Source organism: Paraburkholderia fynbosensis (assembly GCF_902859935.1).
Lineage (GTDB): Bacteria > Pseudomonadota > Gammaproteobacteria > Burkholderiales > Burkholderiaceae > Paraburkholderia > Paraburkholderia fynbosensis.
On the sequence record NZ_CADIKI010000008.1, the window covers coordinates 1 to 57,671 of the forward strand.

Genomic DNA, 57,671 nt, shown 5'->3' on the forward strand with positions numbered 1-57,671 from the left:
CATCGAAAACGATGCCCGCTTACGCAATTAAATTGAAAAAGTGCCGTGTGTCACGAGACCTACTTCTCTTCACACACGGCACTTTCATTTTTGGAAGTTCGGTAGGAACCCGAAACGATGGACAGCCTCTTGAGCTTGCGGTGTTCGTAGCGCAAGAGCTACGCGAACAGGCCAAGGTAGCCGGAGATCAAACAAGCCATGTGGTCTTCGGCGATAGTATTGCCACTGAACCTCAACACATGTGCACGGCACAGGTGGCCGCCATGTATGGCAGTGTCTTCGAAGCAGCGCCGGCACGAACCGTGAACCACCTATGGTAGGCGGACTCGAAGGTCTTCTGATTCGACGCCGGGCTTTCGCTCCAGCAAAGGCCTGAGCTCGACGCGGCCGCCCGGTGCGCTCGCGTCGACTACAGCAGCTTACATACCGCCAAACGGCTTCTCCACGGTCAACTTGTTGGTGAGCGAAGTGACCCCGGGAACACCTCTCGCGATCTCCGCGACCCTGCCCACCTGGGACGCGTCCTCGACCGTGCCACTCAGCGTCACTGCGCCGTCTTTGGCGACCACGCTAATGTTGCCGGCGCTGATGTCCTTCTGCTTCGCGATCGCGTTATAAACCTGCCGACGCAGCGCGCGATTCGCCTTCCGTCCCACGGGCGCGGTCGCCGAACCCGATGCCGCCGTCACAGACGCGCTGACCGGTGCGCTGGTCTGGGCCCATGCGCTCATGCACGTCGCAACGACGACGAGTCCAACAGCCAGCTTGAAAGTCTGAATGCTCTTCATTGAATACTCCGGTTGTGGATAACGGAATCAGAAGGTATGGCGGATGCCGATCATGGCCGCCGTGGTCGAGACGCCTGGCGCAACCGGAACGCCATAGATGATCGTCTGGTTCATGGTTCCCTTGTTGTCGACGTAGCCGACCTGTGCGTATGCCCGGGTCCGCTGGGACAGGTTGTATTCCGCACCCACCGCGATTTCGCTCGAATGATTGTCCGAACGGTTGCGGTCCTTCAGGTAGTAGAAGCCGGAAGTGATCTTGAAACGCGTATTGAACTGATAGCCGAGGCCGGCCGAAATCATTTCGAAGTCCGCAGTATCGGTGTGCGCCGGGTTCTTCCCCACGCCGTACGAGCCCGATAGCGAGAATCCGGCGATCGTGTACATCGCGCCGAAATAGTAGAAGCGGTTATTGGCCTGGCCCGTCGCGGGCACGGCAGGCGCTGCCGGGTAGTTCAGCGGATAAGGATTGGTGTCGTGTCCGTTGTAGTACACGGCCGCGAGATTCAAACCATAGTTCGAGTACTTGAGCACCGCCGACTCGCGTGTGCCGCCCTGAAAGTGGCCGGCCACACCGCCCGGCGCGTATTCGAGCGCGAGCGACGCGCCATAGAATTTCGGCGAGTTGTACACCAGCGCATTGCTGTCGTACAGCGCGCCGATCGGGGCATTCGTGCTGGTGCCGGGCCAACCGGCCGCCTGATTGACGCCGAGCCATGCAGTCAGAATGCTGCCGAAGTACTGCGCGCCACGGACATCGGTTTCCGACATCGCGTAGATCATCGGGATGATCTGCCGGCCGGCGTCGAATGTGCCGAACGGACCCGATGCGCCGATCGTCGCAAACTGGTTGAAGATCGCGACCGCGCCCGGGGTGTCGGACAGACCGGACTTGCCGGTCGTCGTATTGAACGAGCTCTGCAATTTGAAATTGATCTTGTAGCCGCCGCCGATATCCTCGCTTCCCTTCATGCCCCAGAAGCTGGAATAGATGCCGCCGTCCTTGAGCTGATAGACGTGCCCCAGGTTGCGGGCGGTGGGCTGGAACGTCGCCGCCGAGGTGCTCTGATACAGAAATCCGGTATCAAGCACACCATAGAGCGTAACCGTCGACTGGGCCTGGGCGGCGCTGACGAACATCAGCAGCGCCGCGGCGCTGCTCAACTTCAACTTCGATTTCATTCTGTCTCCTTTGGTTTTTGGGTTTATGGTTTGAATTCATCCGATGCATTCAGGTCAGCGCGTGTGCCCTACAGGTAGTAGTTCCCGTACTGCTCGCGCAACTGACGCTTGAGCACCTTGCCGGTCGCGCCGAGCGGAACCGATTCGACGAAAATCACGGCGTCCGGCTTCCACCACTTCGCAATCTTGCCGTCGAGGAAGGCAAGCAATTCGCCTCCCGTGAGCATGCTTCCAGGCTGTCTCACGACCAGCAGCAACGGCCGTTCGTCCCACTTCGGATGACGCGCGGCGATGCAGACCGCCATCGTCACTTGCGGATGCAGGCACGCGACGTTTTCGATGTCGGCCGAGCTGATCCATTCGCCGCCGGACTTGATGACGTCCTTGCTGCGATCCGTGATCTGCATAAAGCCGTCGGCATCGATCTTCGCCACGTCGCCGGTCGGAAACCAGCCGTCACGCAGCGGCGACACGTCGTCACCGCGAAAGTACTGCCGCGTCACCCACTGACCACGCACCAGCAGGTCGCCGGCTGCCTTGCCGTCCCACGCCAGTTCGTCGCCCTGCGGGTCGACGATCTTCATGTCGATGCCGAACACGGAGCGGCCCTGCTTAGCCTGAACCGCGTAGCGGTCGTTGCCGGACAGCGCGCACTGATGCGCCTTGAAGCTGCATACCGTGCCGACCGGGCTCAATTCCGTCATGCCCCAGGCGTGCAGCACGTCCACGTCGTAGCGCTCCTGGAACTGCACCGTCATAGCCGTCGGACACGGCGCGCCGCCGATGATCGTACGGCGCATCGACGAGAAAGCGCCGTCCCGTTCGGCGACATGGGAGAGCAGTCCCTGCCAGACCGTCGGCACGCCGGCCGACAGCGTGACCTGCTCCGTCTCGATCAGTTCGTAGAGCGACTGGCCGTCGAGCGCCGGCCCCGGAAACACCAGCTTCGCGCCGACCATGCAGGCGATGTAAGGCAGCCCCCACGCATTGACATGAAACATCGGGACCACGGGAAGGATCACGTCGCGCGCGGAACAGTTCAGCGAGTCGGGCAGCGCCGCGGCATACGTGTGCAGCAATGTCGAGCGATGGCTGTAGAGCACGCCCTTCGGGTTGCCGGTGGTGCCGGAGGTGTAGCAGAGCGAAGACGCACTGTTTTCGTCCAGCAACGGCCAGTCGAACTCGTCGCTCTGAAGATCGATCAGGTCTTCGTAGCACATCAGCATGCTGGACCCGCTACACGTCTGCTCCATGTGCTCACGATCGGTCATCGCCACGAAGACCTTCGGGCTTTTGACGCGAGACGCGATGCTCTCGATCAAGGGCAGAAAAGTCAGATCGAAAAACACCACGCGGTCTTCCGCGTGCTCGATGATGTAGGCCAACTGGTCGACGTGCAGCCGGGGATTGAGCGTATGCAGCACGGCGCCGGACCCCGACACCGCGAAGTACAGCTCCATGTGCCGGTAGCCATTCCACGCCAGCGTCCCGACGCGCTCGCCGGGCTCGATGCCGAGCGCCGCGAGGGCATTGGCCATGCGGCGGGCGCGTTGCGCAAGATCCCGATAGCGGTAACGGTGAATGTCTCCTTCGACACGCCGTGAGACGATTTCCTGATCGCCATGATGGCGATCGGCGTGTACGAGCAGCGAAGCCACCAGTAGCGGTTGCTGCATCATCAAACCTTGCATCCTTGTTCTCCTGAATATTCATGTGGCCTCGCGCGGCGGGTCCGTCGGTACGGACCCGCGCCGCTCATTGCGGCGCGTCCGGTTAGCGACGACCACGCGCGCAATCGGACACCGCATGCGTGCCGCGGTTCTTCCAGATCGGCGTGTAGGGCGGGTCAATTGGCCGCCGACGGCAAACCCCGTCGGCCGGACCCCTATCGTTGAAAAGCGGCGTGCAACCGTTTAGCGGCCGGCCCGGTCGCGCAGTGCGTCCAGCCGGTCCAGATCGACGGCGTAGTTGCGCTTGCCGATAAAAAACGCGACCGCGGCGATCAGCGACGCAAACGGCACCAGTTGCAACGCGCCGAGCAGCCCGATCCGGTCGGCGACGATGCCCGTCAGAATCGCGGCGGGCGCGAGGCCCAGCAGATTGTTCGCCAGCGTCAGCGTGGCAAACGCGGACGAATGAATCGATGGCGGCGTGAGGTTGGCCACCATGGCACCCGAGGGACCGCTCGCGCCTGCGCTGCAGAACATGCCGGCGCCGATCAGCATGAGTTGCAGCGGGCCCGCCGGCAGGTGAATACCGATCGCGAGCAGCGTGAAGCTTGCGAGGCAGATTGCGATCGCGGTGCCCCACTTCCTTTCCCGCGAATGCTTGCCGAGCCGGTCGGCAAGATTGCCGCACACCACCATGCCAAGGCCCGTCACCAGCACGAACACTGCGGCGCCCATGGCAGCCTTGCCGGTCTCCATCCCGTAGTAGCGGTTCAGGAAGCTCGGCATCCACGCCCACAGGGCGGCAGGAACCAGCAGATGCACGCCGCTGCCGACGTAAGCGCATACGACCGACTTCGTCGAAAAGAGCCCCTTCATCAGCGCACGAAAGCTCATCCGCACACCGAGCCCTTGATTACCCATGCTCGCCACCTGAAGTGGCGCAAGACGCTTTTCGGTGACGACGAACCAGTAGATGACGACCAGCACGATACCCACGGCCGCCATCGCGCCGAATGCGGGACGCCAGCCCATCTGAGCGGCGACCGCGCCGCCGAGCGCCATACCCAGCACCGAGCCGAACGCGCCGCCCGCCATGAAGGTGCCGGTGAGCGTGGCGCGCAGCCGCACCGGAAAGATGCTCAGGACAACTGCGATACCGACGCTGCCGTAAGCGGCTTCGCCGATGCCGACGAAGGCACGCGCGAGCAGCATTTCGCCGTATCTCGTCGCGATCGCGCAGCCCAGCGTCGCGAGACTCCACATGGCCGCCATCAGGACGATGCTTTTCACGCGCCCCCAGCGGTCAGCCAGCACCGACAGCGGGAACGTGAGCAAGCCGACCATCAGGGCGACCACACTGCTGAGCGAACCCAACTGCGTGTCGGAAAGGCTCCAGGCCGCCTTGAGCAGCGGGAACACCGCATTCAGCACCTGACGTGACATGTAGTCGGAAAGCAGCAGGCCGACCGTCAAGGCGAATACCACCCAGGCATAGGGGCGTACATCGGCTTGTGCTGCTGAAACTTCTCCCGTGGTGGGCTCAACGTGCTGCATGAGCATCATTTGTCTCCTTCGCATCTGTCTCGTGTTTATCTGGTTGGCTGCCGTCCTGCTGCGCCGCAGACGATGGTCGATTCTGGATATCCCGTCGCCCTTCGCGGCGCGCCGGCAGGCATCCACGTCGTCACTCCGCCTCGTTCAATCTTGCCGGTGGCAGTCCCCCGCCCCGGGTTCACGCGTGAAGCGCCTGAAAACTTTCCGGAGCGAAACTCACATCCTGCTCGCACAATACGACCATCGCGCATTACACTTTTGTGATCAGGCGCCATCCTTTTAGCGGCCGATGCCACTGCGCGTAAACACCGGTATTCGTTGCCGCAGGCATCTCTCGCTGGGAAGGGGAGACGCTCCCCCGTATAGGATCTGCGGAGACAAGGCGATGGAAACGATGTTGCGCTCGATAGCGATGAGCGGCTATTTCGATGTGACGCGGCGGCTCGGACTGAATCCGGTCGAACTCGTCCAGCAGGCGGGGATCGATCCCGCGGCACTCGCGAATCCGGATGATCGCGTCCCGGCCGCCGCGTGCTGCCGGCTACTCGAACTCACGGCCGACAAAGCCTCGTGCCCCACGTTCGCGCTGCAGATGGCTGAGACCCGGCAGAAGTTCGGCACCGGCGTAGTCAATGTGTTGCTCGCGCACAAACGCACGCTGCGCGAGGTGCTGCGGGCCGCCGCCGAATTCCGGCACCTGCTCAACGAAGCGCTGGCGGTCTACATCGAAGACGCGGGGGAAACGGTCACCATCCGGGAGGAACTGGCCGTCACTCCGGGTACGCCGACCAGGCAGGCGATCGAACTGGCGGTCGGGGTCCTCGCGCGCCACTCCAGCGCGCTGCTCGGCAATCACTGGAAGCCGCGCGCCGTGCATTTCACTCACCGGGGGCCCGCTGATCTGACGTTTCATCGACGCTTTTTCGGCTGTCCGCTCGAATTCGGCAGCGACTTCAACGGGCTCGTGTGCGCGGCCGCCGAGCTCGACTACCCGAATCCGGCCGCCGACCTGGAACTGGTTCGCTATGCAGAGAGCCTGGCGACGCCACTGAACGCGGCGGCCGCGGATTCGATCGAGCAGGAAGTGCGCAAGGCGGTCTACCTGCTGCTGCCCGTCGAGCAGGCCACGGTCGAGCTGGTGGCTCGGCATTTGAATTTGAGCGTGCGCACCATGCAGCGGCAACTTGGATCGGCCGATACGTGCTTTTCGACGCTGGTCGAGGAAGTTCGGCGGGAACTGGCGATACGCTATATGAGCAACGCGCGTTATCCGATCGGGCGGGTCGCGGCGCTGCTCGGCTACTCCCAGCAGGGTTCTTTTACGAACTGGTTCACTTCGCAATTCGGTATGACGCCGCGTGATTGGCGTAGTGGCCAGGCGAAATGACCGGACGCTGCGTGGCGTGCCCGAGCGTGCCTGAGCGTGCGTGCGCGATGCCTGTTGCTCTGCGGCGCAGACCCGTGAATGCTCTGACGTTTACCCGTCCGCGTTGCGCGGACGGGGTCTTCCACTCTTCCGATCCGACTTGGGATGGGAAAAGTTTGTGGCTATTGCATCTCGGCCTGATCGGCCATCAGAGGCTAGCTAGCGCGGTTCGCGGAGACCGCTTAACTCGACCCGTGACCTTTCGCGGGCGAGCAACACGCCCGCCCGGCTCAAGTGTTCAAACGACCTTGCGCAGGAAGCCCTGCGTGCCACCGTTACGGTTGGGCGCGAAACCGTTGGCAAGCAGGGTCTCTTCCACCGTGTCGTAGAACACGCCGATCTTGCTGATCTCGCGCGCCTCCTGGGCGGTGGCCACCTTGCGGCCAAACTCGCGCGAGATGCGCACCAGCTGCTCGATCTGCTCGACCGTGCTCATCTTCCTCGTGCGCGACTGGTTCCAGAGGTTGTCCTCGATGCCGCAGCGCACGTGCAGGCCCATGGCAATGCCCATCATGTTGACCGGCAGCACGTTGCGCATCGAGCTCTCCACCGTCAGCACCGCGCCATCCGGCGTGGCGCGCACGAAGTTGGCCAGGTTGTAGATGTTCGGTGCATCCATGCCGCCGCCGATCGCCACCCAGTTCATCACCAGCGGGCCCTTGTAGATGCCGCGCCGGATCAGACGCTCGACCGACTCGAAGCTGTTGATGTTGTAGCACTGGAACGCGCTCTGAATGCCCGCCGCGTTCAGGCGACGGATATGTTCCTCCGCCCAGCCCGGCTGCGCCGGCACGGTCATTTCCTTGTACGCGTTGTAGACCTCGGGGTCCGCCATGGAGGTGCCCTTGACGTCGGCATCTTCCCAGTGCTCGACGACGTTCATCTGCGAGGTATTGATCGTCACCGTCACCTGGTCGGGCTTGGGGTCGAGTTCGGCCAGCATGTGACGCGTGTCGTCGCTCAGCCATTTGGCTGCGGCGCCTTCGCTTTCGGGTGCGAAGCTGATCGAGCCACCCACCTGGATGATCATCTCGGGCACGGCATTGCGCACACCAGCGATCAACTCGTTGAACTTCGACAGACGTTTGCTGCCCTTGCCGTCGAGTTCGCGCACGTGCAGGTGCAGCACCGTGGCGCCGGCGTTGTAGCAATCCACCGCCTTCTGGATCTGCTGGTCCATCGTGACGGGGATGTCCTCGGGAAAGTCGGAGGGCACCCACGACGGCGCGTAAGGCGCGGCGGTGATGATCAGAGGTTGCTGGTTTTCGGTGTAGAGGGAACCGTCGAGAAAGTTCATGGCATGGTCTCCAGGCGTGGATTGAGGGGAAGGAAACACTCAGGGAGTGCTAATAAAGTGCTGTCGTCAACCGGAGCGTCGAGCAACGGAAACCTTCGCACCCTTCCCCGGTAAATGACGGATGTATCAACTCCGCATCGGGCACGTGCCGGCGCGACGGGAGATCGATCAGTTCGGCGAAGATACGGCAATCCGACGAAGCGATTTACGTTTTGGCTGCCATATTTTTATGATTTAACGCCACTACGTGTTAACACCCAGGCCACCGTCGAGAGACCCCGAGGTCATATAAATCTGAAGGCTGAATGCCGGGCTGTGCTGCCCGGTTTTCTGAAGCGCCGCTCGGGCGAGGCGTGCGAATTCCGTACGCAGGAATGCGAACGGCCCGGGTCTATCCGTAGATAGACCCGGGCCGTTCGACGAAGAAAATCCGATACGGCGCTCAGCGATGCCGGCCTTCCCCTTTGGCACTGCCTGGACCACAACGTAGCTGACCGGACAATAATCGATGTGCTTTTAACGGAAGCGCATCGCCAACCAGCTCGTCCGAGACGACATGAGCGCCGTTCGGATCACTCCCACTCGATTGTCGCCGGCGGCTTCCCCGAGATGTCGTACACCACCCGGTTGATCCCGCGCACTTCGTTGATGATCCGGTTCGACACATGCCCCAGCAACTCGTGCGGCAGATGCGCCCAATGCGCCGTCATGAAGTCCAGCGTCTGCACCGCACGCAGCGCGACGACGTACTCATAGGTCCGGCCGTCACCCATCACGCCGACGCTCTTCACCGGCAGGAACACCGCGAACGCCTGGCTCGTCAGGTCGTACCATGACTTGCCGGTTTCCTTGTCGATGAACGTACGCAGCGTCTCGATGAAAATCGCGTCCGCGCGACGCAGCAGGTCCGCGAAATCGCGCCGTACTTCGCCGAGAATCCGCACGCCCAGACCCGGGCCCGGGAACGGATGGCGATAGACCATCGCCGGCGGCAAACCGAGCTTCACGCCAAGTTCGCGCACTTCGTCCTTGAACAGTTCGCGCAACGGTTCGAGCAGCTTCAGATTCAGCGTCTCCGGCAGGCCGCCCACGTTGTGGTGGCTCTTGATGGTCTGCGCACCCTTCTTGCCCTTGCCGGCCGATTCGATTACGTCCGGATAGATCGTGCCTTGCGCCAGCCACTTCGCATCGGTCAGCTTGCCGGCTTCGGTCTGGAACACCTCGACGAACTCCGCGCCGATGATCTTGCGCTTCGCTTCCGGATCGGTCACGCCGGCGAGCTTGCGCAGGAACACGTCGCTTGCGTCGACGTGAATCACCTTCACGCCGAGGTGATCGGCGAAGGTTGCCATCACCTGCTCGGCTTCGTTCAGGCGCAGCAGGCCGTGATCGACGAACACGCAGGTGAGTTGGTCGCCGATCGCGCGATGCAGCAGCGCTGCCGCCACCGACGAGTCCACGCCGCCCGACAGCCCCAGGATCACGTGCTCGTTACCGACCTGCTTGCGAATCTTCGCGACGGCTTCGTCGACATAGTTGCCCATTTCCCAGTCGGCCCGCGCGCCGCAGATCTGCAGCACGAAGCGTTCGAGCATCGCGCGGCCCTGCACGGTGTGCGTGACTTCCGGATGCCATTGCAGGCCGTAGAAGCGGCGCTGTTCGTCGGCCATTGCCGCGATCGGGCAGGATTGCGTCGACGCCATCAGCGCGAAGCCCGGCGGCATTTCGAGCACCTTGTCGCCGTGGCTCATCCAGACCTTCAACATGCCGTGGCCTTCCGGCGTGGTGAAGTCGCTGATGCCTTCGAGCAGGCTCGTATGGTTGCGCGCGCGCACTTCGGCATAACCGAATTCGCGCAGATGGCCGATGTCGACCTTGCCGCCCAGCTGCTCGGCCATGGCCTGCATGCCGTAGCAGATGCCGAGCACCGGCACGCCGAGTTCGAACACCGCTTGCGGCACGCGCGGCGTATCTGTTTCGGTGACCGAACTCGGGCCGCCGGAGAGGATCACGCCCTTCGGCGCGAAGTCGCGAATGAACGACGCATCGACGTCGTACGGGTGAATTTCCGAATACACGTTGGCTTCGCGAACGCGACGTGCAATCAGTTGGGTGACTTGCGAACCGAAGTCGAGGATCAGGATCTTGTCATGCATGGCAGCGGACGGAGTCAAAAGTGAGCAAATACGGAATGCCGCGCACGAGGCGCGGCGTTGAATTCAAAGCGGTCCGCGTGGGAACGATCGAGCATGAAACATAACGATGAAGCGTACTGGCGTATGCACCGTCGCAGCCATCTGCCTGCGGCGCGCGCGAATGAACGCGCGAACGGAATCCGGTAGCTTCGGCGGACGGCGTGACGCGCAGCGCGTCAGCCATGAAGCGGCGGCCGGGGTCCGCCAGAGGCATCGGCGGCGGCGTTGCGGGCGTCTTCGCGCGCGGCCCGGGCAGCGCGTTCGGACTCCGTGAGCCCGGCTTCGCCCGTCACCGGATGCACCGGCGTCGTCGAAGCGGAACTCACGGGATTCACCGGGCTGTCCGGATTGACCGGCCGGGTGACCGGCATGACAGGTTGGACGACCGGCTCGGCGCGATAGACCGGAAAGCCGGCGGTGACGCGAGGCTCGCGCTCCAGTTCACGGCGTTTTGCGGCTTCTTTTGCCGCCTCGGCCTCGGCTTGCCGCGCAGCGCGCTTTTCAGCACGGCTGGAAGAGCCTTTGACCACGATGCCCTTCTCGCGCCGGCGCACCGCACCCGACAAACGCACCCCACCGAGACCGATCACCACCAGCACCACGCCCGCCAGCACCGCGACGATCTGCCCGAAGCCGGTGAGCGCCGGTGTATGCAAACCAAGCAGCCAGACCAGCATCAGTACACCGGTCAGCCAGTTCACATGACCGACGACCTTGGCGACCGCGGAGGTCAGCGCCCCATCGAACGATGCGTGCAAGGCCAGCCACGCGAGCCCGATCAGCGCCACGCCAAACCCCTGGCCGACCAGCGCCGGCTGGGGTTGCACCAACTGCAGCGCGTCGTACAACGAAGTCCAGGGCGTCAGCAGAAACAACAGGCCGAACGCAAGCAACAACAAGGCATCGAGGATGAGTACAACGCGCAGCAATGGCTTCATTGGCGTTTAGTCCACGTGGTAGTTGGGCGCTTCCTTGGTGATCTGCACATCATGCACGTGCGATTCGCGCAGGCCCGCGCCGGTGATTTGCACGAACTCGGCCTTGTCGTTCATCTCCGAGATCGTGCGGCAGCCGCAGTAGCCCATGCTGGCACGCACGCCGCCGATCAGCTGGAACAGGATCGCGTTGACCGAGCCCTTGTAGGCGACGCGGCCTTCGATACCTTCCGGCACCAGCTTGTCGATGTTCGCGGAGTTGTCCTGGAAGTAGCGGTCCGCCGCGCCGTCCTTCATCGCGCCGACCGAACCCATGCCGCGGTACGACTTGTACTGTCGGCCCTGATACAGGAACACGTCGCCCGGCGCTTCTTCGGTGCCGGCGAACATGCTGCCCATCATCACGGCGTTCGCGCCCGCTGCGAGTGCCTTGCTGACGTCGCCCGAGAAGCGCACGCCGCCGTCGGCGATGACCGGCACGCCGGTGCCCTTGAGCGCTTCGGACACGTTGGAGATCGCGGTGACCTGCGGCACGCCCACGCCGGCGACGATCCGCGTCGTGCAGATCGAGCCCGGGCCGATACCGACCTTCACACCGTCCGCGCCGTACTCGACGAGCGCCTTGGCGGCCGCCGCGGTGGCGATGTTGCCGCCGATCACTTCGACGTGCGGGAAGTTCTGCTTGACCCACTTGACGCGCTCGAGCACGCCCTTGCTGTGACCGTGCGCGGTATCGACGACGATCACGTCGACGCCCGCCTGCACCAGCAGCTCGACGCGCTCTTCGTTGTCCGCGCCGACGCCGACCGCCGCGCCCGCGCGCAGCTTGCCGTGCTCGTCCTTACAGGCGTCCGGGTGTTCGGTCTGCTTGGTGATGTCCTTGACAGTCATCAGGCCGCGCAGTTCGAACGCGTCGTTGATCACCAGCACGCGCTCGAGGCGGTGGCTGTGCATCAGCGCCTTCGCTTCGGCGAGCGGCGTGCCTTCCTTGACCGTGACGAGGCGCTCGCGCGGCGTCATGATAGTGCGCACCGGCTCGTCCAGACGCTCTTCGAAGCGCAGGTCGCGGTTCGTGACGATGCCGATCAGCTGCGCGCCTTCGACGACCGGAAAGCCCGAAATGCCATGCTGTTGCGACAGCGCGATCACGTCGCGCACTTTCATCTGCGGCGGCACCGTGATTGGATCGCGCACGACGCCCGACTCGAAACGCTTCACCTTGGCGACTTCACGCGCCTGCTCGGCCGGCGTGAGGTTCTTGTGGATGATGCCCACGCCGCCCATTTGCGCCATTGCGATCGCGAGGCGAGCTTCGGTGACGGTGTCCATGGCGGCGGACACGAGCGGCATATTCAGGGAGATGTTGCGGGTCAGCCGGGTCTTGAGGCTGGTGTCGCGCGGCAAAACATCGGAGAAAGCCGGGACGAGGAGCACGTCATCGAACGTGAGTGCTGTTTGGATCAGACGCATGGCAAATCCTATAGGCGCAAAAGCGAATTATACGCGATACCTCCCCGGTTTTCACTGCGCGAACAGCAGCTTAGCGAATTCGGGGAATTTTTTTCGTGACTTCGGGCCTGTCGATTTCGCTTCACTGTTCGCGCCGGGTTCGATCGGGTTTCGTTTGCGCGTTCGAGGGCAGCGGGACACGGAGGTGGCCTGGCCGGGGAGGTTTTCACGCGGCGCAGTGCGATGGCGGCGTGCGCCGCCCGCCCCGCCGAAGCCCTGCAACCCCGTGGAAAACGGCGGCTCGGCGCACCGAGACCGCCCAAAAGCCGCCCAAAAGCCGCCCGAATGCAGAATCGAACAAGACGCGCGGCCCGGCGAACGGCTATCCTGCGGGCCATTCCAGTTTTCTTGCAGGGGCAGTCGATGCAGCGCGGTGTGGCATATGGGGTGATGGCCGGGGCCTTATGGGGCATGGTTTTTCTGGTGCCGCGCGTGCTGCCCGACTTTTCGCCGCTGCTGCTGAGCGCGGGGCGCTACACGATGTACGGCATCGTCTCGCTGGCCGCCGCGCTGCCGATGGCGCGCCCACTCGTCAAACGGCTGACCCGCGAGGATCTCGGCGCGCTGATGAAACTGGCACTGGCCGGCAATCTCGTCTATTACCTGCTGCTGACGGCGGCCGTGCATCTGATCGGCATCGCACCCGCGTCGCTGATCGTCGGCGTGCTGCCGGTCACGGTCACACTGCTCGGGCGGCGCGATCACGGCGCGGTGCCGCTCGCCCGTCTCGCGTGGCCACTGGCGGTGGTGATGGCGGGCATCGTCTGCATCAACATCGACGTGTTCACGGTGGCCGACAGCACGCCGGTGAGCGTCGCCACGAAGCTGCTCGGGGTCGCCTGCGCGGTGGGCGCACTGGGCTGCTGGACGTGGTTCGCGGTCGAAAACGCCCGCTATCTGCAGCGCCAGACGCATTTCAGCGGCAATGAATGGTCCGTGCTGTGGGGCGTGGTGACGGGCGCGCTCGGCGCGGCGCTATGGCTCGTGATCGCGGCGCTGCCGTCGGGCGGCCCGCAAGGCGAACTGGCCGACGCGCGCTGGCACACGTTCTGGATGCTGAATCTCGGCCTCGCGATCGGCGCGTCGTGGCTCGGCAACGGGCTGTGGAATGCCGCGTCGAAGCGGTTGCCGTTGACATTGTCTGGCCAGATGATCGTGTTCGAGACGCTTTTCGCACTGCTCTACGCGTTCATTTACGACCAGCGCCTGCCGCGTCCGCTGGAACTGGCGGCGATCCTGCTGCTGGTGGCGGGGGTGTGCTGGTCGGTGCGCCAGCATGCGGACGATGATACGTCGGGGCTCGCGCCCATCAAGAAGAAGGCGCAGATTTCGGCGCCCTGAGGGCGGCTCAACGGTTCGCAGCGTTTTGGCGCGAACCCGCCGCCCCGCTTCAACGCACGGCCGCGCGCCGCCTAGCGCGAATCCCGATTCTGCCAACGGCGCCCTTCGATCGACCCTGCCTTGCGGGTCTTCTCGACGCGGCGTTGGCGCGACAGCTTCGGATCGACCAGCAGCGGACGATAGATCTCGACCCGGTCATGATCGGCGAGCACCGTGTCGAGCGGCTTGAGCTTGCCGAACACACCCACCTTCTGCGTATTCAGATCGATGCCCGGAAAGCGCTGCAGGATGCCGCTCGCGTCGAGCGCCTGTTGCAGCGTGGCGCCCTCGGGCAGGTCCACTGCGATCAGCGCCTGCCCGCCGGGCGACGCGTAGCAGACTTCGATCGACAGGCGCGCGCTCATGCCTTGCCGTAGCGCTGGTCGGCGCGCTTCACGAATGACTCGACGAACGTGTTGGCGATGTGATTGAACACCGGCCCGATGATCTTCTCGAGAATAATGTTGGTGAATTCGTAGTGCAGCGCGAATTCGATCTTGCAGGCATCCGCGCGCAGCGGCGTGAAACGCCAGAAACCGGTGAACCTGCGAAACGGGCCGTCCGCGAACTCCATATCGATGCGCGTTGGCCGTTCCATGCTGTTGCGTGTGGCAAAGTGCTGCTTGATGCCCTTGAAGTTGATGTCGATCTTCGCCTCCATGCTGGTTTCGTCGCGGTGGCGGATTTCGACACCCCCGCACCAGGGCAGGAAGTTGGGGTAATCGGCGACGTCGGTAACGAGGTCGAACATCTGTTCCGCCGAGTGGCGGATCAACACGGTTTTCTGGACATCTGCCATAAATTGAACAGCGCGTGGCAAGGGTGGACAAGCGGGTTGAAAAGCGCCGCGGGCTTTCCTTGCCCCGCTTTGCTAAAATCGTGATTTTAAACGAGTTGGGCACTTTCCATTCATGAGCATCATCGACAACAGAAAAGCTTTCTACGACTACTCGGTCGAAGAACGCTATGAAGCAGGGCTCGTGCTCGAAGGATGGGAGGTCAAGGCGCTGCGCGCCGGGCGCGGCCAGATCAAGGAAGGTTACGTCGTTATCAAGAATAACGAACTGTTCCTGATCGGCACGCACATCAGCCCGCTGCCCGAAGCCTCGACCCATATCAACCCCGACCCGGTCCGCACGCGCAAGCTGCTGCTGCATAGCGAGGAAATCAGCAAACTGATCGGCAAGGTCGAGCAGCGCGGCTACACGCTCGTGCCGCTGAACTTCCACTACAAGGGCGGCCGCGTCAAATGCGAGATCGGCCTCGCCAAGGGCAAGAAGCAGCACGACAAGCGCGAAACCGAGAAGAAGCGCGATTGGGAACGCGAGAAAGCGCGGTTGATGCGCTCGCCGAGCTGATCGAAGGCACGTTCCGAGTCCCACCACAGCGCAAGCGCTCGGCACTCAATGGAAAATGGCCCGCACAATCTGCGGGCCATCTATTTTTCGCCGCGGACAAATCCGCGCACCGCCTGGCTCACCGCGCCTCGCTCACGCCCTTGTCCTTGCCTTTGCTCACGATCGTCAAGGCCGACGCGATCATCGAACTCATATCCGCGAGATTGCCCGGCACGATCAACGTGGTGCCCTGCTTCGCCAGATTCCCGAACGCGTTCACGTACTGTTCGGCCACCTTCAGATTCACCGCTTCCATGCCGCCGGTCGACTGGATCGCGGCCGCGATCTTCTGGATCGCCTGCGAGTTGGCCTCGGCCACCGCCAGAATCGCCGACGCCTGGCCCTGAGCCTGGTTGATCGCCGCCTGCCGTTCGCCTTCGGACTTCTGGATCGCCGCTTCACGGCCTCCGGACGCGATATTGATCTGCTCCTGCTTGCGCCCTTCGGACGCCGCGATCAGCGCGCGCTTCTCGCGCTCGGCGGTGATCTGCGCCTGCATCGCGTGCAGGATCTCCTTGGGCGGCGTCAGGTCCTTGATCTCGTAGCGCAGCACCTTCACGCCCCAGTTCGAGGCCGCCTCATCGAGCGACGATACGATGCTGTGATTGATGAAATCGCGCTCCTCGAAAGTCTTGTCGAGCTCCAGCTTGCCGATCACCGAGCGCAGCGTGGTCTGCGACAGCTGCGTGATCGCGAACACGAAGTTGCTCGATCCGTACGACGCCTTCATCGGATCAGTGACCTGGAAGTACAGCACGCCGTCCACCTGCAACTGCGTGTTGTCGCGCGTGATACAGACCTGGCTCGGCACTTCGAGCGGAATTTCCTTGAGGATGTGCTTGTACGCGATCCGGTCGACGAACGGAAAAGCGAAGCTCAAGCCCGGCGTCAGCGTACTGTGATAACGGCCGAGACGCTCAAGCACCCACGCGTGCTGCTGGGGCACGATCTTGATGGTCTGTGCCGCGAGCACGATCACGATAATCAGCAGCACGGCCCCGACGATGGTTGAATCCATATTGGCTCTCTCCCGTCCCTCTGGTTTGAATAGTTGCGCGTGTTTGACGCAAGCGCGGATGCACGCGCGGAGCGCAAGCGTGCTGGACACTCAGGCCGTGTTTGCGTTGGTCTTCGGCTGCCGGCTCGCCACGACGACCAGACAACTGCCGCGCAATTCCGTGATTTCGTAGACCTGCGCATCTTCAGGCTCGCCAGCGGCCAGTTCCACATCCCACGCCGCGCCGCGATAATTCGCGCGCGCCCGGCGCTCGTGCCACGCCGGCACGCTCAGCGTCTGACCGATGTCGAGATTGACGTCCGGATTGCGCGACGCGTGCGCGCGCTTGCGACGGCCAAAGCGCGAGCGCCTGAGCAGCACGACCGCCGCCAGCGCGACCACGGCGGCCACTGCGAATTGCACGTCGGCAGCGGCGCCGGCAATGTGCGCGAGCGCCGCCGCGACGAAGCCCAACGCGATCATCAACAGATAGAAGGTGCCGCTCGTCAACTCCAGCACGACCAGCACGCCCGCCCCGATCCACCAGAACAATCCACCTGGCACCACGTCGACCTCCACAAAGCAAAACACCCCGGATCTACCGGGGTGTTTATAGCACGAAGCGCCTGCGTATTAACGGGCGATGCGGTGCGCTTGAACTCACGCTCGACGTACCGCATCTCACGTTATGCATCCCGCCTGGGTTCTTCACCATCAAGCGGCATGCCGCACGCTTTACTTGCTCGCCGACTTCGCCAGTTGCTGCCACGTCTCAATAATCGTGTCCGGGTTCAGCGAGATCGACGCGATGCCTTCGTCCGTCAGCCATTGCGCGAAATCCGGATGATCCGACGGGCCCTGGCCGCAGATACCGACGTACTTGTTCAGACGCAGGCAGGTTTCGATTGCACGCTTGAGCATGAACTTGACCGCCGGATCGCGTTCGTCGAAGTCGACCGCCAGCAGTTCCATGCCGGAGTCGCGGTCGAGGCCGAGCGTGAGCTGCGTCAAGTCGTTCGACCCGATCGAGAAGCCATCGAAGAATTGCAGGAATTCTTCGGCGAGAATCGCGTTCGACGGCACTTCGCACATCATGATCAGGCGCAGATCCTTCTCGCCGCGCTTCAGGCCGAACTTCTCCAGCAGCCCGACTACGCGCTCCGCCTGCTTCAGCGTACGCACGAACGGCACCATGATCTCGACGTTGTCGAGGCCCATCTCTTCACGCACCCGCTTCAGCGCGATGCATTCCATCTGGAATGCTTCGGCGAAATCTTCGGCGATGTAGCGCGACGCGCCACGGAAACCCAACATCGGGTTTTCTTCGTCCGGCTCGTAACGCGAACCGCCGATCAGCTTCTTGTACTCGTTCGACTTGAAGTCCGACAGACGCACGATCACGGGCTTCGGATAGAACGCCGCGGCGATCGTCGCGATCCCTTCGGTCAGCTTGTCGACGTAGAACGCGCGCGGCGATGCATGACCGCGAGCGACGCTCTCCACCGCCTTCTTCAGGTCCTGATCGATGTTCGGGTACTCGAGAATCGCCTTCGGGTGAACGCCGATGTTGTTGTTGATGATGAACTCGAGCCGCGCGAGACCCACGCCTGCGTTGGGCAGTTGCGAGAAGTCGAACGCGAGTTGCGGGTTGCCGACGTTCATCATGATTTTCACCGGAATCGGCGGCAGTTCGCCGCGCTGGACTTCGGTGATTTCGGTTTCCAGCAGACCGTCGTAGATCTTGCCTTCGTCGCCTTCCGCGCACGACACGGTGACGAGCGCGCCTTCCTTCAGCACGTCGGTTGCGTCGCCGCAGCCGACCACCGCCGGCACGCCCAGCTCACGCGCGATGATTGCCGCGTGGCAGGTCCGGCCGCCACGGTTCGTGACGATCGCCGATGCGCGCTTCATCACCGGCTCCCAGTTCGGGTCGGTCATGTCGGCGACCAGCACGTCGCCCGGCTGCACACGGTCCATTTCCGACGGATCATGAATCACGCGCACCGGACCTGCGCCGATCTTCTGGCCGATCGCGCGGCCGGTGGCCAGCACGTTCGACTGACCCTTCAGCTTGAAGCGCTGCTCGGCCTTGCCCGATGCCTGGCTCTTCACCGTTTCCGGACGCGCCTGCAGGATGAAGATCTTGCCGTCGCGGCCGTCCTTGCCCCACTCGATGTCCATCGGACGCTCGTAGTGCTTCTCGATGATGACCGCGTACTTCGCCAGTTCGATCACGTCTTCGTCGGTAATCGAGAAGCGGTTGCGCTGCTCGTGCGCAACGTCGACGGTCTTCACACGGCCCTGCTCGCCGGCCTTCGTGAATTCCATCTTGATCAGCTTCGAGCCGATCGAGCGGCGGATGATCGGGTACTTACCCTGCGCGAGCGTGGTCTTGAAGACGTAGAACTCGTCCGGATTCACGGCGCCTTGCACGACGGTTTCGCCGAGACCGTAGCTCGACGTGATGAACACGGCGTCCTTGAAGCCCGATTCGGTGTCCAGCGTGAACATCACGCCGGCCGCGCCGACGTCCGAGCGCACCATGCGCTGCACGCCCGCCGACAAGGCGACTTCAGCATGCGTGAAGCCCTTGTGGACGCGATAGGAGATCGCGCGGTCGTTATACAGCGACGCGAACACGTGCTTCATGCGATCGAGCACGTCGTCGATGCCGACCACGTTGAGGTAGCTTTCCTGCTGACCCGCGAACGAAGCGTCCGGCAAGTCTTCCGCCGTGGCCGACGAACGCACGGCAAACGACAGCTCTTCAGGCGAGCTGTTTTGCAGCGTGTCGAAACCCGCGCGGATGTCGGCCTCGAGCTGCGGCTGCAGCGGCGCGTCGACGATCCATTGACGGATTTCCTTGCCGGCTTCGGCGAGCGCCTTCACGTCGTCGACGTCGAGCGTTTCGAGACGTTTGGCGATGCGGTCGGTCAGATTGTTGTGATGCAGGAAGTCGCGGAAAGCCAGTGCCGTGGTGGCGAACCCGGTCGGCACTCGCACGCCGGCTTCGGCGAGCTGACTGATCATCTCGCCCAACGACGCGTTTTTGCCGCCGACGATTTCCACGTCGGTCATCCGCAACTGCTCGAACGGAACTACATACGCCTTATCCTTTGCGACGGTAACTGCGTTAGTCATACAAGCCCCTAAGTGTGAAAGAAATTCACGGCTGTGCAAGTGGGCTTGAACACGGAACGCCCATTGGGAGCGTGAGCCCGTGTCTTGCACAACCTGTTGGAGAAACAATCGCGGCAAAGGCCAACTGCAGCCTTGGCGTCAAACGCGCGACGAAAGGAGCGAATGGCCGAATTTACCGGTCGATCCACCCCATTGAGCACCAGTTACCGACCGAAAGCGCCGCGTTAAGCGGCCGTTCGCGGCGAGTTAGACGCCAATCGCCTGCAATTGCTTATCCAACAGGTTGCCGCTATTCTACCGTGCCGACTCCTAAAATGTGGCAGTCGGACGAGAATTGCGCCTCGAAACGCGCCCCGGACCGGCCGACGGGCTTTTGCGAGGCTCCTCCGCCATCCGGGCGCGGTTGTGGTGCCCACGGCGCGCTGCATCGACGCCGCTGCCTCGGCGGTTAGTCGCCGGGCAGCGTGCTCACCGCAGCGATCTTTGATTCGAGCGCTTTTTGCCGCTCACGTTCCCCAGCTCCACTGATGCCGCCCACCGTATTCATCGTCTCCGACGGTACCGGGATTACTGCCGAAACCTTCGCGCATTCGATCCTGTCCCAGTTCGACCAGAAATTCCGCCTGGTTCGCGTGCCCTTCGTCGACTCGACCGAAAAAGCCTACGCGACGCTCGAAAAGATCAACGAGGCGATCGTGCAGGACGGCCGCCGTCCGATCGTCTTCACCACGCTGGTGGACAGCGCGTCGAATCAGATCGTCAAAGGCTCGAATGCGCTGGTGCTGGACATGTTTCAGACCTTCGTCGAGCCGCTCGAACAGGAACTGGAGCTGAAGTCGAGTCACGCGATGGGCCGCGGCCACCAGAACGCGGACACCGAGGAGTACAAGAACCGGATCGAAGCGATCAACTTCTCGCTCGCCCACGACGACGGCCAGTCGAACCGCAATCTCGCCGACGCCGACGTGATCCTGGTCGGCGTGTCACGCAGCGGAAAAACGCCGACGAGCCTCTATCTGGCGATGCAGTACGGCGTCAAGGCGGCCAACTACCCGCTGATTCCGGAAGACTTCGAGCGCGGCAAGCTGCCGACGCCGCTGCTCGCACATCGGCAGAAGATGTTTGGTTTGTCGATCGATCCGCAACGGCTGTCGGAAATCCGTAACGAGCGTCGACCGGGCAGCAAGTATGCGGCGCCGGAGAATTGCCGCTACGAAATCAATGAAGCTGAAACGATGATGCGGCGTGAGGGGATCAAGTGGCTGTCGTCGACGCACAAGTCGATCGAAGAGATCGCGACGACGATCCTGCAGGAGATCAAGCTGGAGCGGCCGGCTTATTGAGCGCGGGTTGAGATTGCGACGACGCGGGACTGCTGGGTGATACGCAGCCGCATCAGCGAGGGCTGCACGACCTAGCATTGCGTCGTGGCATCTGCGAGCGGCCCTGCGAAACACACAGCGGCGCAGTGCGCGCCGCGATCTTTGCTATCAAACCCGTCCGCGCTGTTGACGACACTGCTCGAACACACAGACGGCTGCCGCAGCCGCCACGTTCAGCGACTCCATCCCGCCCGGCTGCGGAATCGTCACCCGCAGCGAAACCGCCTCGCGCCAGAGTTGCGACACGCCCGCCCCTTCGTTGCCGAACACCCACGCGAGCGGCCCGCTCAGATCGCAATCGTAAATCGCCTCGGCGCCGTGCGAATCGGTGATGACGATTGGCACCGCCAGGCGCTCGATCAACGCCTGCGCGTCGACATCCTCGTGAATCTGCAGCAGGAAGTGCGCACCCATGCCCGAGCGCAGTACCTTTGACGACCACGCGTACGCCGTCCCCGGTGCGCAGAACACCTGCTGAATCCCGGCCGCTGCCGCGCTGCGCAGAATCGAACCGACGTTGCCCGCGTCCTGCACGCCGTCGAGCACGAGGCAGGTTTGCGCGACCGTCTCGGGCAGCGGCGTATCGAGCTTCCCGACCAGCAGCAGAATTCCGACACCGTGCACGACATTCGACAACTGTCCGAACAACGCGTCCGGCAACGTCACAATGCGATGATCCTCGATGCGCGACACGATCGCCTGCGCTTCGTCGTGACCCAGCGCGCCATCGGTGACGATGCACATTTCCGGCTGCCCGGCGACGTCGAGATACGCGCTCGCGAGATGGAATCCTTCGAGCAGCGCGTGGCCGCTGCGGCGCTGTTGATGCGTCGAACCGGCCAATGCCTTCAGGCGTTTGTAGAGCGGATTGTCCCGCGAGGTGATGGCTTTCACAGGCAGCGAAGACGGTGAGATGGGAGAAGAGCGAGCGCTGCGCCTGAAAGCGCGCGTCGCTCAGAGGGAGTTCAGATGCCGCTGGCTTCGCCGAAGGCGTCGTCGTCGAACATTGCGTCGCCCAGCGTGCCCGGCACGATGACGACTTCCGCCGACGGCAACGGCACGCCCGTGCCGAATCGCAGATGCGCTTCGCGCACCGGCGCGAACGAGCGCCGATGGTGCTCGCACGGCCCATGCTCGCGCAGCGCCGCGAGGTGCTGCGGCGTGCCATAGCCAACATGCGCATTGAAACCGTACACAGGATGGCGCTGATGCAGTTCGAGCAGCATCCGGTCGCGCGTGACTTTGGCAAGAATCGACGCCGCTGAAATGCTCTTCACGAGCGCATCGCCGCCGATCACCGCTTCGCTGCGAATGCTCAGCGTCGGACAGCGATTGCCGTCGACCTTGACGAGCGTGGGCACGACCGACAGGCCTTCCACGGCGCGCTTCATCGCCAGCATCGTGGCGTGCAGGATGTTCAGCGAGTCGATTTCTTCGACCGTCGCCGACGCGACGCAGTACGCGAGTGCGCGCTCGACAATCTTGTCGTACAGCTCGTCACGCTTTTTGGCGCTGAGCACTTTCGAATCATCGAGCCCGCGAATCATCGGCCTGGCCGGATCGAAAATCACCGCAGCCGCGACGACGGGCCCGGCCAGCGGACCACGCCCTGCTTCGTCGACGCCGCAGACGATGTCATCCGCCGTCTCGAAGTTCAGGCCGACCTGCGCGGCGGTTCCAGCGACGGCCACAACCTTGCGGCGAGGTGCGCGTGTGATGGTCACAGCCGCCCCGTGCGCTTTTCGATGACGCTCGCCACGACTTCCGCCGCACGCTGCGCGGTATTCTGCTTCAGCAAGTGATGCATCTCCGTGAAGATTTCCGTCAGCGTGCGCCGGTTGGCTTCGTCGCGCAACTGTTTCAGCGTGGCTTCGGCGAGCGCCTGCGGCGTCGCGAAGTGTTGCAGGATTTCCGGCACCACGAAGCGTCCAGCCAGAATGTTCGGCAGGCCGACGTACGGCAGATAGCCCTGACGGCGCATGATCTGGCCGGTCAGCCAGGGCACCTTGTACGAAATGACCATCGGCTTTTTCAGCAGCGCGGCTTCGAGCGTCACGGTGCCGCTCTTCACGAGGATCGCGTCGGCGGCGGTCATCGCGAGTTGCGACTGGCCGTCGGTAATCGTCAGCGCAAGGCCCGGATGCGCGTCGACCAGTGGCCGCAGCATGTCGCGCAAGGTCGGCGTGGCCGCCGGCATCACGAAACGCAGCCCGGGCTCCTGGTGCTGCATCATCTCCATCGCGGCGAAAAACGTCGGGCCGATCAGATCGATTTCCGAGCGCCGGCTGCCCGGCAGCACCGCGATGATCGGCCCGCTTTCCGCGAGACCGAGCGCACGGCGCGCGCCGAGCGTGTCGGGTTCGAGCGGAATCTCGTCGGCGAGCGGATGACCCACGTATGAGGCCGCGACGCCCGCCTTTTCCAGCAGCGCCGTTTCGAACGGGAATACGCACAGCATGTGATCGACCGCTCTGGCGATCTTCTTGATGCGCCCGCCGCGCCACGCCCAGATTGACGGACAGACGAAGTGAACGGTCGGAATGCCCGCGTCGCGCAGCGCGTGCTCGAGCCCGAAATTGAAATCGGGCGCATCCACGCCGACGAACACCGACGGCGGCTCGGCCAGCAACTGACGCTTCAGTTCGTTGCGAATGCCGAGAATCTCGGGGATGTGCCGCAGCGCTTCGACATAGCCGCGCACCGTGAGCTTCTCCATCGGCCAGTGGGCGTCGAAATCCGTGGCGATCATGCGCGGACCGCCGATCCCGTAGTACTGGGTGCCGGCGGGCAGACGGCTCGCGAGACCGCCGAGCAGCGACGCCGCCAGCAGGTCGCCGGACGGCTCGCCGGCCACCATCGCGACGCGTAGCGGACTGGGTTGTAATGCCATCGGTTAGCGGATGATGCCGCGTTGCGACGCTTCGACGAACGCGAGCAGCGTCTGCACCGGCGCATCGCCGTCACCGCCGGCGGACGCGAGTTCGCGCAATTGCACCTTCGCCTCTTCCAGCGACAGACCGTTCTTGTACAGCACGCGATACGCCGTGCGCAGCGCCGAAATCGCATCCGGCGAGAAGCCGCGGCGGCGCAGGCCTTCGACGTTGATGCCATGCGGCTCCGCCTTGTTGCCGGCGGCGATCACGAACGGCGGGATGTCCTGCACCAGCGCCGAGGCGCCGCCCAGCATCGAATGCGCACCGATGCGCACGAACTGATGCACGCCCGACATGCCGCCGATGATCGCGTGGTCGCCGACCGTCACGTGGCCGGCCATCTGTGCGTTGCTCGACAGAATGACGTTGTTGCCGACGTGGCAGTCGTGCCCGATGTGCACGTAGGCCATGATCCAGTTGTCGTCACCCAGCGTGGTGACGCCGGCGTCCTGCGTCGTGCCGGTGTGGATCGTCGTGAATTCGCGGATCGTGTTGCGGTTGCCGATCACGAGCCGGGTCGGCTCGTCCTTGTACTTCATGTCCTGCGGACGGCCGCCGACCGCTGCGTAGTGGCCGATCCGGTTGTCTTCGCCGATCGTGGTGTAGCCTTCGATCACGCTATGCGAACCGACCGTGCTGCGTGCACCGATCGTCACGTGTGCACCGATCACGGCGTACGGACCGACGTCGACCGATTCGTCGAGTTCTGCGCCCGGTTCGACGATCGCAGTGGGATGAATCCTGCTCATGCGTCCTCGCTTCTGATTCTGTTGCGTTGTCTGGATGGGCTTCTGGCGGAACCGGCCGCGCCGGTGTCAAAACGCCCGCCGCCCGCTCCCTGGTTGCCTTGACGCGCGCTTAAGCGTCTTTGTCCGTGTGCCGCACCGCGCACATCAGGTCGGCTTCCGCCGCCACGACGCCATCCACTTCAGCGCGCGCCTTGAACTTCCAGATGCCGCGCATATGACGCTCGAACGTGCAGTTCAGGATCAGCTGATCGCCCGGCTCCACCACGCGCTTGAAGCGCGCATTGTCGATACCCACGAACAGATAGAGCGTGTTCGACGGATCGCTCGGCTCTTCCGAAAACGTCAGCAAAGCCGCGGTTTGCGCGAGCGCTTCGAGAATCAGCACGCCGGGCATGACCGGGCGCGTCGGAAAGTGCCCCTGGAAATACGGTTCGTTGATCGACACGTTCTTCAACGCTTTGATGCACTTGTGCGGCTCGAGTTCGAGCACCCGGTCGACCAGCAGGATCGGGTAACGATGGGGCAGCAGCGTGAGAATCTTATGAATGTCGAGATTGATTTTTTCGGTGCTCATGGTGTTTCTGCTCACGCATTGACTGCGCGATGATGACTGCGGATGCTGGTGCAGGTGGGTTGAAAACGCGTGCTGCAGGCGCCCGCCATGATCCGGCGGCCGTGCCACCCGGTCACGGCAACCGACTTTGCTTCGTGATGCTGCCCGCCATTTTACGCGGTGCCGGCAAGCTTACGCGATGCCGACGAACCGCCCTGATATCTCAAGGCTTATCTCAAGGCTTCTCGCCTGCGGAATTGCTTGCCGCGTTGCCCGCCGCATGGGGCTCCGCGTTGCCCGAACCGTCGGCCGCGGCGCTTTCGAGGGCCCGGATACGATCGCGCAGTTTGTCGATATTGCGCAGCAGGGCCGCGCTCTTGTTCCAGTCCGCATGGTTCACGGCTGGGAACGCGCTGGTGTACATACCGGGCTTGAGGAGTGATTTCGACACCCCCGACTTCGCGGTGACGATCACATAGTCGGCCAGCGTCACGTGCCCAGCAATGCCGACCGCGCCGCCGATCATGCAATGACGGCCGATCGTCGTGCTGCCCGCGATGCCCGCGCAACCAGCGATCACCGTGTACGCGCCGACCTTGCAGTTGTGGCCGATCTGCACGAGGTTGTCGATCTTCACGCACTCTTCGATGATCGTATCGGCCATTGCGCCACGGTCGATCGTGGTGTTCGCGCCGATTTCGACGTCCGCCGCGATCGACACGCCGCCGACCTGCGGAATCTTGACCCAGCTGCCGGTACGCACGTCGCCCTCACCGACGAAATCCGGCGCAAAGCCGAAACCGTCCGAGCCGATCACCGCGCCCGCGTGCACGATCACGCGCTCGCCGAGCTTGCAGCCGTGGTACACGGCGACATTCGGATACAGATGAGAGTCCGCGCCAATGCGCGTGCCCCGGCCGATCACGACATTGGCGTCCAGCCGGACGTTCTCGCCGATTACGGCGCCCGCTTCCACCGTGACGTGCGGGCCGACCACCGCGCTCGCGGCAACCTGCGCGGACGGATCGATGGTTGCGCTCGGATGCACGCCGGGCACAGCCTTCGGCGCGCCGAGGTCGATGAAGGTTTGCGCGACGCGCGCAAAGTAAGCGTACGGGTTCGGCGTGACGATGAAGTTACGGCCCTCACGCGAAGCCAGCTTCGCGAGGTCGTCGGCGTTGATCAACACCGCGCCCGCGCGAGTGGCTTCTACCTGCGACAGGTACTTCGGATTCGCGAGGAACGCCAGTTGGTTCGGGCCTGCCTGGTCGAGCGGCGCCAGACTGCCGACGCGCTGCGAACCGTTTCCGACTACCGTACCGCCGAACCGCTGGACGATGTCCTCGAGCGTAAATGCCATGCCTGTCCTGTCTCCTGCTGTTCAATCCAACCTGTTATTGCGTCCGCGTGCGGCGGCGTGCCGGTGTGGGCGTGCCGCCCCTCCGGCCTCCCTCAGTTGCCCGACGCTGCCAGCGCCTTGAGCACCTGGTCGGTGATGTCGATGCGCGGGCTCACGTACACCGCTTCCTGCACGATCAGATCGTAGTGCTGCGCTTCGGCGATCTGCTTGATGACCTTGTTGGCGCGGTCGAGCACCGCCGCCAGCTCCTCGTTGCGGCGCTGATTCAGATCTTCGCGGAATTCGCGTTGCTTGCGCTGGAAGTCCGTGTCCAGTTGCGACAGATCGCGCTGCTTCTGCGCACGATCGGCGGCCGACATCGACGCGCCGTTCTTGTCGAGCGAATCCGACATCGACTTCAGCTTCTGCGCCATGTCGGCGAGATCCTTGTCACGCTTCGCGAATTCGGCTTCGAGCTTGACCTGGGCAGCTTTCGCCGCCGCCGATTCGCGCAGGATACGGTCGGAATTCACCGCGGCGATCTTCGCCTCCTGCGCGTGCGCTACCCCGACGCCCAAGGTCATTGCCAGCGCCATCGCGCACGCTACACGTTTCGAAAACATACCGGTTAGCAAAGTCATCCTCTCGATACTGTAGTTTGGCTGGCCGCCTGCGGCCGTGATCAGAACGCCGTCCCGATCTGGAACTGGAATTTCTGATACTGGTCGCCGGTGTGCTTCGTAAGCGGGAAGCCCAGGCTGAGCTTGAGCGGGCCGATCGGCGAAATCCACGCCAGACCGACACCGTAGCCGTAACGCAGGCCGTTCGACCCGTTCGACGTCGCCGCGTTGCTCGCATCCGCCCAAACGTTACCAGCGTCAAGGAACGTAAACACTCGCAATGTGCGGTCGTAACCAGTGCCTGGCAATGGGAACGTCAGCTCGATGTTGCCCACCAGCAACTTCGAACCACCAATCGGGTCACCCGTCGTCTTGTCGCGCGGACCCAGCGAACTCGGCTCGTAGCCTCGCACCGAACCGATACCGCCCGCGTAATAATTCTTGAAAATTGGATAAGGCTTGCCGCCCAGGCCGTTACCGTAGCCGCCCTGAAAGTTGAAGCCCAACACGAAGCCGCGCGCAAACGAATAATAGTACTGCGCGTTGATGTCGGCCTTGTAATACTGGGTCCCGCCGATTGGCGTGCCATATTCCGCGTTCGCCTGCGTGAAATAACCGCGGCTTGGCACAAGTGCGCTGTCACGCGCGTCGCGCGACCAGCCCACCGTGATCGGCACGTTGTTCGACACGCGGCCGAAATCCTGCACGTATTGCTTGTACGAGGCCGGGGTGTTCGAGTCGACATCCAGCTGGTTCTGCTCGAGACCCGCGCCGAAATACACCGTGTCGACTTCGGAGAACGGAATGCCGAACTTCAGGTCGCCACCGATCGTGACGATCTTGAAGCTCGAATCCGTCGAGTAGTACAGCGGCTGGTACGTGCGGTAGTAGACGTCGGTAATACGCTTGATGCCGTCAACCGTGAAGTACGGATCGACCTGCGTGACCGTCAACGTGCGGTACGTCTTCGCGGTATTGACGTTCACCGCGAGACTCGTGCCCGAACCGAACACGTTGTCCTGCGACACACCGGCCGACAGCACCACCTTGTCGGTCGACGAGAAACCCGCGCCCAGCGTAATCGCGCCGGTCGGCTTTTCGGCCACCTTGACGTCCACATCGACCTGGTCCGGCGTGCCTTCGACCGGCACCGTGGTCACGTCGACGTCGGTGAAGTAGCCCAGACGGTTGATCCGGTCCTTCGACAGCGCGAGGCGGTTCGAATCGAACCACGAGCTTTCGAGCTGGCGCATTTCACGGCGCACCACTTCGTCGCGGGTGCGTGTGTTGCCGACCACGTTGATGCGGCGCACGTAGACGCGGCGGCTCGGATCCACCTGCAGCGTCAGGTCGACCTTGTGGTTGGTCTGATCGATCTGCGGCTGCGCATTGACGGTCGCGAACGCGTAGCCGTATTCGCCGAGCTTGTCGACGATCGCCTTCGTGGTGGCCTGCAGCTTTTCAGCCGAGAAACGGTCGCCCGGTTTGATCTTGATGAGTTTGGTCAGCTCCGCTTCGCGATCGAGCAGATTGCCGGCCAGCTTGATGTTCGAAATCGTGTACGGCTCGCCTTCGTGCAGCGTGACCGTCAGATACATGTCCTTCTTGTCCGGCGTGATCGACACCTGGGTCGACTCGATGTTGAACTCGAGATAGCCGCGATTCAGGTAATACGAGCGGACGTTTTCGAGGTCGCCGGTGAGCTTGTCTTTCGCGTAAAGGTCGTTCTTCGTGTACCACGAGAACCAGTTCGGCGTGGACAGCTGCATTTCGTCGCGCAGCGTACCCGTGCTGAACGCCTTGTTGCCGATAAAGTTGATCTGGCGGATCTTCGCGCTCGGACCTTCGGCGACCGAGAACAGCACCGACACGCGATTACGGTCAATCGGCGTCACCGTGGTGGTCACTTCGGCGGCGTAATAACCGCGCGTCAGATACTGGCGCTTGAGTTCCTGCTCCGCGCGATCGACCAGCGCCTTGTCGTAATAACGGCCTTGCGACAAACCGACCGCGCGCAGCGCCTTGGTCAGGTTTTCCTTGTCGAATTCATGAATGCCGGCGAAGTCGATCGTACCGATGGCCGGACGTTCCAGCACCTGTACGATGACCACATTGCCTTCGGTCGCAATCTTGACGTCGTTGAAGAAGCCCGTGGCGTACAGCGCGCGAATTGCTTCGGACGCCTTGTCGTCGCTAAACGTGTCGCCTTGCTTGATGGGCAGATACGCGAACACGGTACCGGGTTCGACGCGTTGCAATCCCTCAATGCGGATGTCTTGCACCACGAAGGGCGACGTTGCGTGAGCAACCAGCCCATGCGCGGCGAAAGCCGCGGCTATAACCGTTTTTGGAACAAAGCGATGAGGTTTAAACAACGTGCTTCCCCAGTGTATATAGCTGCATCAGGTCAGGCGGTCGCCATCGTGAACGCCGCCGGACACTTTAAAAATGGATTAAACGAGCCAGATCGTTGAACAGCGCGATCGCCGACAATGCGACGATGCAGGCGAGACCCGCCCTCTGAAAAACGAGTTGCCAGCGATCGGAGACAACTTTACCGGTCACAGCTTCAACCAAATAATATAACAGATGACCCCCGTCCAATACCGGAATTGGTAGCAGGTTCAGTACGCCAAGGCTAATACTGACAAGGGCCAGGAACGACAGGAATGCAGAAGGACCCAGACGTGCGCTCTTTCCTGCGTAGTCGGCGATCGTCACCGGACCGGAAAGATTTTTCAGCGATGCTTCGCCGACGATCATCCTGCCGAACATGCGTACCGAATAGACCGCGAGATCCCACGTGCGGCGCGCGCCCAGTTGCAGACTCTCGATCGGCCCGTAACGCACGTCGATCGACGGCACCTGGGTCGCCAGTTCCGCGCCGATGCGGCCGATCTGCTGACCGGTCGCAGGATCGCGCTGCGCTTGCGGAACGATGCTGATGTCTTCGAGCTTGCCCGCCGCCTGAGCGCCCCGGCCCCCGCGCTCCACCTGCAACGTGACCGGCTGGCCGGCGTGCGATTTTACATAAGCGATGAAGGTCGCGGCATTGTCGGTCGGCGTGCCGTTGATGGCGCGCAAACGATCGCCCGCGACGAGGCCGGCTCGCTGCGCCGCGCTGCCCGGCTGCACGCCGGCCACCATCAGCTTGCCGCCGCCCGGCTCGAAACCGAGACGCGACATGAAGTCGTCGTCGACGTCTTTCTCGCTGATAGCGCGCAGGTCGAGCGGAAAATCGGAAACGCCGTGCGCGTCCTTCGCACTCAGCACGATGTGCTTCTGATCGAATGCCGCACCCAGCAGTTTCCAGCGCAGGTCCGACCATGAGCGGACCGGTTCCGAATCGTCGGCCCTGCCGACCCGCACCGCGACGATGGTCTCGCCGCCCTCGAAGCCGGCCACCGCCGCCGGCGTATTCGGCGCGGGCGCCGCGAGCACCGCCGCCGGCTCGGTCACGCCACTGGCAAACACGAGCGCGAACAGGACGATGGCCAGCAGGAAGTTCGCGACCGGGCCGGCCGCGACGATCGCAAAGCGCCGCCACACCGACTGCCGGTTGAACGCATGCGGCAACTCGTCGGCGGGAATCGGCGCGGTGCCGGTTTCGCGCTCGTCGAGCATCTTCACGTAGCCGCCAAGAGGCAGCGCGGCAATGGTCCATTCGGTGCCCGTCTTCGGGCTCACCCACTGGAACAGCGGCTTGCCGAAGCCGATCGAAAAGCGCAGCACCTTCACGCCGCATAGTCGCGCGACGCTGTAATGCCCATACTCGTGGACGACCACGAGTACGCCGATCGCGACCGCGAAGGCGAGCAGTTCAATCAGCAGATTCATAAGCGCCTCACTGGACGGCGCGTTCCGTACGACGGGCGCCGTCGGGCAGACGCGCGATGAATTCAGCAGCGGCGCGACGCGCGGCGGCATCCGCTTCGATTACGTCTTCGAGCGCGTGTGCGCTGCGGTTCGGCAAAGCGTTGAGCACCGAGTCGACCACCTGCGCGATCGTCATGAAACCGATCCGGCGCGACAGGAACGCCTCCACCGCAATTTCGTTCGCGGCATTCAGCGCCGCGCTGGCGATGCCGCCCTCGGCCAGCGCCTTCATCGCCAGCGCGAGACACGGGAAGCGCGTGTAATCCGGCTTCTCGAACGACAGCGAGGCGATCTGCGCGAGATCGAGCTGCGCGACGCCCGAATCCACCCGATCCGGGAATGCCAGCGCGTGAGCAATCGGCGTGCGCATGTCGGGGTTGCCAAGCTGCGCGAGCACCGAACCGTCGGCGTACGAAACCAGCGAGTGAATCACGCTTTGCGGGTGGATCAGCACGTCGATACGCTCGCCCGGCAAACCGAACAGCCAGTGGGCCTCGATGACTTCGAGGCCCTTGTTCATCATCGTCGCGGAGTCGACCGAAATCTTGCGGCCCATGACCCAGTTCGGATGCTTGCAGGCTTCGTCCGGCGTGACGTCGACGAGCGTGGCCGGTTCGCGGGTGCGAAACGGGCCGCCCGACGCGGTCAGGATGATCTTGGAGACGCCGCCGTGCAGCGCGGCTTCGCGCGGCAGGCACTGGAAAATCGCGTTGTGTTCGCTGTCGACTGGCAGCAGCACCGCGCCGTTGTCGCGCACCGCGTCCATGAAGATCGCGCCGGACATCACCAGCGCTTCCTTGTTGGCGAGCAGGATGCGTTTGCCGGCACGTGCGGCCGCAAGGCTCGGCGCGAGGCCGGCTGCGCCGACGATCGCCGCCACCACCGTGTCGCAGCCGTCGCTCTTCGACACGTCGACGAGCGCTTGCGGCCCGTAGGTGACCTCGGTCTTGCTACCCGCATCGCGCAGTTTCGCCGCGACGCGCGCGGCGGTGTCGGCGTCGCCGACCACCGCGACTTCGGGTTTGAAGCGCAGGCATTGCTCGACGAGCTTGTCGCCGTTGCGATGCGCGGAGAGCGCATAAACCGAAAAACGCTCGGGATGACGCGCGACGACGTCGAGCGTGCTGTCTCCAATCGAGCCCGTGGAACCGAGCAATGTCAGACGTTTTTGCATATCTCTTTCTCTAGCCGAGCAGCAGCATGGCAAGCGGCAGCACCGGCAATAATGCGTCGATGCGGTCGAGCACGCCGCCGTGCCCCGGCAACAGGCCGCTTGAATCTTTCACCCCGGCCTGGCGTTTCAACATCGATTCGAACAGGTCGCCCACCACGCTGAAGGCCACCAGCAAGGTCAATGCGAGCAGTGTGCGCGCGGCGCCCCATTGCGCCAGCAGCGCAGAATACAGGGTCGGCTCGAACGCGTGCAAAAAGACCGCCGCAGCAGCGACGATCATTACCACCAGCCAGCCGCCGATCGCGCCCTCCCAAGTCTTACCCGGACTGATGGCAGGCGCCAGCTTGTGTTTTCCGAATGCTTTTCCGGAGAAGTATGCGCCGATATCGGCCAGCCATACCAATAGCAGCAGCGACAGCACGAAGGGCACGCCCTGCATGCGCGCGGCGACGAGAGCATGCCAGCAAGCGACGAATACCACAATGCCGGCAAGAAACAGAAAGATGCGCCATGCCCCCTGCGCGAGCGTAGGCTTGCGCAGCAGCACGAACGGCCCGGCGACCACCCAGAAGATGGCCGCGGCCTTGAAGAGCGAGTGGCCCTCCACGACGCCCGCGCCGAGCCGCGTGCTGGCGACGAGCGCGACCGCCGCCACCAGCGCATAAATGACCGGACCGGCGCCGCCCAGCTTGAGCAGGCGCGCCCACTCCCATGCGGCGAACACGACGACGAAGGCGATCAGCGCACCGAACGCGCCAACCGGCGCGAACAGCGTGACCGGCAGGAATACTGCCAGCAGGATGATCGCCGTGATGACACGGGTTTTTAGCATGGAAGCGAATCGACGTTTTGCGATTGCGGCTCGAGTTGAGCACTAGTGCGGCCGAAGCGGCGTTCGCGCTCCGCGTACGAAGCGATGGCGTGGCCGAGCGCGTCGGCATCGAAATCCGGCCAGAAGGTGTCGGTGAAGTAGAACTCGGTGTAGGCGAGCTGCCACAGCAGGAAGTTGCTGACGCGGCGCTCACCGCCGGTGCGGATAAACAGGTCCGGCTCCGGCGCATAAGCCATGGACAGGTGCTCGGCGAACGAATCCTCGTTGACCTCGACTGCCTTGCCCGCTGCCGCCGACTGCTCGGCGAGCTTGCGGGTGGCCTGCATGATGTCCCAGCGACCGCCGTAATTTGCGGCGATGGTCAGCGTGAGACGGGTATTGCGTGCGGTTTTGGTTTCCGCGCGCTTGATCAGGTCGCGGATGCGCGTATCGAAACGGTCCAGATCGCCGACCACGCGCAAGCGGATGCCGTTCGCGTGCAGCTTGCCGATCTCGCGCTCCAGCGCGGTGACGAACAGGCGCATCAGGAACGACACTTCCTCGTTCGGACGGCGCCAGTTCTCGGAACTGAAGGCGAACAGCGTCAGGTATTCGACGCCTTGCCGGGCGCACGCCTCGACGGCCGCACGCACCGCGTCGACGCCGCGCGTATGGCCCGCCACGCGCGGCAAGCGCCGCTGGGTGGCCCAACGGCCGTTGCCATCCATGATGATCGCGATATGTCGCGGCACCGCGGCGACATCAGGCACGCGCACGGTTGAGCTGGTATAGGTCATGGCCGTTGGACAGTGACTGCAAATAAAGAAGTGAAAATCGTGAAGATGCTGAGTGGCTTCCCCACCCGGCTTTCAAGCCGAGCCCCCGGGGGACCGGGAAAACGTCGGGCAACCGGCGCTTTCCCAAGAGCCGGCCGATCTCAGACCGTCATGATCTCGGCTTCTTTCGTCACGACGAGCTTGTCGATTTCAGCGACGAACTTGTCTGTGAGCTTCTGAACGTCGTCGCCTGCGCGACGCTCGTCGTCTTCCGAAATTTCCTTGTCTTTCACGAGCTTCTTCAGCTGCTCGTTGGCGTCGCGACGCAGGTTGCGGACCGCAACCTTGGCCGTTTCCGCTTCGCTCTTGACCACTTTGGTGAGTTCGCGGCGGCGTTCCTCGGTCAGCGCGGGCATCGGCACGCGGATCACGTCGCCTTGCGTGGCCGGGTTCAGACCGAGGTCCGACTCGCGGATCGCCTTTTCGACGACCTGGACCATCTTCTTTTCCCACGGCTGCACGCCGATCGTGCGCGCGTCGATCAGCGTCAGATTCGCGACCTGCGAAATCGGCACCGGCGAACCGTAGTAATCGCACTGGATGTGATCGAGCAGGCCCGTGTGCGCACGGCCCGTGCGGATCTTCGACAGGTCGTTCTTGAACGCGTCGATGGAGCGCTGCATTTTTTGTTCAGCGCCCTTCCTGATATCAGCCACAGACATTTTTAAACCTCCCAACCTTCAAAACGGTGCGAGCCGGCCTGCGCGCGCAATAGGCGGCGGCCTGGGCCCGCGTTAAAGCCCACGTTATGTGAACGAGAGTTTACACGTGGACGAGCGTGCCTTCGTCCTCGCCTTGTACGATGCGCTTGAGCGCGCCCGCCTTGACGATCGAAAAAACGCGGATCGGCAGCTTCTGGTCGCGGCACAGCGCGAACGCCGTAGCGTCCATCACCTGCAGATTGCGGCCGATTGCTTCGTCGAAGCTGATCGTCATGTAGCGGGTCGCGCTCGGATCTTTCTTGGGATCGGCCGAATAGACGCCGTCCACCTTGGTTGCCTTCAGCACGACTTCCGCGCCGATTTCCGAGCCGCGCAGTGCGGCGGCCGTGTCGGTCGTGAAGAACGGGTTGCCGGTGCCGGCCGCGAAAATCACGACCTTGCCTTCTTCGAGCTGGCGAATCGCGCGGGGCCGGATGTACGGCTCGACCACCTGGTCCATGCGCAGCGCCGATTGCACGCGCGCTTCGATACCGGCGTGGCGCATCGCGTCCTGCAGCGCCAGCGCGTTCATCATCGTGGCCAGCATGCCCATGTAGTCGGCCGTGGCGCGATCCATACCGGCTGCGCCACCCGCGACGCCGCGGAAAATATTGCCGCCGCCGATCACCACGGCCAACTGCGTTCCGAGACGGACCACTTCGGCCACGTCCGCCACCATTCGTTCGATGGTCGCGCGATTGATGCCAAAGGCATCGTCGCCCATCAGAGCTTCACCGGAGAGTTTGAGCAGGACGCGTTTGTAGGCAGTGGGCATAGAGGTATCCAGATCGCGCAGAACAGGGCAACAACAAGGGACTAATGTAGGGGTGAAATGCTGATTCGGGCAAGCGCCGCCAAATTGTCGGACCCTCGGGTCCGACGGCGGCTGCGCTGCGAGGGTCAACCCGCGCGCAGCCTTGCGGCGCTGCCGACCGCGGCAGAGTCTTGCTCCGCCGCGGGTCCAACGGTACTACCGTGAAGCTTCGGTGAGACTTATTGTTGCTTTGCAGCAGCGACTTGCGCGGCCACTTCTGCTGCGAAGTCGTCCTGCTTCTTCTCGATGCCCTCGCCGACCACGAACAGCGCGAACTTCTGCACGCTCGCGTTGCCGGCCTTCAGCATCTGTTCGATCGTCTGCTTGTCGTTCTTAACGAACGTCTGATTCAGCAGCGACACTTCCTTCAGGTACTTCTGCACGCTGCCGTCGACCATCTTGGCGACGATTTCAGCCGGCTTGCCCGATTCGGCGGCCTTCTGTTCGGCGATGCTGCGTTCCTTGGCAATCAGGTCCGCAGGCACCTCGTCCGACGACAGCGAAACCGGCTTCATCGCGGCGATGTGCATTGCCACGTCCTTGCCGACCTGCTCGTCCGCGCCGGTGTACTCGACCAGCACGCCGATACGCGTGCCGTGCAGGTACGCTGCCAGCTTGTTAGCCGTGTCGAAGCGCACGAAACGGCGGATCGACAGGTTTTCGCCGATCTTGCCGACGAGTGCGAGACGCACCGCGTCGACCGTCGAGCCGTCCAGCGGCAGCGCCGACAAGGCAGCGACGTCAGCCGGGTTTTGCGTAGCGACCAGCTCGGCGATCTGCTTCGAGAAAGCCAGGAAGTCGTCGTTCTTCGAAACGAAGTCGGTTTCGCAGTTCAGTTCGACGAGCGAACCCGCGTTGCCGCCGATAAACGATGCGACCACGCCTTCAGCCGTCACGCGCGACGCTGCCTTGCTGGCCTTGTTGCCCAGCTTCACGCGCAGCAGCTCTTCAGCGCGCGCCATGTCGCCGTCGGCTTCCGTCAGCGCCTTCTTGCATTCCATCATCGGCGCGTCGGTCTTTGCGCGCAGTTCTGCAACCATGCTTGCGGTAATTGCCGCCATCATTTGCTCCTTGAGTTCCGTCTGTCACACGCCGCCCGCACTTCGATACCGGCGGCAAGAATTCGTTTCAGCGTTCCACGTAATTTTTTACGGACAACGCGCTGGGCACCGCCTGCAGCGCCCCACTACAATGTCGCGGCTTAAAAAAAGGGGGCCTGTAGAAAGCCCCCTTTTTTGCCGGACACGGGGCAGCTTTACGCTTCCGAGTTGACCTCGACGAACTCGTCGCCGTTGTCGCCACGAGCAGCCTGCACCACTTCGTTGACCGCGTTCGCACGGCCTTCGAGGATCGCGTCGGCCACGCCAGCCGTGTACAAAGCGACAGCCTTGGAGGCGTCGTCGTTACCCGGGATCACGTAGTCGATGCCTTCCGGCGAGTGGTTCGTATCGACCACTGCGATGACCGGAATGCCGAGCTTGTTCGCTTCGGTGACGGCAATCTTGTGATAGCCGACGTCGACCACGAAGATCGCGTCCGGAATGCCGCCCATGTCCTTCACGCCGCCGATCGACTTCTGCAGCTTGGCCATTTCGCGTTCGAACAGCAGCGCTTCCTTCTTGCTCATGCGTTCGGTTTCGCCTGCTTCCAGCGCCGCTTCCATGTCCTTCAGGCGCTTGATCGAAACCTTCAGCGTCTTGAAGTTGGTCAGCATGCCGCCGAGCCAGCGTGCGTTGACGAACGGCATACCAGCGCGTTGCGCCTCTTCAGCGATCGTGTCGCGCGATTGACGCTTCGTGCCGACGAACAGGATCGTGCCGCGGTTCGCTGCCAGTTGACGCGCGTACTTCAGCGCGTCGTTGTACATCGGCAGCGTCTTTTCGAGGTTGATGATGTGAATCTTGTTGCGATGACCGAAAATGAAGGGGGCCATCTTCGGGTTCCAGAAGCGCGTTTGGTGACCGAAGTGGACACCGGCTTCCAGCATTTGACGCATGGTAACTGCCATGAAAATCTCCGCGAGGGTTGGGTCTTAAGCCGGCCGCCGTATCGGCCGCGCCCGCCTTCTTCTTTGGCTGGAACGCGACGGACACCCTGGGTGCGCCGGCTTGCGAGTTTGCTGCCTGGGTACCGCCTTAACCTCATAGCGCAGGCAACCGGCGTTATGAGAAGCCTTTCCTGCCCGCCATCGCTCCCTATGAGACACTCATACGGAGCAAATAAACAGGACATGGATCGGCTTAGCCAAAGATTATAGCACGCGCCTATGACCCGACTCAACCTGCCTGGCCGCTCCGTTTGCCAGGGCCGGATTGCGGCACGAGTGTGCCCTCGCCGCGACGCGCGACGTAAAGCCTGGCATACCATTAAGTGAAGCGTGACGCCCGTCAGCGCCAGCAGCCAGTCCCCGATCACCACCCTTCGACCTTTTGGACCGCCCCTCGGGCGGCCGCCAAAAACATCCGCCAAAACGCGCCAGGCCCGCTGCAAAAGCCTGCGGCAGCCGGAATATGGTGCGATAATCTCGCAATAAATCGCATTTCAGGCCCGACTCATGGCTATTACGCTCAAAAACGAACACGATATCGCGCAAATGCGCGTCGCCTGCAAACTCGCGAGCGAAGTGCTCGACTACATTACCCCGTTCGTCAAGGCCGGCGTCACGACCGGCGAACTCGACCGTCTGTGTCACGAATACATGCTGAAGGAACAGGGTACGGTTCCGGCGCCGCTGAATTATCAGCCGCCCGGTTACCCGCCCTACCCGAAGGCCACCTGCATTTCCGTCAACGACGTGATCTGCCACGGCATCCCCGGCGACAAGACGCTGAAGAACGGCGATGCGCTGAACATCGACATCACGGTGATCAAGGAAGGCTATTTCGGCGACACGAGCCGCATGTTCATCGTCGGCGAAGGCTCGATTCTGGCCAAACGGCTCGTGCAGACCACCTTCGAATGCATGTGGCTCGGCATCGACCAGGTGCGTCCCGGCGCGCATCTCGGCGACATCGGCCATGCCATCCAGAAACACGCGGAAGGCCAGGGCTACAGCGTGGTGCGCGAATATTGCGGCCACGGCATCGGCACGGTATTTCACGAAGACCCGCAAATCCTGCACTACGGCCGCCCCGGCACCGGGCTCGAACTGCAGGCCGGCATGATCTTCACGATCGAGCCGATGATCAACGCCGGCCGCCGCGACATCCGCACCATGCCGGACCAGTGGACCGTCAAGACCAAGGACCGCAGCCTGTCGGCGCAGTGGGAACACACGGTGCTCGTCACGGAAACCGGCTACGACGTCCTGACCGTGTCCGCGGGCACGCCGGCGCGTCCGCCGATCGTCGCCGCCACCGCCTGACCGACCTCCGACCTTACCGCCCACCTGCCAATGAGTAGTGTTCCAGTCGTCGCCCAATCCCATGCCACGTCGCTGAAGGCGGACTACAAAGTGGCCAAAGCCCAATTGCTGGAACGCTTCAGAACGGCCACCAACGTCGATGCGTTGATGGCGGCCCTCGCACGCACCACGGACGACTCGCTGCGCGCCGCCTGGGACACCTGCGAACTGCCGGGCGAACTGGCGCTGCTGGCCGTCGGCGGCTACGGGCGGGGCGAACTGGCGCCGCACTCCGATATCGACATCCTCGTGCTGCTGCCCGATGCGCCGATCGAGCATCTGGAAGGACGCATCGAACGCTTTATCAGCCTTGCGTGGGATTTGGGGCTGGAACTCGGCAGCAGCGTACGCAGCGTGTCGCAATGTCTTGAAGAAGCCGCCAACGACGTCACCGTGCGCACCTCGCTGCTGGAAGCGCGCCGTATCACGGGCAGCGCCGCACTGTTCGACGACTTCGCGAAGCACTACCGCGCGGCGCTCGACCCGAAGGCGTTCTTTCAGGCGAAAGTGCTGGAAATGCGCCAGCGCCACGCCAAGTTCCAGGACACCCCATACGCGCTCGAACCCAACATCAAGGAAAGCCCGGGCGGCCTGCGCGATCTCCAGCTGATTCTCTGGATCACCCAGGCGGCCGGTTTCGGGAGCAGCTGGCGCGAACTCGAGGCGCGCGAGCTGATCACCGAGCGCGAAGCGCGCGAACTGCGCCACAACGAAGGTTTCCTGAAGTCGCTGCGCGCACGCTTGCATCTGATCGCCGGGCGTCGCCAGGACATCATGGTGTTCGACCTGCAGACGCCCGTGGCCGAGAGCTTCGGCTTCAAGCCGACCGTCACGAAGCGCGCCAGCGAACAGCTGATGCGCCGCTACTACTGGGCCGCCAAGGCCGTCACGCAGCTCGCCACGATCCTGATCCAGAACATCGAAGCGCAGCTCTTTCCCAGCACGAGCGGCATTACGCGCGTGCTGTCGGCGCGCTTCGTCGAAAAGCAGGGGATGCTGGAAATCGCCAGCGACGATGTCTTCGAGCGCGAGCCGAACGCGATCCTCGAAGCCTTCCTCCTGTACGAGCAAACACCGGGCGTCAAAGGCCTGTCGGCCCGCACGCTGCGCGCGATCTACAACGCCCGCGACGTGATGGACCAGCACTGGCGGCGTGATCCGGAAAACCGGCGCCTCTTCATGGACATCCTGAAGCAGCCGGCCGGCATCACGCACGCGTTGCGCCTGATGAACCAGACGAGCGTGCTCGGGCGCTACCTGCTGAATTTCCGGCGCATCGTGGGGCAGATGCAGCACGACCTGTATCACGTCTACACCGTCGACCAGCACATCCTGATGGTGCTGCGCAATCTGCGTCGCTTTGCGGTGGCCGAGCACGCCCACGAGTATCCGTTCTGCAGCCAGTTGATCGCCAACCTCGACCGGCCGTGGGTGCTGTACGTGGCGGCGTTGTTTCACGATATCGCCAAGGGCCGCGGCGGCGATCATTCGACGCTCGGCATGGTCGACGCGCGGCGCTTTTGCCGCCATCACGGCATCGAGGGCGAGGACGGCGACCTGGTCGTCTGGCTGGTGCAACAGCATCTGACCATGAGCCAGGTCGCACAGAAGCAGGATACGAGCGATCCGGAAGTCATCAAGCGCTTTGCCGAACTCGTCGGCACCGAGCGCCGTCTGACCGCGCTTTATCTGCTGACCGTGGCCGACATTCGCGGCACCAGCCCGAAAGTCTGGAACACGTGGAAAGGCAAGCTGCTCGAAGATCTGTACCGCGCCACGCTGGCTGTCCTCGGCGGCGCGCGGCCGGACGCGCATTCGGAACTGAAGTCCCGCCAGGAAGAGGCGCTCGCGCTGCTGCGCCTCGAAACCGTGCCCGAGGGCGCGCAAAAGGCGCTGTGGGACAAGCTCGACATCGGCTATTTCCTGCGCCACGACGCGGCGGACATCGCGTGGCAAACGCGCGTGCTGTACCGCCATGTTGAAGCGCCGACGCCGATCGTGCGGGCTCGCCCGTCGCCGATCGGCGAAGCGTTGCAGGTGCTCGTGTACGTGAAGGATCAGCCCGATCTGTTCGCCGGCATTTGCGCGTATTTCGACCGCAATGGCCTGTCGGTGCTGGATGCGCGGGTCAGCACGACCCGTCACGGCTATGCGCTCGATAATTTCCTCGTCGCGCATACCGAAGAAGACGTGCATTATCGCGATATTGCCAATCTCGTCGAACAGGAACTGACCGCACGTCTCACCGGCCACGGAACCCTTTTGCCGGGGCCGTCTAAAGGCCGCTTGTCGCGGCTGTCGCGGACCTTCCCTGTTACGCCGCGCGTCGATCTTCGGGCCGACGAGCGCGGCCAATACTACATCCTGTCCGTGTCGGCGAACGACCGGCCAGGCCTTCTTTATTCGATCGCGCGCGTGCTGGCCGAGCACCGGGTCGGCGTCGCGTCGGCGCGGATCAATACGCTCGGCGAACGCGTCGAAGACGTGTTCCTGCTGGATGGACACGGTCTGTCGGACAACCGCCTGCAAATTCAGGTCGAGACCGAACTGCTGCGCGCGATTGCAGTGTGAGATTTCATGCGAGTCAAATTAACAGCCAAGCACCCGCGGCCGGCTTCGTCCGAACGCGCCCCTGTCCGTACCGGTAGCACGTCGGCACGTAAGCCGACGCGCCCGCAGGCACCGACGCCGTCGATGGCAGGTTCCAGCGGGGCGCGGGGTGAAGGCGCTGGCGCAGCGGGCGGCGGCAAGCGGCCCGTGGGCGGCAAGCCGACGGGCGGCGGTGCGCGCGCGCCGCGCGCGGAGGGGTCGTTTGCGCGCCCGCGGGACGCGGGCGCCGAAGGTGCGCCGCGCCGCACGACATCGGATCGGCCGCCGCGCCGGGAAGGCGCGGGGGGTGATCGCGGTGAACGCGCACCGCGTCGCTTCGAAGGTGCTGGTGATCGTGGTGAACGCGCGCCCCGCCGTTTCGAAGGTGCCGGTGACCGCAGTGAACGCGCGCCGCGCCGTTCCGAAGGTGCGGGTGACCGCGGTGAACGCGCGCCGCGCCGCTTTGAAGGTGCGGGTGATCGTGGTGAACGCGCGCCGCGTCGCTTCGAAGGCGCTGCTGGTGATCGTGGTGAACGCGCGCCCCGCCGTTTCGAAGGTGCGGGTGACCGCAGTGAACGCGCGCCCCGCCGTTTCGAAGGTGCAGGCGAGCGCAGTGAACGCGCGCCCCGCCGTTTCGAAGGCGCAGGCGAGCGCGGTGAACGCGCACCCCGCCGCCCCGAAGGCGCGGATAATCGCGGCGAGCGCGCCCCGCGCAGTTTCGGCGACCGTGCCCCGCGTCGCGACGACGGCGAGCGCCGTCCGTTCAGCGGTTCGCGCCCCGGCGCGAACCGACCGTCGAATGCTGGCCCGCGCGCCGAACGTCCGGAGCGCCGCGAGCGTGACGCTTCCGATCGCCCCCGTTTCGGCAGCGACCGTGGCGCTCCGCAAGAGCGCCGCAACAGCGAGCGGAGCGACCGGGGACCGCGTAGCGACAGCGCGCCGCGTCGTCTCGAAGGTGAGCGCGGTTCATCCGGGCGCAGCTTCGCCGGACCCGTAAAAAGCGGCTACGCAGACCGCTCGGACCGTCCGGCACGCGCACCGCGCGACGACCGTGGCGAGCGCACCGAACGGGCACCGGCCAAACGCGAGTTCGGCGAGCGCCCCTCGCGTGACGGCGAACGCAGCGAACGCCCCGCACGCAGCTTCGACAAAAACCTGCCGTCCGCGCCCCGCCGTTTCGGTGACGACCGCCCCGCACGCGCCGACAAGCCGCGCGGCCCGGCGCCAGCGGCACGCGCCGAGCGCCGCGACGCCAAGAGCGGTGCCGATGCCGCGCCGCGCACTCCGCGTCGCGATTACGAAGACGCGCCAGGCATGCTGCGTCTGTCGAAACTGATGTCCGAACTCGGCCTGTGCTCGCGCCGCGAAGCCGACGAGTGGATCGAAAAAGGCTGGGTGCTGGTGGACGGCGAGCGCGTCGACACGCTCGGCACCAAGGTCCGTCCGGATCAGCGCATCGAAATCGACCCCGCCGCCGAAGCCGCGCAAGCGAGCCAGGTGACGGTGCTGATTCACAAGCCGGTCGGTCTGGTCTCGGGCCAGGCGGAAGACGGGTATCAGCCGGCCATCACGCTGGTCACGCCGGAGAATCGCTGGGAAGGCGATCATTCGGAGATCCGCTTCTCGGTCGCGCATCTGCGCCAGCTCGCGCCGGCCGGCCGCCTCGACATCGACTCGACGGGCCTGCTGGTGTTGACGCAGGACGGTCGCGTCGCCAAGCAGTTGATCGGCGGCCATTCGGAGATCGACAAGGAGTATCTGGTGCGCGTGGCTTACGGCGAGCACACTGTGGACGTCGAAAGCCACTTCCCGCCCGAAAGCATCGAACTGCTGCGCCACGGGCTGTCGCTCGACGACGTGCCGCTGAAGCCGGCCCAGGTGGAGTGGCAAAACGGCGAGCAACTGCGTTTCGTGCTGCGCGAAGGCAAGAAGCGCCAGATTCGCCGCATGTGCGAACTGGTCGGCCTCGAAGTGATTGGCCTGAAGCGCGTGCGGATGGGTCGTGTGATGCTGGGCGCGCTGCCCCCCGGCCAGTGGCGCTATCTGTCAGCGGACGAGTCGTTCTGATGATGCTGCGAGCGTCTGTCTGAGCGAGGCGTTGGACAGGCGCAAGCTCGATAAAAAACCCACGCAGATGCGTGGGTTTTTTATTGCCGGCGCCGACGCGGCACACCGCAACTGCCGCGCGTCGCACGCACCAACCGCGCAACGCAGATCGCCACCGCCTCAATCGTCGCTATTCGGATCCATATCCGGAAATAGCACTTCGGTGAAACCGAATTTCGCAAAGTCGTTGATCCGCATCGGATACAGCTTGCCGATCAGGTGATCGCACTCGTGCTGCACGACACGCGCATGAAAACCCTCTGCCACCCGGTCGATCGGCTTGCCATACTGATCGAAGCCGTGATACTTGATCATCGAAAACCGGCTCACCGCGCCCCGCAGGCCCGGCACCGACAGACAGCCTTCCCAGCCCTCCTCCATATCGAGCGAGACCGGCGTAATGGTCGGATTGATCAGCACCGTTTCCGGCACCGGCGGCGCATCCGGATAGCGCTCGTTCTTGCCGAAGCCGAAGATCACCACCTGCAGATTGACGCCGATCTGCGGCGCGGCGAGGCCCGCGCCGTTTGCATCATGCATGGTCTCGAACATGTCCTTGACGAGTTCATGCAGTTCGGGCGTGTCGAAGTGATCGACCGGATCGGCAATACGCAGCAGACGCGGATCGCCCATCTTGAGAATTTCGCGGATCATAACTGCCCCTCCAGGAGCTGATGCATACCATCTTCGTCGAGTACGGGGATGCCGAGTTCCTCGGCCTTCGCCAACTTGCTGCCGGCGTCGGCTCCCGCGACCACATAATCCGTTTTCTTCGACACGGACCCCGCCACTTTCGCGCCGGCCGCCTCGAGCATCTCCTTCGCCGTTTCGCGCGACAGGTTCGGCAACGTGCCGGTCAACACCACGGTCTTGCCGGCCAGCACGCCTTGCGGCGCCTTCGGTGCGGGCGGACCTTCCGGCCATGTGACCTTGCCCGGCGCGCGCAGTTGCTCGATCACCGTGCGGTTGTGCTCTTCGGCGAAGAACTGATGAAGCGACTCGGCGACCACCGGCCCCACGTCGTTGACTTCGAGCAGCGCTTCGACCGACGCGTCCATGATCGGCGTCAGCGAACCGAAATGTTTGGCCAGATCTTTCGCCGTCGATTCGCCCACGTGACGGATGCCGAGCGCATAAATAAAGCGCGCCAGTGTAGTGTGCTTGGCCTTTTCGAGCGAATCGAGCAGGTTCTGCGCGGACTTGTCGGCGAAGCGGTCGAGTTCCGCGAGCGTCGCGAAGCCGAGGTTGAACAGATCGGCCGGCGTGCGCACCAGATTCTGCTCGACCAGTTGATCGATGATTTTCTCGCCGAGCCCGTCGATGTCGAGCGCGCGCCGCTGCGCGAAGTGCCACAGCGCCTGCTTGCGTTGCGCCGGACAGAAGAGGCCGCCGGTACAGCGCGCAATCGCCTCGTCGGGCAGCCGCTCGATGTTCGAGCCGCACACCGGGCACTGGGTCGGCATCACGAACTCGCGGGCGTCCGCCGGGCGGCGCTCGAGCAGCGCGCTCACCACTTCGGGAATCACGTCGCCGGCGCGCCGTACGATCACCGTATCGCCGATGCGGATATCCTTGCGGCGCACTTCGTCTTCGTTATGCAGCGTGGCATTGGTGACCGTCGCGCCGCCGACGAACACCGGCTCGAGGCGTGCCACCGGCGTGATCGCGCCGGTGCGGCCGACCTGCACGTCGATCGCAACGAGCCGGGTCAGCGCTTCCTGCGCGGGAAACTTGTGCGCGAGCGCAAAACGCGGCGCGCGCGACACGAAGCCGAGCGCGTCCTGCTCGTCACGCCGGTTGACCTTGTAGACCACCCCGTCGATGTCGTACGGCAGCGTGTCGCGCTTCTCGCCGACCGCATGGAAGAACCTCAGTAAGCCTTCGGCGCCCTGCACCACCGCCCGCTCGCTGTTCACCGGCAAGCCGAGTTCCTTGTACCAGTCGAGCAATTCGCTGTGCGTGGCAGGCATGTCGATCCCGTCGAGCACGCCAATACCATAGGCAAAAAACGACAGCGGCCGCTGCGCGGTGATCTTCGAATCGAGCTGCCGCAAACTGCCCGCCGCCGCGTTACGCGGATTGGCGAATTCCCTCTGCTCGGCCGCGCGCTGGCGTTCGTTCAGGCGTTCGAAATCGCGCTTGAACATCAGCACTTCGCCGCGTACGTCGAGGATGCGCGGCACGCGCCTGCCTTTGAGCTTGAGCGGGATGGAGCGGATCGTGCGGACGTTTTCGGTGACGTTCTCGCCGGTGGTGCCATCGCCACGGGTGGCCGCCTGCACGAACGCGCCGTTGACGTACCGCAGCGAGATGGCGAGGCCGTCGAATTTCAGCTCGGCCGCGTAGTCGACCGGAACCGGCGGCTCGCTCGCGTTCCTGCCGAGCGCGTCGCCGACGCGTTTGTCGAACGCGACAATGTCTTCATCGGCGAAACCGTTGTTCAGCGACAGCATGGGCAGGTCGTGCACGACCTGCTCGAAGCCGCTCGCCGCCTCGCCGCCCACGCGCTGGGTGGGCGAATCCGGCACGATCAGATCCGGATGCTCCGTCTCGATACGCTCCAGTTCCTTGAACAGCTTGTCGTACTCCGCGTCCGGCAGGTCCGGCTGGTCGAGCACGTAGTACGCGTAGTTCGCGCGTTCGAGTTCCGCGCGCAGCCACACGGCGCGCTCGGCCGGAGCGCTGGTTGCTGAGGGGAAGACGGGAGTTCTGGCCATGCTCTCTGACGGTTCTTGATGAAATTCGGACATTGGATTATCGCAGGAAGCGTGCCCCTTTACATCGGCCGAATGGGCTACATGCGGAGGCTTGTTTTAGCGTGGCGGCAGAATGGCCGCGAGTGGACCGCGGCTTCGCCGCGCGCCGGTTCCGGCAGGCTCGCGCGCGCTGCGTCGCGACATGCGAACGCAGCGCCACAAACGACGACGGCCGCACATCGTGCGGCCGTCGAGACACCGAAAAATCGTGCTCGTTACTGGCTGAACAGGCGCCGGGTGGCGGGCGACCCAGCCGGAATCCCGGCCTGTTCGAGTTTCGCGTAGAGCGTCATCAACTGCTTCTCGATCGCGAGCAGCGCGGTTTCCGGCAACGGACGGCGTCCATCGTCGACCACCCGTCCGCCGATACGCTCAGCCAGCGATTTCGCGTAGTCGCACATCAGCCGGAACGGCAGGATGTCCTCGTCGGCGACCGGCACGTCGAGCACCAGCGTAATCATCTGGCCGCCCTTGTAGGTAAGGTCGTCGCGCAGGAAGTTGGTGTCGCCGAACTGCAGCATGAACACCGGGCTCTGGCGCGCGTCGAGCTTGACGAACCGCGTGCCGTCGCGCGAGAGCAGCAAGCCGTCCTGCGACGCCACCGCCTGCACGTAGTTGGCCGACCACGGCGCGCCGTCGGAGAGCACGTTGATCGACAGCTGCGCGTCGCACTGTGCGGCGAACCCGTCGAGCTCGCGCGCCATCGCCACCGTTTCGAGCATGTCCGGGAATTCCGGCGATGCATCGAGCGCATCGGCGAATTGCTGCACCCCGGTCACGAACTCCGAAAATTCGAGTTCGTTGAGCGCGCCGCTGCGATTGGCAAGCTGCGCGGCCGCGCGCAGTTCTTCATAGCGCGCGCCGTTTTGCAGCAGCTCCCACGCCCCGCCTTCGAGCTTGCCTTCGATATGCACCGGCTTGCTGCCGGCGCGGCGCAGGCGCTGCGCGAGCGGAATCACCTTGTCGCCGGCAACCGGCCCGTTCAGACGGATCGGCACGATGCAGTCGATCCGCCGATCGACGATGGCCGGCGGCGCCGACGATATCGTCGTGGCGGCGGGCAGAATCGGTTCGGCCCGCTCGTTGTCCTCGCGCGCGGCATCGCGAGCGGCGGCCGCCGGCTTGCCCTCACCGGCCTCGGCCGTATGGACGTGCTCGCCTTCCGCTTCGGCCACGCCCTCGGCTTCCGGAAAGCCGTTCGGCGTGACGGTGTCGGCCTGAATATCGGCCGGCGTGTCGAGCGGCGCGACGGAGCTGCCGCCGAACGTGGGCTCGACGCGCCTCTCAGCCGTTTCCGTCGGGGCGTCGGAATTCACCACCGGTTCGCGGCGCGTAGTCGGCCGGGCCGGTTCGATGAACGGACTCTGCTCCTCCTGATCGTCCCGCGCGAAAGTTTCAGCGGTCTCGGCAGGCATCGGGCGCGGCATCTTGCGACGCACCTTCGCGCTCTGCCACGCGTTGTACACGACCACGCCCCCGACCACCACGGCACCCGCGCCGATCAAACCGAGTGTCAACTCGTCCATGCATGCTCCATCAGCAATTCTTTATCCGCGCGGTCATGCGCCCGCTCCACGTGTCGCGCGGCCTGCCATGCAAGCCGCTGCGCTGAACGCGGACGCCCGCGAAGGCTTTAACTCAAACGATATTCTGGGCGAAACCGGCCGCCGTTTCCATGTCGACCGCGACGATGCGTGACACGCCCTGCTCCTGCATGGTCACACCGATCAACTGTTGCGCCATTTCCATCGCGATCTTGTTGTGCGAGATGAACAGGAACTGGGTTTTGTCCGACATCGCCCGCACGAGGTTCGCGAAACGTTCGGTGTTGGCGTCGTCGAGCGGCGCGTCCACTTCGTCGAGCAGACAGAACGGCGCCGGATTCAGCTGGAACATCGCGAACACCAGCGCGGTGGCGGTCAACGCTTTCTCGCCGCCCGACAGCAGGTGAATAGTCGAATTCTTCTTGCCCGGAGGCTGCGCCATCACCTGCACGCCGGCGTCGAGAATCTCGTCGCCGGTCATGATCAGCTTCGCCTGACCGCCGCCGAACAGACGCGGGAACAGTTCGCCGAAATGACGGTTCACTTCGTCGAAGGTGCCTTGCAACAGCGTGCGCGTTTCGGCGTCGATCTTGCGGATCGCGTCTTCGAGCGTTTCGATCGCGCTCGTCAGGTCAGCCGATTGCGCGTCGAGGAACGTCTTGCGCTCGGTGGCCGCCTTCAGCTCGTCGAGCGCGGCCATGTTGACCGGGCCGAGCGCGACGATTGCATTGTTGATACGCGTGACTTCGCCTTGCAGATACGACGGCTTCATGTCCGGCGTGAGCTTGGCCTGCAGTTCGGCCTCGTCGACGCCCGCCGCCGCGAGTTGCTCGATGAACTGCTCGCCGTTCAGTCGCGCGGCCTGCTCCTTCAACTGCAATTCGTTGATGCGCTCGCGCAGCGGTTGCAGCGCGCGCTCGGTGGCGAGGCGGGTTTCGTCGGCGGCGCGCAGCTTGGCGGTGAGATCGTCCAGTTCGAGGCGCGCGGCATGCAGCGCCTCTTCCTTGACCGAACGGATGTCGAGCGCGTCCTGCAGGCCGGTGTGCGCGGTCTGCTCGTTGATCGTCTCCAACTCGGCGCGCGCGTCTTCCAGCGATGCCGCGACACGCTCGCTCTGCTCGTGCGCGACCTGAATGCTGCGCTTCAGTTCGTCGATACGGTTCGCCATGTTGCGAGCGGCGAAGCGCGCATCGGTGGCGCCACGGTCGAGGTCGCGCGCCTGACCGCGTGCGGTGGTCAGTTCTTCGTCGAGTGCCTCGAAGGCCAGCTGGTGATCTTCGAAACGCGCCTGCAGTTCGGCCAGTTCGCCGTCGTGCCGCTCGAAGTTCGCCTCCGACTCCGCACGCATCGCGCGCTGCTCTTCGATCTGCGCGGTGATCTCTTCGAGTTCCTCGCGAATCTGCGTGCTGCGCTGCGTGTAACGCTCATGCGCCTGGGTGAGCTTGAGCACGTCCATCTGCAGGGCGTGCACGCGCTGCGTCGCGCGTTCGGCCTGCTGACGCACGTCGGTCAGCACCTGCGCGGCTTGCGTGTGCGCGGCTTCGGCGCGAATCGCCGCAGCCTTTGCCTCGTCGGCGAGCAAGGCCTGCGCGCGCACCTGGCGCGCGAGGTTTTCGATTTCCTGCTGACGGGCCAGCATGCCGGCCTGTTCGGAATCGGCTGCATACAGCTGCACGCCGACGCGCGTCACCACATGCCCCGCCTTCACGACGAACGAGCCGCCTTCCGGCAATTGCGAGCGCATGCCGAGCGCCTGCTGCAGGTCGTCCGCGACGAAGGCGAGCCCCAGCCAGTCGGTCAGCACCGCGCGGATGCCCGCGTCGTCGATGCGCACGAGCGACAGCAACGGCCGCAAAGCGGGCGGCGTGGCGGCCGGCTGACCGGCGACGGGCGGCGCGTAGAACGCGAGCTTCGCGGGCGGTGCGTCGGTGGCGAACGCCTTGACCCAGTCGAGATTCGACACTTCGAGTGCGGCTAGCCGCTCGCGCAACACCGCTTCGAGCGCGGTTTCCCAACCGGCTTCGACGTGCAGCTTCTTCCACAGACGCGGCAGGCCGCCCAGTTCGTGCTTGTCGAGCCACGGCTGGATCTTGCCTTCGGTCTGGACGTTTTCCTGCAGTTGCCTGAGCGCGGCAAGGCGTGCGTCGAGCTGATGAATCTGGGCGCTTTCGGCCTGCACGCGCTCCTGCGCGGTGCGGCGTTCGGCGTCCAGACGCGGCAGCGTTTCCTGCGCGTCGGTCAGACGCGCCTGCGCGTCGTGCAGAATCTCTTCGTGCTCGGCGAGCTGCATGCGCAGGTCTTCGAGCTGCGCTTCGTCGGGCGCGTCGAGGCCGCCCGCTTCGAGCTTCAGGCGCTCGTGACGCTGCTGCAGTTGCTGCAACTGCTGATCGGCATTGCGCTGATGCGCGGCCTCGAGCTTCAACGCCTGTTCGGTCTGCGCGATCCCGCCGCGCTCCGCGTTCAGCTCGGTCTGCGCGTCGCGCCAACGCGCTTCGAGCGCGGGCATCGCGTCGTGCTTCGCGGCGGCTTCGTCTTCGGCCAGCGCGGCTTTTTCTTCGGCGACGGCCAATTGCTCTTCGGCGTCTTCGATATCGCCCTGCGCCTTTTCGGCTTGCGACTGCCACTGCTCGCGCTGCGCGCTCAGCGCGGCGATCTGCGCCTGCACGCGGTTGCGCGATTCGACGATGAACTTGATCTCGGCTTCGAGGCGGCTGACTTCCGAGTTCGCCTCGTACAGCGCGCCTTGCGCGCCCTGCATCGCATCGCTCGCGGAATAATGCGCGACCCGCAGCGTTTCGAGTTGCGCTTCGACTTCGCGCAACTTCGCGGTTTGCGCTTCGAGGTCGATCTGCGCCTGTTCGATCGCGCGTTGCTGGCGTTCCTGCTCGCTGCCGGCTTCGTTCTTGCGCAACAGCCACAACAGACGCTGCTTCTCTTCGCCGTCGGCCTGCAGTTCCTTGTAGCGCGTGGCGACCACCGCCTGGCCTTCGAGCTTCTCGAGGTTGGTCCCCAGTTCGCGGACGATGTCCTCGACCCGCGTCAGATTTTCGCGCGTGTCGTGCAAACGGTTCTCGGTCTCGCGGCGGCGTTCCTTGTACTTCGACACGCCGGCGGCTTCTTCGAGGAACACGCGCAGCTCTTCGGGCTTCGCCTCGATCAGGCGCGCGATCATGCCCTGCCCGATGATCGCGTACGCGCGCGGCCCGAGGCCGGTGCCGAGGAAGATGTCCTGGATGTCGCGGCGGCGCGCCGGCAGATTGTTGATGTAGTAGCTCGAGGTGCCGTCGCGCGTGAGCACGCGCTTCACGGCGATTTCGGCATACTGGCCCCATTGGCCGGCGGCGCGGCCATCGGCGTTGTCGAACACGAGTTCGACGCTGGCGCGGCTGCCGGGCTTGCGCGCGGTCGAGCCATTGAAGATCACGTCCTGCATCGATTCGCCGCGCAGCTCGGAGGCGCGCGATTCGCCGAGCACCCAGCGCACGGCATCGATGATGTTGGACTTGCCGCACCCGTTCGGTCCCACCACGCCAACCAGCTGGCCCGGAACCTGGAAATGCGTGGGATCGACGAATGACTTGAAGCCAGCGAGTTTGATCGAGGTCAGACGCACGGCGATTTCGCTGTTTGAAAAGGGAAAATGATAAGTGGCTCGTGAAGGCTGCGTAAGCCGTTCGCCATTGAGGCGAAGCAGCCCGCGATCCTTCGCGACACGGGCGCCGGCGGCACGCGGTCAGACATGCGCCGGCCAATGAGGGGCAATCATACCATCGCGCGTGGGCGATTCTTACCGCCGTTACGGTCGCCGCGACCGGCATCGTGCGCGTCGTCGAGGCTCGCGTCCGCGGTGGCCGGATCGGGCGGCACGGCCTTGCTCCGATGCACCCAACTCGACAGCGCCGACGCCAGCACGATGCACACGCCGCCGGCCCATTCGCGCGGGCCCGGCGTCTCGCCGGCGAACAGCCACGCGGACAGCGCGGTGACCACGATCTCGAACAGCATGATGATCGACGCGCGGTTGGCCGGCACGCGCGCAAGCCCGTACTGCACCAGCATATTGTTCGACGCCAGCAGCAGACCGAGGCCGAGCACGAGCCATGCGGCAGTGCCCAGATGCGCACCGGTGGGCGGCGCGGGCATCGCTTCGAACAGCGACGCGCAAGCGCTAAAGAGCGCCGCGCCGCCGAAGATTGTCGCGGTGCGCATTTCCGGCTTCATGTCCGGCAGCACGCGGCTCGTCTTGAGGATCAGCACGTTGCTCATCGCAAAGCCCATGCCGCCCGCGAGGCCCGCCCATTCGGCGAGATTGCCGGGCAACGGCATACCCAGTTGCGGCGACCACAGCATGGTCATCGCGCCGGCCAGCGACAGCGCCGCGAGGCCCGCGCCCGCCCATGTCAGCCGCTCGTGCAGGATGAAGTGCGCGAAGAGCGCCGTCCACGCCGGAGTGAGATAGAACAGCAGCAGCACGCGCATCACCTGGCCATGAATCGAGCCCCACACGAAGCCGAGATTGGTGATGCCCGCGGCCAGCGCGAGCGCCGGCAGCAGCCAGTGCCAGCGCACCGTCTTGAGCGCTCGATGACGCACCAGCAGCACGAACAGGCAGCCTGCGCCGCTCGTCAGCGCGCTTGCCGCGGTGCCGGTGACGCCGAGCGCCGCGAGCATGCGCAGCGGATACCAGATCATCCCCCATACCGATGCGCCCAGCATGATCGCGAGCGTCGGCCAGCCGTTGCGAAGCCAGTGGGTCATCGCGCGGGGCTCCTCGTCGTGCCGTCAACGCATGCGGCGGGTGTGCGCCCGCGTCGTGCGGCTGTCTCCTGAACTGCTGCGTACATTGATGCTCCTGCTTCTTTTCTTGCGCGAACCGTGTGCGGCTCGCGTCGTTCCCGCTGCAACGCATACGCTGCGCCGCCTGGCGGGTTGCGCCGCTGCTTGCCGGCGCGACGTGTTTCGTTTGCTGCGTGGTTTGTTGCGCCACACGGCGCGGCGGCCGCAACTGCCGGCGCGCGCCGCCGTGCCGTGCTTGTCGACTGCTTAATGGCCGCGCACCGCCTGCCAACCAGCTCGCCCCTTCACTCGTCTCGCGACGCCCGCCACGTTGTCCGCCGCGTCATGCGCGCCACGCTATAATCATCCGCTTGCCGCCGCTGCCGGCCGGTCGGCCCCGCGCTACAACGGGCTGCGCCACCGGTGCGCGCGCCGCGTTTCTCCCAGCATTCATCTGCGCCCATCTTCGATCAGGCTCGATCCGCCCAGTGAACCCCCTACTCGACTCCCTTCAGTCCTACCCGTTCGAAAAGCTGCGCGTGCTTTTCAAGGACGTTACGCCGCCCGCCAGCCTTGCGCACATCAGCTTCGGCATCGGCGAGCCGAAACATCCGACGCCCGCGCTGATCCGCGACGCCGTGGTGGCCTCGCTCGGCGGCCTCGCCGCGTATCCGGCCACGCTCGGAACGCCCGCGCTGCGCGAATCGATCGCGAACTGGGTCACACAGCGCTACAACCTGCCGCCGCTCGACCCGGCCACCCAGGTGCTGCCGGTGTCGGGTTCGCGCGAGGCGCTGTTCGCTCTCGCGCAGACGGTGCTGGACCCCCAGCGCAACGCCGGCGGCGAGCCTGCGATCGTACTCTGTCCGAACCCGTTCTACCAAATCTACGAAGGCGCGGCGCTGCTCGGCGGCGCGCAGCCGTACTTCGTCAATAGCGATCCGGCGCGCAACTTCGCGTGCGACTACCCGGCGGTGCCGGCCGACATCTGGGCCCGCACGCAACTGCTGTACGTCTGCTCGCCCGGCAACCCGACCGGCGCGGTACTCACGCTCGACGACTGGCGCGAGCTGTTCGCGCTGTCGGACCGCTATGGTTTCGTGATCGCGTCGGACGAGTGCTACTCGGAAATCTATTTCGACGAAGCGAATCCGCCGCTCGGCGGCCTGGAAGCCGCGCACAAGCTCGGCCGCGGCTTCGAGCGCCTCGTCATGCTGTCGAGCCTGTCCAAGCGTTCGAACGTGCCGGGCATGCGCTCGGGCTTCGTCGCCGGCGACGCGGCCATCCTCACGGCCTTCCTGCTGTACCGCACCTACCACGGCGCGGCGCTCTCGACGGTGTTCCAGAGCGCCAGCATCGCCGCGTGGAACGACGAAACTCACGTGCGCGAGAACCGCGCAAAGTACGTGCAGAAGTTCTCCACCGTCACGCCGATGCTCGCGGAAGTGCTCGACGTGCGCCTGCCGGACGCCGCGTTCTACTTGTGGGCGGACGTCTCGCGCACGGGTCTGTCGGACACCGAGTTCGCCCAGCGCCTGTACGCCGACTATAATGTGACGGTTCTGCCGGGCTCGTTCCTCGCGCGTACCGCGCACGGCGTGAACCCCGGCCGCAATTTCGTGCGCCTCGCGCTCGTCGCCGACGTCGACGAATGCACCGAGGGCGCGCAGCGGGTCGTCGATTTTTGCCGCGCGATCGCCGGTTGAGTTTCGCGAGGCCGCCCGAACTCCGGCACCTCGCAACCGAACTCCCGGTGCATCGCATCCCCTCTTCAGACTTCAACTCTTCAGAAAAGCACGCATATGTCGCAACAACTTCAGCAGATCATTGACACCGCCTGGGAAAACCGCGCCGACCTGTCGCCGAAGGCCGCTCCGGCCGAAGTGCGCGAAGCCGTCGCCCACGCGATCGAGCAACTGGACAAGGGCGCGCTGCGCGTCGCCGAAAAGAAGGACGGCGACTGGGTCGTCAATCAGTGGCTGAAGAAAGCCGTGCTGCTGTCGTTCCGCCTCGAAGACAACGCGCCGATGCCGGCCGGCGGCTACAGCCAGTTCTACGACAAGGTGCCGTCGAAATTCGCGAACTACACCGCTGAAGACTTCGCCGCCGGCGGCTTCCGCGTGGTGCCGCCCGCCATCGCGCGCCGCGGCTCGTTCATCGCGAAGAACGTCGTGCTGATGCCGTCGTACACCAACATCGGCGCTTACGTCGACGAAGGCACGATGGTCGACACGTGGGCCACCGTCGGTTCGTGCGCGCAGATCGGCAAGAACGTGCACCTGTCGGGCGGCGTGGGCATTGGCGGCGTGCTGGAGCCGCTGCAGGCGAACCCGGTCATCATCGAAGACAACTGCTTCATCGGCGCGCGCTCGGAAGTGGTGGAAGGCGTGATCGTCGAAGAGAACTCGGTGATCTCGATGGGCGTGTACCTCGGCCAGAGCACCAAGATTTACGACCGCGAAACCGGCGAAGTCACGTACGGCCGCATTCCGGCGGGCTCCGTGGTGGTGGCGGGCAACCTGCCCTCGAAGGACGGCTCGCACAGCCTGTACTGCGCGGTGATCGTCAAGAAGGTCGACGCCAAAACGCGCGCGAAGGTCGGTCTGAACGAGCTGCTGCGAGGCGATTGATGGCGCGCGGCACGAAAACCGTCGTCTACGGCATCCCGAACTGCGACACCGTCAAGAAGGCCCGCGTGTGGCTGGAAGAACACGGCGTCGAGTTCGAGTTTCACGACTTCAAGAAGGCCGGCGTGACCGAGCCGCTCGTGCAGGACTGGCTGAAGGACGTGAAGCTCGACGCGTTGCTGAACCGTCGCGGCACGACGTGGCGCGGTCTGTCCGACGACATGAAAGCGGCCGCTGACACGCAGCCGGGCGCGATCGCGTTGATGATCCACAAGCCGTCGGTGATCAAGCGGCCGGTGCTGGTGGTCAACGGGCGCGTCAAGTCGCTCGGTTTTTCCGCGGACGAGTACGCGGCGCTGTTCGCGTAATCCGACGCGTGTGACTGAACGCAAGACGCAGAACGAGTAAGCAGAGCAAGCGGTAAGCGCGGCACGCGCCGCGTGCATCAAACGCTGTTGCCGGCTGCGGTGTCCAACCGCCAGCCGGCATTTTTTCATTTCAAAGTGGCTTGTACTGAAACCATGTCCGGCACCCTCGCCCTTACCGAACAACTGATCGCGCGTGCGTCCGTGACGCCCGACGACCAGCATTGCCAGCGCCTTTTGATCGAACGCCTGTCCGCGCTCGGCTTCGAGCACGAGACGATCGAATCGAACGGCGTGACCAACCTGTGGGCCGTCAAACGCGGCGTCGACGGCACGAAGGGCAAACTGCTCGCGTTCGCAGGACATACTGACGTCGTGCCGACCGGCCCGCTCGAACAGTGGCACTCGGCGCCGTTCGAGCCGACCCGGCGCGACGGCAAGCTGTACGGCCGCGGCGCGGCGGACATGAAGACGTCGATCGCGGGCTTCGTGGTGGCGAGCGAGGAATTCGTCGCGGCGCACCCCGCGCATCGCGGCTCGATCGCGTTCCTGATCACGAGCGACGAAGAAGGCCCGGCCACCGACGGCACCGTCAAGGTCGTCGAAGCGCTGCAGGCGCGCGGCGAGCGCATGGACTACTGCATCGTCGGCGAACCGACGTCGAGCGCGCAGTTCGGCGACATGGTGAAGAACGGCCGGCGCGGTTCGATGTCGGGCAAGCTGATCGTCAAGGGCGTGCAAGGCCACATCGCGTATCCCCATCTGGCGAAAAATCCGGTGCATCTGCTTGCGCCTGCGCTCGCCGAGCTGGTAGCGGAACGCTGGGACGAAGGCAACGAATACTTCCCGCCCACCACGTGGCAGGTGTCGAACATTCACAGCGGCACCGGTGCGACCAACGTGATCCCCGGCCACGCGGACGTGATGTTCAACTTCCGCTTTTCGACGGCCAGCACCGTCGAAGGTTTGCAGACTCGCGTGCATGCGATCCTCGACAAACACGGCCTCGACTACGATCTGCAGTGGAACGTGAGCGGTCTGCCGTTCCTGACGCCGCGCGGCGAGTTGTCGAACGCGCTCGCGAAGGCGATCAAAGACGAGACCGGCGTGGCCACCGAACTGTCGACCACCGGCGGCACGTCGGACGGCCGCTTCATCGCGCGCATCTGCGAGCAGGTGATCGAATTCGGCCCGCTGAACGCCAGCATCCACAAGATCGACGAACATATCGAAATCGCACACATCGAGCCGCTGAAGAACGTGTATCGCCGCGTGCTCGAACAACTGATCGCCTGACCAAGGACTATTCGCGATGACGCTCCCGTTTTCCACTGTCCGCGACCTGCTGCGTTTCGCGGTGTCGCGCTTCAACCAGGCCGAGCTGTCGTTCGGCCACGGTTCGGCCAACGCGTACGACGAAGCCGCCTACCTGATCCTGCATACGCTGCATCTGCCGCTCGATCTGCTCGATCCGTTCCTCGACGCACGCCTGAGTGCGGCCGAGATCGACGCCGTGCTGAACGTGATCGAGCGCCGCGCCGCCGATCGCGTGCCGGCCGCGTACATCACGCAGGAAGCGTGGATGCACGGCTTTCGCTTTCACGTCGATGAGCGCGTAATCGTGCCGCGTTCGTTCATCGGCGAATTGCTGCAGGACGGCCTGCAGCCGTACGTGGAAGATCCCGAACAGGTGAGCGCGGTGCTGGAGCTGTGCACCGGCTCCGGTTGCCTCGCGATTCTCGCGGCGCATGCCTTCCCGAACGCGGATATCGACGCGGTGGACCTGTCGGCGCCGGCGCTCGAAGTCGCGACGCGCAACGTGACGGACTACAAGCTCGAGGACCGCATCGCGCTGTTCGAAGGCGATCTGTATGCGCCGCTCGCCGAACGCCGCTACGACGTGATCATCAGCAATCCGCCGTACGTGAACGCGGCGTCCATGCAGGAACTGCCCGCCGAATACAAGCACGAGCCGGACATGGCGCTCGCGGGCGGCGCGGACGGCATGGACATCGTGCGCCGGATCATCGCCGAGGCGCGCAACTGGCTGACCGAAGACGGCGTGCTGGTGGTCGAGATCGGCAACGAGCGCGCGCACGTCGAAGCGGCGTTCGGCGGTCTGGATCTCGTGTGGCTGTCGACCAGCGCCGGCGACAACAACGTGTTTCTGATTCAGGCGGCGGATCTGCCGGTCTGAGGTTCCGTCGGCCAGTGGTGTAGGCGCGATGCAGGTGGCGCCGCGCCGCTTC

General features: G+C 64.1%; 46 protein-coding genes and 1 pseudogene. 13 read left to right on the top strand and 34 right to left on the bottom strand.

What is annotated here, in order from left to right; genetic code table 11:
- Nucleotides 1–320, top strand: a pseudogene (locus HV770_RS38195) (hypothetical protein); the annotation flags it as partial.
- Between the two features lie 99 nt (nt 321–419).
- Here HV770_RS38195 and HV770_RS14790 read toward each other — a convergent pair.
- The 4 genes from HV770_RS14790 to HV770_RS14805 form a co-directional block, all read right to left on the bottom strand.
- Complete coding sequence (locus HV770_RS14790) at nt 420–788, bottom strand: BON domain-containing protein (RefSeq protein WP_175160703.1); 369 nt, start codon at nt 786–788, stop codon at nt 420–422.
- Nucleotides 789–815: 27 nt separating this feature from the next.
- Nucleotides 816–1,967, bottom strand: a complete 1,152-nt coding sequence (locus HV770_RS14795; RefSeq protein ID WP_175160705.1) for a porin — start codon at nt 1,965–1,967, stop codon at nt 816–818.
- A gap of 68 nt (nt 1,968–2,035) precedes the next feature.
- Nucleotides 2,036–3,658 carry a 3-(methylthio)propionyl-CoA ligase gene (locus HV770_RS14800; protein WP_175160707.1) on the bottom strand — a complete coding sequence of 541 codons (1,623 nt, stop codon included), beginning with the start codon at nt 3,656–3,658 and terminating at the stop codon, nt 2,036–2,038.
- Nucleotides 3,659–3,880: 222 nt separating this feature from the next.
- Nucleotides 3,881–5,197, bottom strand: coding sequence for an MFS transporter (locus tag HV770_RS14805; RefSeq protein WP_175161113.1), 1,317 nt, complete (start codon nt 5,195–5,197; stop codon nt 3,881–3,883).
- Nucleotides 5,198–5,576: 379 nt separating this feature from the next.
- Between HV770_RS14805 and HV770_RS14810 the strand changes: the two genes are divergently transcribed.
- The gene (locus tag HV770_RS14810) at nt 5,577–6,578 is read left to right on the top strand and encodes an AraC family transcriptional regulator (RefSeq protein WP_175160709.1); all 1,002 of its coding nucleotides are present in this window, start codon (nt 5,577–5,579) and stop codon (nt 6,576–6,578) included.
- Nucleotides 6,579–6,855: 277 nt separating this feature from the next.
- On the opposite strand, the gene HV770_RS14815 is transcribed toward HV770_RS14810, so the two are convergent.
- The 4 genes from HV770_RS14815 to guaB all read right to left on the bottom strand — a co-directional run bounded on the left by HV770_RS14815 (nt 6,856) and on the right by guaB (nt 12,514).
- Nucleotides 6,856–7,914, bottom strand: a complete 1,059-nt coding sequence (locus HV770_RS14815) for a beta-keto acid cleavage family enzyme (protein ID WP_121317756.1) — start codon at nt 7,912–7,914, stop codon at nt 6,856–6,858.
- A gap of 572 nt (nt 7,915–8,486) precedes the next feature.
- The gene (gene guaA / locus HV770_RS14820; protein WP_175160711.1) at nt 8,487–10,070 is read right to left on the bottom strand and encodes a glutamine-hydrolyzing GMP synthase; all 1,584 of its coding nucleotides are present in this window, start codon (nt 10,068–10,070) and stop codon (nt 8,487–8,489) included.
- 215 nt (nt 10,071–10,285) lie between these two features.
- The gene (locus HV770_RS14825) at nt 10,286–11,047 is read right to left on the bottom strand and encodes a hypothetical protein (protein ID WP_175160713.1); all 762 of its coding nucleotides are present in this window, start codon (nt 11,045–11,047) and stop codon (nt 10,286–10,288) included.
- A 6-nt stretch (nt 11,048–11,053) separates the two neighbouring features.
- Complete coding sequence (gene guaB / locus HV770_RS14830) at nt 11,054–12,514, bottom strand: IMP dehydrogenase (protein WP_175160715.1); 1,461 nt, start codon at nt 12,512–12,514, stop codon at nt 11,054–11,056.
- A gap of 402 nt (nt 12,515–12,916) precedes the next feature.
- Here guaB and HV770_RS14835 point away from each other — a divergent pair, with 402 nt between their 5' ends.
- Nucleotides 12,917–13,894 (top strand): DMT family transporter, encoded by a 978-nt coding sequence (locus HV770_RS14835; protein ID WP_175160717.1) that lies wholly within the window; start codon nt 12,917–12,919, stop codon nt 13,892–13,894.
- A 71-nt stretch (nt 13,895–13,965) separates the two neighbouring features.
- On the opposite strand, the gene HV770_RS14840 is transcribed toward HV770_RS14835, so the two are convergent.
- Entirely contained in the window at nt 13,966–14,298 is a 333-nt protein-coding gene (locus tag HV770_RS14840) for an RnfH family protein (protein WP_168665313.1), read from the bottom strand.
- The gene (locus tag HV770_RS14845; RefSeq protein ID WP_042323151.1) at nt 14,295–14,732 is read right to left on the bottom strand and encodes a type II toxin-antitoxin system RatA family toxin; all 438 of its coding nucleotides are present in this window, start codon (nt 14,730–14,732) and stop codon (nt 14,295–14,297) included. The genes HV770_RS14840 and HV770_RS14845 overlap by 4 nt, the downstream gene beginning before the upstream one ends.
- A gap of 112 nt (nt 14,733–14,844) precedes the next feature.
- Here HV770_RS14845 and smpB point away from each other — a divergent pair, with 112 nt between their 5' ends.
- On the top strand, nt 14,845–15,291 hold the full coding sequence (gene smpB / locus HV770_RS14850; protein ID WP_042323149.1) for an SsrA-binding protein SmpB: 447 nt from the start codon (nt 14,845–14,847) through the stop codon (nt 15,289–15,291).
- 118 nt (nt 15,292–15,409) lie between these two features.
- Here the strand turns inward: smpB and HV770_RS14855 are convergent, their stop codons facing one another.
- From HV770_RS14855 to ppsA, 3 genes are all read right to left on the bottom strand, one after another.
- A complete protein-coding gene (locus HV770_RS14855; RefSeq protein ID WP_175160719.1) occupies nt 15,410–16,348 on the bottom strand; it encodes an SPFH domain-containing protein in 939 nt (312 codons plus the stop codon).
- Between the two features lie 90 nt (nt 16,349–16,438).
- Entirely contained in the window at nt 16,439–16,894 is a 456-nt protein-coding gene (locus HV770_RS14860) for an NfeD family protein (protein ID WP_175160721.1), read from the bottom strand.
- A gap of 168 nt (nt 16,895–17,062) precedes the next feature.
- A complete protein-coding gene (gene ppsA, locus HV770_RS14865; protein WP_175160723.1) occupies nt 17,063–19,468 on the bottom strand; it encodes a phosphoenolpyruvate synthase in 2,406 nt (801 codons plus the stop codon).
- A gap of 527 nt (nt 19,469–19,995) precedes the next feature.
- Between ppsA and ppsR the strand changes: the two genes are divergently transcribed.
- Nucleotides 19,996–20,811, top strand: coding sequence for a posphoenolpyruvate synthetase regulatory kinase/phosphorylase PpsR (gene ppsR / locus HV770_RS14870; RefSeq protein WP_121317567.1), 816 nt, complete (start codon nt 19,996–19,998; stop codon nt 20,809–20,811).
- Between the two features lie 147 nt (nt 20,812–20,958).
- On the opposite strand, the gene HV770_RS14875 is transcribed toward ppsR, so the two are convergent.
- The 16 genes from HV770_RS14875 to rpsB all read right to left on the bottom strand — a co-directional run bounded on the left by HV770_RS14875 (nt 20,959) and on the right by rpsB (nt 37,264).
- Nucleotides 20,959–21,744, bottom strand: coding sequence for a TrmH family RNA methyltransferase (locus HV770_RS14875; RefSeq protein WP_175160725.1), 786 nt, complete (start codon nt 21,742–21,744; stop codon nt 20,959–20,961).
- A gap of 71 nt (nt 21,745–21,815) precedes the next feature.
- Nucleotides 21,816–22,574: a ribonuclease HII gene (rnhB, locus tag HV770_RS14880; RefSeq protein WP_175160727.1), complete on the bottom strand. Its 759-nt coding sequence runs from the start codon at nt 22,572–22,574 to the stop codon at nt 21,816–21,818.
- The gene (gene lpxB / locus HV770_RS14885; protein ID WP_175160729.1) at nt 22,571–23,740 is read right to left on the bottom strand and encodes a lipid-A-disaccharide synthase; all 1,170 of its coding nucleotides are present in this window, start codon (nt 23,738–23,740) and stop codon (nt 22,571–22,573) included. The genes rnhB and lpxB overlap by 4 nt, the downstream gene beginning before the upstream one ends.
- A 3-nt stretch (nt 23,741–23,743) precedes the next feature.
- The gene (gene lpxA, locus HV770_RS14890; RefSeq protein WP_175160732.1) at nt 23,744–24,532 is read right to left on the bottom strand and encodes an acyl-ACP--UDP-N-acetylglucosamine O-acyltransferase; all 789 of its coding nucleotides are present in this window, start codon (nt 24,530–24,532) and stop codon (nt 23,744–23,746) included.
- Between the two features lie 109 nt (nt 24,533–24,641).
- Nucleotides 24,642–25,106 (bottom strand): 3-hydroxyacyl-ACP dehydratase FabZ, encoded by a 465-nt coding sequence (gene fabZ / locus HV770_RS14895; protein WP_012433437.1) that lies wholly within the window; start codon nt 25,104–25,106, stop codon nt 24,642–24,644.
- A gap of 214 nt (nt 25,107–25,320) precedes the next feature.
- Nucleotides 25,321–26,445, bottom strand: coding sequence for a UDP-3-O-(3-hydroxymyristoyl)glucosamine N-acyltransferase (lpxD, locus tag HV770_RS14900; protein WP_175160734.1), 1,125 nt, complete (start codon nt 26,443–26,445; stop codon nt 25,321–25,323).
- Nucleotides 26,446–26,537: 92 nt separating this feature from the next.
- A complete protein-coding gene (locus HV770_RS14905; RefSeq protein WP_174772087.1) occupies nt 26,538–27,059 on the bottom strand; it encodes an OmpH/Skp family outer membrane protein in 522 nt (173 codons plus the stop codon).
- A gap of 47 nt (nt 27,060–27,106) precedes the next feature.
- Nucleotides 27,107–29,419, bottom strand: coding sequence for an outer membrane protein assembly factor BamA (gene bamA, locus HV770_RS14910; protein WP_175160736.1), 2,313 nt, complete (start codon nt 29,417–29,419; stop codon nt 27,107–27,109).
- A 67-nt stretch (nt 29,420–29,486) separates the two neighbouring features.
- Nucleotides 29,487–30,881, bottom strand: a complete 1,395-nt coding sequence (gene rseP, locus HV770_RS14915; RefSeq protein ID WP_175160739.1) for an RIP metalloprotease RseP — start codon at nt 30,879–30,881, stop codon at nt 29,487–29,489.
- A gap of 7 nt (nt 30,882–30,888) precedes the next feature.
- Entirely contained in the window at nt 30,889–32,094 is a 1,206-nt protein-coding gene (locus HV770_RS14920) for a 1-deoxy-D-xylulose-5-phosphate reductoisomerase (protein WP_175160740.1), read from the bottom strand.
- Nucleotides 32,095–32,104: 10 nt separating this feature from the next.
- Nucleotides 32,105–32,926 (bottom strand): phosphatidate cytidylyltransferase, encoded by an 822-nt coding sequence (locus HV770_RS14925; protein WP_175160742.1) that lies wholly within the window; start codon nt 32,924–32,926, stop codon nt 32,105–32,107.
- Nucleotides 32,920–33,702, bottom strand: a complete 783-nt coding sequence (uppS, locus tag HV770_RS14930; RefSeq protein WP_121317546.1) for a polyprenyl diphosphate synthase — start codon at nt 33,700–33,702, stop codon at nt 32,920–32,922. Before uppS ends, HV770_RS14925 begins: the two co-directional genes overlap by 7 nt.
- A gap of 140 nt (nt 33,703–33,842) precedes the next feature.
- Entirely contained in the window at nt 33,843–34,403 is a 561-nt protein-coding gene (frr, locus tag HV770_RS14935) for a ribosome recycling factor (protein WP_012433445.1), read from the bottom strand.
- Nucleotides 34,404–34,503: 100 nt separating this feature from the next.
- Nucleotides 34,504–35,217: a UMP kinase gene (gene pyrH, locus HV770_RS14940; RefSeq protein WP_121317544.1), complete on the bottom strand. Its 714-nt coding sequence runs from the start codon at nt 35,215–35,217 to the stop codon at nt 34,504–34,506.
- A 218-nt stretch (nt 35,218–35,435) separates the two neighbouring features.
- Nucleotides 35,436–36,317 (bottom strand): translation elongation factor Ts, encoded by an 882-nt coding sequence (gene tsf / locus HV770_RS14945; RefSeq protein WP_175161115.1) that lies wholly within the window; start codon nt 36,315–36,317, stop codon nt 35,436–35,438.
- Nucleotides 36,318–36,511: 194 nt separating this feature from the next.
- Nucleotides 36,512–37,264 (bottom strand): 30S ribosomal protein S2, encoded by a 753-nt coding sequence (gene rpsB, locus HV770_RS14950; protein ID WP_042323115.1) that lies wholly within the window; start codon nt 37,262–37,264, stop codon nt 36,512–36,514.
- A 546-nt stretch (nt 37,265–37,810) separates the two neighbouring features.
- Here rpsB and map point away from each other — a divergent pair.
- From map to HV770_RS14965, 3 genes are read left to right on the top strand one after another with little or no spacing between them, the layout of a single operon-like run.
- Nucleotides 37,811–38,620: a type I methionyl aminopeptidase gene (map, locus tag HV770_RS14955; RefSeq protein ID WP_175160744.1), complete on the top strand. Its 810-nt coding sequence runs from the start codon at nt 37,811–37,813 to the stop codon at nt 38,618–38,620.
- A gap of 30 nt (nt 38,621–38,650) precedes the next feature.
- Nucleotides 38,651–41,230 (top strand): [protein-PII] uridylyltransferase, encoded by a 2,580-nt coding sequence (locus HV770_RS14960; RefSeq protein ID WP_175160746.1) that lies wholly within the window; start codon nt 38,651–38,653, stop codon nt 41,228–41,230.
- 6 nt (nt 41,231–41,236) lie between these two features.
- Entirely contained in the window at nt 41,237–43,315 is a 2,079-nt protein-coding gene (locus HV770_RS14965) for a pseudouridine synthase (RefSeq protein WP_175160748.1), read from the top strand.
- A gap of 159 nt (nt 43,316–43,474) precedes the next feature.
- Here the strand turns inward: HV770_RS14965 and def are convergent, their stop codons facing one another.
- The 5 genes from def to HV770_RS14990 all read right to left on the bottom strand — a co-directional run bounded on the left by def (nt 43,475) and on the right by HV770_RS14990 (nt 52,412).
- Entirely contained in the window at nt 43,475–44,008 is a 534-nt protein-coding gene (gene def, locus HV770_RS14970) for a peptide deformylase (protein WP_042323105.1), read from the bottom strand.
- A complete protein-coding gene (gene ligA, locus HV770_RS14975; protein WP_175160750.1) occupies nt 44,005–46,071 on the bottom strand; it encodes an NAD-dependent DNA ligase LigA in 2,067 nt (688 codons plus the stop codon). Before ligA ends, def begins: the two co-directional genes overlap by 4 nt.
- Before the next feature lie 254 nt (nt 46,072–46,325).
- Nucleotides 46,326–47,636, bottom strand: a complete 1,311-nt coding sequence (locus tag HV770_RS14980) for a cell division protein ZipA C-terminal FtsZ-binding domain-containing protein (RefSeq protein ID WP_175160752.1) — start codon at nt 47,634–47,636, stop codon at nt 46,326–46,328.
- A 112-nt stretch (nt 47,637–47,748) separates the two neighbouring features.
- On the bottom strand, nt 47,749–51,267 hold the full coding sequence (gene smc / locus HV770_RS14985; RefSeq protein ID WP_175160754.1) for a chromosome segregation protein SMC: 3,519 nt from the start codon (nt 51,265–51,267) through the stop codon (nt 47,749–47,751).
- Between the two features lie 149 nt (nt 51,268–51,416).
- Nucleotides 51,417–52,412 (bottom strand): DMT family transporter, encoded by a 996-nt coding sequence (locus HV770_RS14990; protein ID WP_175160756.1) that lies wholly within the window; start codon nt 52,410–52,412, stop codon nt 51,417–51,419.
- 506 nt (nt 52,413–52,918) lie between these two features.
- Between HV770_RS14990 and dapC the strand changes: the two genes are divergently transcribed.
- The 5 genes from dapC to prmB all read left to right on the top strand — a co-directional run bounded on the left by dapC (nt 52,919) and on the right by prmB (nt 57,619).
- Entirely contained in the window at nt 52,919–54,136 is a 1,218-nt protein-coding gene (gene dapC, locus HV770_RS14995) for a succinyldiaminopimelate transaminase (RefSeq protein WP_175160758.1), read from the top strand.
- Nucleotides 54,137–54,232: 96 nt separating this feature from the next.
- Complete coding sequence (dapD, locus tag HV770_RS15000) at nt 54,233–55,060, top strand: 2,3,4,5-tetrahydropyridine-2,6-dicarboxylate N-succinyltransferase (protein ID WP_149668268.1); 828 nt, start codon at nt 54,233–54,235, stop codon at nt 55,058–55,060.
- On the top strand, nt 55,060–55,425 hold the full coding sequence (locus tag HV770_RS15005; protein WP_006053008.1) for an ArsC family reductase: 366 nt from the start codon (nt 55,060–55,062) through the stop codon (nt 55,423–55,425). The genes dapD and HV770_RS15005 overlap by 1 nt, the downstream gene beginning before the upstream one ends.
- 153 nt (nt 55,426–55,578) lie before the next feature.
- Nucleotides 55,579–56,718 (top strand): succinyl-diaminopimelate desuccinylase, encoded by a 1,140-nt coding sequence (gene dapE, locus HV770_RS15010; protein ID WP_175160760.1) that lies wholly within the window; start codon nt 55,579–55,581, stop codon nt 56,716–56,718.
- A gap of 16 nt (nt 56,719–56,734) precedes the next feature.
- Entirely contained in the window at nt 56,735–57,619 is an 885-nt protein-coding gene (prmB, locus tag HV770_RS15015; protein WP_175160762.1) for a 50S ribosomal protein L3 N(5)-glutamine methyltransferase, read from the top strand.
- Nucleotides 57,620–57,671: the final 52 nt, after the last annotated feature.

Bases quoted from the DNA above. Each gene is read 5' to 3' on its own strand.
- HV770_RS14790 (WP_175160703.1), bottom strand. From the start codon at position 788: ATGAAGAGCATTCAGACTTTCAAGCTGGCTGTTGGACTCGTCGTCGTT.
- HV770_RS14795 (WP_175160705.1), bottom strand. From the start codon at position 1,967: ATGAAATCGAAGTTGAAGTTGAGCAGCGCCGCGGCGCTGCTGATGTTC.
- HV770_RS14800 (WP_175160707.1), bottom strand. From the start codon at position 3,658: ATGCAAGGTTTGATGATGCAGCAACCGCTACTGGTGGCTTCGCTGCTC.
- HV770_RS14805 (WP_175161113.1), bottom strand. From the start codon at position 5,197: ATGCTCATGCAGCACGTTGAGCCCACCACGGGAGAAGTTTCAGCAGCA.
- HV770_RS14810 (WP_175160709.1), top strand. From the start codon at position 5,577: ATGGAAACGATGTTGCGCTCGATAGCGATGAGCGGCTATTTCGATGTG.
- HV770_RS14815 (WP_121317756.1), bottom strand. From the start codon at position 7,914: ATGAACTTTCTCGACGGTTCCCTCTACACCGAAAACCAGCAACCTCTG.
- guaA (WP_175160711.1), bottom strand. From the start codon at position 10,070: ATGCATGACAAGATCCTGATCCTCGACTTCGGTTCGCAAGTCACCCAA.
- HV770_RS14825 (WP_175160713.1), bottom strand. From the start codon at position 11,047: ATGAAGCCATTGCTGCGCGTTGTACTCATCCTCGATGCCTTGTTGTTG.
- guaB (WP_175160715.1), bottom strand. From the start codon at position 12,514: ATGCGTCTGATCCAAACAGCACTCACGTTCGATGACGTGCTCCTCGTC.
- HV770_RS14835 (WP_175160717.1), top strand. From the start codon at position 12,917: ATGCAGCGCGGTGTGGCATATGGGGTGATGGCCGGGGCCTTATGGGGC.
- HV770_RS14840 (WP_168665313.1), bottom strand. From the start codon at position 14,298: ATGAGCGCGCGCCTGTCGATCGAAGTCTGCTACGCGTCGCCCGGCGGG.
- HV770_RS14845 (WP_042323151.1), bottom strand. From the start codon at position 14,732: ATGGCAGATGTCCAGAAAACCGTGTTGATCCGCCACTCGGCGGAACAG.
- smpB (WP_042323149.1), top strand. From the start codon at position 14,845: ATGAGCATCATCGACAACAGAAAAGCTTTCTACGACTACTCGGTCGAA.
- HV770_RS14855 (WP_175160719.1), bottom strand. From the start codon at position 16,348: ATGGATTCAACCATCGTCGGGGCCGTGCTGCTGATTATCGTGATCGTG.
- ppsA (WP_175160723.1), bottom strand. From the start codon at position 19,468: ATGACTAACGCAGTTACCGTCGCAAAGGATAAGGCGTATGTAGTTCCG.
- ppsR (WP_121317567.1), top strand. From the start codon at position 19,996: ATGCCGCCCACCGTATTCATCGTCTCCGACGGTACCGGGATTACTGCC.
- lpxB (WP_175160729.1), bottom strand. From the start codon at position 23,740: ATGGCATTACAACCCAGTCCGCTACGCGTCGCGATGGTGGCCGGCGAG.
- lpxA (WP_175160732.1), bottom strand. From the start codon at position 24,532: ATGAGCAGGATTCATCCCACTGCGATCGTCGAACCGGGCGCAGAACTC.
- fabZ (WP_012433437.1), bottom strand. From the start codon at position 25,106: ATGAGCACCGAAAAAATCAATCTCGACATTCATAAGATTCTCACGCTG.
- lpxD (WP_175160734.1), bottom strand. From the start codon at position 26,445: ATGGCATTTACGCTCGAGGACATCGTCCAGCGGTTCGGCGGTACGGTA.
- rseP (WP_175160739.1), bottom strand. From the start codon at position 30,881: ATGAATCTGCTGATTGAACTGCTCGCCTTCGCGGTCGCGATCGGCGTA.
- HV770_RS14920 (WP_175160740.1), bottom strand. From the start codon at position 32,094: ATGCAAAAACGTCTGACATTGCTCGGTTCCACGGGCTCGATTGGAGAC.
- HV770_RS14925 (WP_175160742.1), bottom strand. From the start codon at position 32,926: ATGCTAAAAACCCGTGTCATCACGGCGATCATCCTGCTGGCAGTATTC.
- uppS (WP_121317546.1), bottom strand. From the start codon at position 33,702: ATGACCTATACCAGCTCAACCGTGCGCGTGCCTGATGTCGCCGCGGTG.
- frr (WP_012433445.1), bottom strand. From the start codon at position 34,403: ATGTCTGTGGCTGATATCAGGAAGGGCGCTGAACAAAAAATGCAGCGC.
- pyrH (WP_121317544.1), bottom strand. From the start codon at position 35,217: ATGCCCACTGCCTACAAACGCGTCCTGCTCAAACTCTCCGGTGAAGCT.
- tsf (WP_175161115.1), bottom strand. From the start codon at position 36,317: ATGGCGGCAATTACCGCAAGCATGGTTGCAGAACTGCGCGCAAAGACC.
- rpsB (WP_042323115.1), bottom strand. From the start codon at position 37,264: ATGGCAGTTACCATGCGTCAAATGCTGGAAGCCGGTGTCCACTTCGGT.
- map (WP_175160744.1), top strand. From the start codon at position 37,811: ATGGCTATTACGCTCAAAAACGAACACGATATCGCGCAAATGCGCGTC.
- HV770_RS14960 (WP_175160746.1), top strand. From the start codon at position 38,651: ATGAGTAGTGTTCCAGTCGTCGCCCAATCCCATGCCACGTCGCTGAAG.
- HV770_RS14965 (WP_175160748.1), top strand. From the start codon at position 41,237: ATGCGAGTCAAATTAACAGCCAAGCACCCGCGGCCGGCTTCGTCCGAA.
- def (WP_042323105.1), bottom strand. From the start codon at position 44,008: ATGATCCGCGAAATTCTCAAGATGGGCGATCCGCGTCTGCTGCGTATT.
- ligA (WP_175160750.1), bottom strand. From the start codon at position 46,071: ATGGCCAGAACTCCCGTCTTCCCCTCAGCAACCAGCGCTCCGGCCGAG.
- HV770_RS14980 (WP_175160752.1), bottom strand. From the start codon at position 47,636: ATGGACGAGTTGACACTCGGTTTGATCGGCGCGGGTGCCGTGGTGGTC.
- HV770_RS14990 (WP_175160756.1), bottom strand. From the start codon at position 52,412: ATGACCCACTGGCTTCGCAACGGCTGGCCGACGCTCGCGATCATGCTG.
- dapD (WP_149668268.1), top strand. From the start codon at position 54,233: ATGTCGCAACAACTTCAGCAGATCATTGACACCGCCTGGGAAAACCGC.
- HV770_RS15005 (WP_006053008.1), top strand. From the start codon at position 55,060: ATGGCGCGCGGCACGAAAACCGTCGTCTACGGCATCCCGAACTGCGAC.
- dapE (WP_175160760.1), top strand. From the start codon at position 55,579: ATGTCCGGCACCCTCGCCCTTACCGAACAACTGATCGCGCGTGCGTCC.
- prmB (WP_175160762.1), top strand. From the start codon at position 56,735: ATGACGCTCCCGTTTTCCACTGTCCGCGACCTGCTGCGTTTCGCGGTG.